The 56,966-nt window shown below is 70.8% G+C and carries 47 protein-coding genes (1 of these 47 running past the window's edge); 22 read left to right on the top strand and 25 right to left on the bottom strand.

Going from position 1 to position 56,966, the window contains the following annotated elements:
* Window positions 1–82, top strand: the final stretch of a protein-coding gene (locus ACFYWM_RS08050) for a ParB N-terminal domain-containing protein (protein WP_389910409.1). 1,049 nt of this gene lie to the left of the window's left edge; 82 of the gene's 1,131 nt are visible here — the last part of the coding sequence; the start codon falls outside the window, past its left edge; the stop codon is at window positions 80–82.
* Window positions 83–353: 271 nt separating this feature from the next.
* On the opposite strand, the gene ACFYWM_RS08045 is transcribed toward ACFYWM_RS08050, so the two are convergent.
* From ACFYWM_RS08045 to ACFYWM_RS08035, 3 genes are all read right to left on the bottom strand, one after another.
* On the bottom strand, window positions 354–1,004 hold the full coding sequence (locus tag ACFYWM_RS08045; protein ID WP_389910406.1) for a hemerythrin domain-containing protein: 651 nt from the start codon (window positions 1,002–1,004) through the stop codon (window positions 354–356).
* 197 nt (window positions 1,005–1,201) lie between these two features.
* On the bottom strand, window positions 1,202–4,471 hold the full coding sequence (locus tag ACFYWM_RS08040; RefSeq protein ID WP_389910403.1) for a BTAD domain-containing putative transcriptional regulator: 3,270 nt from the start codon (window positions 4,469–4,471) through the stop codon (window positions 1,202–1,204).
* Window positions 4,472–4,669: 198 nt separating this feature from the next.
* Window positions 4,670–5,452: an SAM-dependent methyltransferase gene (locus ACFYWM_RS08035; protein ID WP_389910400.1), complete on the bottom strand. Its 783-nt coding sequence runs from the start codon at window positions 5,450–5,452 to the stop codon at window positions 4,670–4,672.
* A 203-nt stretch (window positions 5,453–5,655) separates the two neighbouring features.
* On the opposite strand from ACFYWM_RS08035, the gene ACFYWM_RS08030 reads away from it, so the two are divergent.
* Complete coding sequence (locus tag ACFYWM_RS08030) at window positions 5,656–5,868, top strand: DUF4287 domain-containing protein (protein ID WP_389910397.1); 213 nt, start codon at window positions 5,656–5,658, stop codon at window positions 5,866–5,868.
* A gap of 137 nt (window positions 5,869–6,005) precedes the next feature.
* Here the strand turns inward: ACFYWM_RS08030 and ACFYWM_RS08025 are convergent, their stop codons facing one another.
* The 4 genes from ACFYWM_RS08025 to ACFYWM_RS08010 all read right to left on the bottom strand — a co-directional run bounded on the left by ACFYWM_RS08025 (window position 6,006) and on the right by ACFYWM_RS08010 (window position 7,930).
* Window positions 6,006–6,341: a hypothetical protein gene (locus tag ACFYWM_RS08025; RefSeq protein ID WP_389910394.1), complete on the bottom strand. Its 336-nt coding sequence runs from the start codon at window positions 6,339–6,341 to the stop codon at window positions 6,006–6,008.
* Window positions 6,342–6,630: 289 nt separating this feature from the next.
* Window positions 6,631–6,792: a GNAT family N-acetyltransferase gene (locus ACFYWM_RS08020; protein ID WP_389911109.1), complete on the bottom strand. Its 162-nt coding sequence runs from the start codon at window positions 6,790–6,792 to the stop codon at window positions 6,631–6,633.
* A complete protein-coding gene (locus ACFYWM_RS08015; protein WP_389910391.1) occupies window positions 6,789–7,124 on the bottom strand; it encodes a hypothetical protein in 336 nt (111 codons plus the stop codon). The genes ACFYWM_RS08020 and ACFYWM_RS08015 overlap by 4 nt, the downstream gene beginning before the upstream one ends.
* 305 nt (window positions 7,125–7,429) lie before the next feature.
* The gene (locus tag ACFYWM_RS08010) at window positions 7,430–7,930 is read right to left on the bottom strand and encodes an ATP-binding protein (protein WP_389910388.1); all 501 of its coding nucleotides are present in this window, start codon (window positions 7,928–7,930) and stop codon (window positions 7,430–7,432) included.
* 217 nt (window positions 7,931–8,147) lie between these two features.
* On the opposite strand from ACFYWM_RS08010, the gene ACFYWM_RS08005 reads away from it, so the two are divergent.
* Entirely contained in the window at window positions 8,148–8,990 is an 843-nt protein-coding gene (locus ACFYWM_RS08005; protein ID WP_389910385.1) for a helix-turn-helix domain-containing protein, read from the top strand.
* Window positions 8,987–9,418 (top strand): DUF397 domain-containing protein, encoded by a 432-nt coding sequence (locus ACFYWM_RS08000; protein WP_389910383.1) that lies wholly within the window; start codon window positions 8,987–8,989, stop codon window positions 9,416–9,418. The genes ACFYWM_RS08005 and ACFYWM_RS08000 overlap by 4 nt, the downstream gene beginning before the upstream one ends.
* Before the next feature lie 177 nt (window positions 9,419–9,595).
* Here the strand turns inward: ACFYWM_RS08000 and ACFYWM_RS07995 are convergent, their stop codons facing one another.
* The 3 genes from ACFYWM_RS07995 to ACFYWM_RS07985 all read right to left on the bottom strand — a co-directional run bounded on the left by ACFYWM_RS07995 (window position 9,596) and on the right by ACFYWM_RS07985 (window position 11,194).
* On the bottom strand, window positions 9,596–10,357 hold the full coding sequence (locus ACFYWM_RS07995; RefSeq protein ID WP_389910380.1) for a Mut7-C RNAse domain-containing protein: 762 nt from the start codon (window positions 10,355–10,357) through the stop codon (window positions 9,596–9,598).
* 125 nt (window positions 10,358–10,482) lie between these two features.
* On the bottom strand, window positions 10,483–10,785 hold the full coding sequence (locus ACFYWM_RS07990) for a hypothetical protein (RefSeq protein WP_389910377.1): 303 nt from the start codon (window positions 10,783–10,785) through the stop codon (window positions 10,483–10,485).
* 178 nt (window positions 10,786–10,963) lie between these two features.
* Window positions 10,964–11,194, bottom strand: coding sequence for a DUF397 domain-containing protein (locus ACFYWM_RS07985; protein ID WP_389910374.1), 231 nt, complete (start codon window positions 11,192–11,194; stop codon window positions 10,964–10,966).
* Between the two features lie 79 nt (window positions 11,195–11,273).
* Here ACFYWM_RS07985 and ACFYWM_RS07980 point away from each other — a divergent pair, with 79 nt between their 5' ends.
* The 5 genes from ACFYWM_RS07980 (at window position 11,274) to ACFYWM_RS07960 (ending at window position 14,041) form a co-directional block, all read left to right on the top strand.
* Complete coding sequence (locus ACFYWM_RS07980; RefSeq protein WP_389910371.1) at window positions 11,274–11,552, top strand: hypothetical protein; 279 nt, start codon at window positions 11,274–11,276, stop codon at window positions 11,550–11,552.
* The gene (locus tag ACFYWM_RS07975; RefSeq protein WP_389910368.1) at window positions 11,549–12,064 is read left to right on the top strand and encodes a DUF6879 family protein; all 516 of its coding nucleotides are present in this window, start codon (window positions 11,549–11,551) and stop codon (window positions 12,062–12,064) included. The genes ACFYWM_RS07980 and ACFYWM_RS07975 overlap by 4 nt, the downstream gene beginning before the upstream one ends.
* Window positions 12,045–12,902 (top strand): helix-turn-helix domain-containing protein, encoded by an 858-nt coding sequence (locus ACFYWM_RS07970; protein ID WP_389910365.1) that lies wholly within the window; start codon window positions 12,045–12,047, stop codon window positions 12,900–12,902. The genes ACFYWM_RS07975 and ACFYWM_RS07970 overlap by 20 nt, the downstream gene beginning before the upstream one ends.
* Window positions 12,903–13,471: 569 nt before the next feature.
* A complete protein-coding gene (locus tag ACFYWM_RS07965; protein WP_389910362.1) occupies window positions 13,472–13,702 on the top strand; it encodes a hypothetical protein in 231 nt (76 codons plus the stop codon).
* 42 nt (window positions 13,703–13,744) lie between these two features.
* Window positions 13,745–14,041 (top strand): hypothetical protein, encoded by a 297-nt coding sequence (locus ACFYWM_RS07960; protein WP_389910359.1) that lies wholly within the window; start codon window positions 13,745–13,747, stop codon window positions 14,039–14,041.
* 142 nt (window positions 14,042–14,183) lie between these two features.
* Here ACFYWM_RS07960 and ACFYWM_RS07955 read toward each other — a convergent pair whose 3' ends face one another.
* Window positions 14,184–16,547, bottom strand: coding sequence for an ATP-binding cassette domain-containing protein (locus ACFYWM_RS07955; RefSeq protein ID WP_389911106.1), 2,364 nt, complete (start codon window positions 16,545–16,547; stop codon window positions 14,184–14,186).
* Between the two features lie 76 nt (window positions 16,548–16,623).
* On the opposite strand from ACFYWM_RS07955, the gene ACFYWM_RS07950 reads away from it, so the two are divergent.
* Window positions 16,624–17,415, top strand: a complete 792-nt coding sequence (locus tag ACFYWM_RS07950) for a TetR/AcrR family transcriptional regulator (protein WP_389910356.1) — start codon at window positions 16,624–16,626, stop codon at window positions 17,413–17,415.
* Window positions 17,416–17,471: 56 nt separating this feature from the next.
* The gene (locus ACFYWM_RS07945; RefSeq protein ID WP_389910353.1) at window positions 17,472–17,663 is read left to right on the top strand and encodes a DUF6203 family protein; all 192 of its coding nucleotides are present in this window, start codon (window positions 17,472–17,474) and stop codon (window positions 17,661–17,663) included.
* Window positions 17,664–17,815: 152 nt separating this feature from the next.
* Here ACFYWM_RS07945 and ACFYWM_RS07940 read toward each other — a convergent pair whose 3' ends face one another.
* Together ACFYWM_RS07940 and ACFYWM_RS07935 are read right to left on the bottom strand one after the other, a co-directional pair.
* Window positions 17,816–18,439 (bottom strand): hypothetical protein, encoded by a 624-nt coding sequence (locus tag ACFYWM_RS07940; protein ID WP_389910350.1) that lies wholly within the window; start codon window positions 18,437–18,439, stop codon window positions 17,816–17,818.
* A 31-nt stretch (window positions 18,440–18,470) separates the two neighbouring features.
* Complete coding sequence (locus ACFYWM_RS07935; protein ID WP_389911103.1) at window positions 18,471–19,127, bottom strand: TetR/AcrR family transcriptional regulator; 657 nt, start codon at window positions 19,125–19,127, stop codon at window positions 18,471–18,473.
* A gap of 141 nt (window positions 19,128–19,268) precedes the next feature.
* Between ACFYWM_RS07935 and ACFYWM_RS07930 the strand changes: the two genes are divergently transcribed.
* Genes ACFYWM_RS07930 through ACFYWM_RS07915 form a run of 4 tightly spaced genes read left to right on the top strand, consistent with a single transcriptional unit; the run spans window position 19,269 to window position 24,434 of the window.
* A complete protein-coding gene (locus tag ACFYWM_RS07930) occupies window positions 19,269–20,477 on the top strand; it encodes an oxygenase MpaB family protein (protein ID WP_389910347.1) in 1,209 nt (402 codons plus the stop codon).
* 16 nt (window positions 20,478–20,493) lie between these two features.
* The gene (locus ACFYWM_RS07925) at window positions 20,494–21,705 is read left to right on the top strand and encodes an oxygenase MpaB family protein (protein ID WP_389910344.1); all 1,212 of its coding nucleotides are present in this window, start codon (window positions 20,494–20,496) and stop codon (window positions 21,703–21,705) included.
* Window positions 21,705–23,957, top strand: coding sequence for a molybdopterin cofactor-binding domain-containing protein (locus ACFYWM_RS07920; RefSeq protein WP_389910341.1), 2,253 nt, complete (start codon window positions 21,705–21,707; stop codon window positions 23,955–23,957). Before ACFYWM_RS07925 ends, ACFYWM_RS07920 begins: the two co-directional genes overlap by 1 nt.
* The gene (locus ACFYWM_RS07915) at window positions 23,958–24,434 is read left to right on the top strand and encodes a (2Fe-2S)-binding protein (RefSeq protein WP_389910338.1); all 477 of its coding nucleotides are present in this window, start codon (window positions 23,958–23,960) and stop codon (window positions 24,432–24,434) included.
* Between the two features lie 231 nt (window positions 24,435–24,665).
* On the opposite strand, the gene ACFYWM_RS07910 is transcribed toward ACFYWM_RS07915, so the two are convergent.
* Complete coding sequence (locus ACFYWM_RS07910; RefSeq protein WP_389910335.1) at window positions 24,666–25,082, bottom strand: ester cyclase; 417 nt, start codon at window positions 25,080–25,082, stop codon at window positions 24,666–24,668.
* A 717-nt stretch (window positions 25,083–25,799) separates the two neighbouring features.
* On the opposite strand from ACFYWM_RS07910, the gene ACFYWM_RS07905 reads away from it, so the two are divergent.
* Complete coding sequence (locus tag ACFYWM_RS07905) at window positions 25,800–30,242, top strand: ThuA domain-containing protein (protein WP_389910332.1); 4,443 nt, start codon at window positions 25,800–25,802, stop codon at window positions 30,240–30,242.
* A 173-nt stretch (window positions 30,243–30,415) separates the two neighbouring features.
* Here ACFYWM_RS07905 and ACFYWM_RS07900 read toward each other — a convergent pair whose 3' ends face one another.
* Entirely contained in the window at window positions 30,416–31,183 is a 768-nt protein-coding gene (locus ACFYWM_RS07900; protein ID WP_389910328.1) for a hypothetical protein, read from the bottom strand.
* Between the two features lie 174 nt (window positions 31,184–31,357).
* Between ACFYWM_RS07900 and ACFYWM_RS07895 the strand changes: the two genes are divergently transcribed.
* Entirely contained in the window at window positions 31,358–33,295 is a 1,938-nt protein-coding gene (locus ACFYWM_RS07895) for a B12-binding domain-containing radical SAM protein (RefSeq protein WP_389910325.1), read from the top strand.
* A gap of 142 nt (window positions 33,296–33,437) precedes the next feature.
* Here the strand turns inward: ACFYWM_RS07895 and ACFYWM_RS07890 are convergent, their stop codons facing one another.
* Genes ACFYWM_RS07890 through ACFYWM_RS07880 form a run of 3 tightly spaced genes read right to left on the bottom strand, consistent with a single transcriptional unit; the run spans window position 33,438 to window position 38,812 of the window.
* Window positions 33,438–36,812, bottom strand: coding sequence for an amino acid adenylation domain-containing protein (locus tag ACFYWM_RS07890; RefSeq protein WP_389910322.1), 3,375 nt, complete (start codon window positions 36,810–36,812; stop codon window positions 33,438–33,440).
* A 12-nt stretch (window positions 36,813–36,824) separates the two neighbouring features.
* Window positions 36,825–38,057, bottom strand: a complete 1,233-nt coding sequence (locus tag ACFYWM_RS07885) for a cytochrome P450 (protein ID WP_389910319.1) — start codon at window positions 38,055–38,057, stop codon at window positions 36,825–36,827.
* Window positions 38,054–38,812, bottom strand: a complete 759-nt coding sequence (locus ACFYWM_RS07880; protein ID WP_389910316.1) for an FkbM family methyltransferase — start codon at window positions 38,810–38,812, stop codon at window positions 38,054–38,056. The genes ACFYWM_RS07885 and ACFYWM_RS07880 overlap by 4 nt, the downstream gene beginning before the upstream one ends.
* 121 nt (window positions 38,813–38,933) lie before the next feature.
* On the opposite strand from ACFYWM_RS07880, the gene ACFYWM_RS07875 reads away from it, so the two are divergent.
* A complete protein-coding gene (locus ACFYWM_RS07875; RefSeq protein ID WP_389910313.1) occupies window positions 38,934–40,301 on the top strand; it encodes an MFS transporter in 1,368 nt (455 codons plus the stop codon).
* A gap of 18 nt (window positions 40,302–40,319) precedes the next feature.
* Here the strand turns inward: ACFYWM_RS07875 and ACFYWM_RS07870 are convergent, their stop codons facing one another.
* The 3 genes from ACFYWM_RS07870 to ACFYWM_RS07860 are packed head-to-tail and all read right to left on the bottom strand — an operon-like array spanning window position 40,320 to window position 43,776.
* Window positions 40,320–41,078, bottom strand: coding sequence for a thioesterase II family protein (locus tag ACFYWM_RS07870; protein WP_389910311.1), 759 nt, complete (start codon window positions 41,076–41,078; stop codon window positions 40,320–40,322).
* Complete coding sequence (locus ACFYWM_RS07865; RefSeq protein ID WP_389910309.1) at window positions 41,075–43,048, bottom strand: non-ribosomal peptide synthetase; 1,974 nt, start codon at window positions 43,046–43,048, stop codon at window positions 41,075–41,077. Before ACFYWM_RS07865 ends, ACFYWM_RS07870 begins: the two co-directional genes overlap by 4 nt.
* A gap of 14 nt (window positions 43,049–43,062) precedes the next feature.
* Window positions 43,063–43,776 carry an LmbU family transcriptional regulator gene (locus ACFYWM_RS07860; RefSeq protein ID WP_389910306.1) on the bottom strand — a complete coding sequence of 238 codons (714 nt, stop codon included), beginning with the start codon at window positions 43,774–43,776 and terminating at the stop codon, window positions 43,063–43,065.
* A 266-nt stretch (window positions 43,777–44,042) separates the two neighbouring features.
* Between ACFYWM_RS07860 and ACFYWM_RS07855 the strand changes: the two genes are divergently transcribed.
* On the top strand, window positions 44,043–45,476 hold the full coding sequence (locus ACFYWM_RS07855; protein ID WP_389910303.1) for a cation:proton antiporter: 1,434 nt from the start codon (window positions 44,043–44,045) through the stop codon (window positions 45,474–45,476).
* A gap of 93 nt (window positions 45,477–45,569) precedes the next feature.
* On the opposite strand, the gene ACFYWM_RS07850 is transcribed toward ACFYWM_RS07855, so the two are convergent.
* The 4 genes from ACFYWM_RS07850 to purF all read right to left on the bottom strand — a co-directional run bounded on the left by ACFYWM_RS07850 (window position 45,570) and on the right by purF (window position 50,230).
* Window positions 45,570–46,598 carry a hypothetical protein gene (locus tag ACFYWM_RS07850; RefSeq protein ID WP_389910300.1) on the bottom strand — a complete coding sequence of 343 codons (1,029 nt, stop codon included), beginning with the start codon at window positions 46,596–46,598 and terminating at the stop codon, window positions 45,570–45,572.
* Between the two features lie 118 nt (window positions 46,599–46,716).
* Window positions 46,717–48,057 (bottom strand): DegT/DnrJ/EryC1/StrS family aminotransferase, encoded by a 1,341-nt coding sequence (locus ACFYWM_RS07845; RefSeq protein ID WP_389910297.1) that lies wholly within the window; start codon window positions 48,055–48,057, stop codon window positions 46,717–46,719.
* Window positions 48,054–48,752: a class I SAM-dependent methyltransferase gene (locus ACFYWM_RS07840; protein WP_389910294.1), complete on the bottom strand. Its 699-nt coding sequence runs from the start codon at window positions 48,750–48,752 to the stop codon at window positions 48,054–48,056. Before ACFYWM_RS07840 ends, ACFYWM_RS07845 begins: the two co-directional genes overlap by 4 nt.
* Window positions 48,753–48,784: 32 nt before the next feature.
* Complete coding sequence (purF, locus tag ACFYWM_RS07835; protein WP_389910291.1) at window positions 48,785–50,230, bottom strand: amidophosphoribosyltransferase; 1,446 nt, start codon at window positions 50,228–50,230, stop codon at window positions 48,785–48,787.
* Between the two features lie 118 nt (window positions 50,231–50,348).
* Between purF and ACFYWM_RS07830 the strand changes: the two genes are divergently transcribed.
* The 3 genes from ACFYWM_RS07830 (at window position 50,349) to ACFYWM_RS07820 (ending at window position 56,594) form a co-directional block, all read left to right on the top strand.
* Window positions 50,349–50,561, top strand: coding sequence for an MbtH family protein (locus tag ACFYWM_RS07830; protein ID WP_389910289.1), 213 nt, complete (start codon window positions 50,349–50,351; stop codon window positions 50,559–50,561).
* 91 nt (window positions 50,562–50,652) lie between these two features.
* Window positions 50,653–53,109, top strand: a complete 2,457-nt coding sequence (locus tag ACFYWM_RS07825) for an amino acid adenylation domain-containing protein (RefSeq protein WP_389910286.1) — start codon at window positions 50,653–50,655, stop codon at window positions 53,107–53,109.
* Complete coding sequence (locus ACFYWM_RS07820) at window positions 53,106–56,594, top strand: condensation domain-containing protein (RefSeq protein WP_389910284.1); 3,489 nt, start codon at window positions 53,106–53,108, stop codon at window positions 56,592–56,594. The genes ACFYWM_RS07825 and ACFYWM_RS07820 overlap by 4 nt, the downstream gene beginning before the upstream one ends.
* The last annotated feature ends 372 nt before the right edge of the window (window positions 56,595–56,966 follow it).

The raw sequence follows: 56,966 nt of genomic DNA, 5'->3' as shown, positions 1-56,966 counted from the left end.
CCAGGCGGTGAAGGAGAGTGCCGCCGCCTGGGCGGAGTTCGCCGGAAGGGTCGAGCGCAGAGCCGCGGGCCTCAAAGGATGAGCGGACACACGCGGCGTGATGCCGGTCGCCGACCGGGGCGTCGCCGAAGCCGTTCACGATCGGCCGCCCCGGGAAGGGGGCACGGTCTTCCGGAGAGGACGGAGAGGACGGAGAGGACGGAGAGGACGGAGAGGACGGGAAAGCGGGACAGCCGGCTCCGGAAGGGGACGTGTGGCCGCCGGTGCCGTTCACGCCGCGCGTTCGAGGTTCCGGCGGTGGATCCCCGGCCTGCTGAACGGGCGGCGGGGATCCCGGTAGGCGGAGCGCGGCGTCAGCCGAAGACCTGGCCGGCGCGGCGTTCGTAGGCGCGGCGCCAGGACAGCCGGTAGAGGACCCGCATGATCAGAGGGGCGGTCGTGAGGATGTGCTCGCGGGCCCCGGGATCGGCGGCGTCCAGCGTCCACGCCGCGACCATCGGGAGGTCGCGGCCGTGACTCCTGGTGATCTTCTTTCCCGACTCCTCCCACCACGCCGGGCTCACGTGCTCGGTGATCAGCGGTACGACCTCCGACTCCTCCAGCGCGAGGTGGGTGTACAGCAGTTCGTGCAGCCGTCGCAGGTCATCGGCCTGCTCCGCCGCGGGGCGTCTCGCCGCCGACAGCCTGCCGATGACGGTGTCCATCTCCTGGTGGTCGGCCTCCAGCCGGTCCAGGACGGGCTCGGACTCGGGGACCAGCGCGCGGAGCAGCGGCCAGACGTCCTCGTCCTCGCCGGAGTGGTGGTGGTGAAGGGCGCGCAGCATGAACGCGGTGTGCTCGTCGATCAGGGCCCGGCGTCTCACGTCGCGCGGATTGCATCTGTCCAGCGCGGCGGCCAGGCGGGCGAAGTCGCGGCGCAGGCCGGCGTGGAAGGCGAGGAAGAGCACGAGGTCGGGGGCGGGGTCGCCGTGACGGCGCCGGGTGAGGTTCGTCGGGGTTGTCATGCCCTCACCATGCGCGGGTCCTCTTCACGGCCACTTGGCGCGCACTTGGCACCGGCTGCTCCGCGTCCCCGCGCTCGTCCCCGCGTTTCCGCGCTCGTCCCCGCGTCCCCGCGCTCTTCCCCGCGTTTCCGCACCTGTCTTCGCGTCCCCGCGCTCGTCCCAGCGTTTCCGCACCCGTCTTCGCGTCCCCGCGCCCGTCAGCGGGCCGCGCGGGCCGCTCGCGCGCGTGCGGCCCACCAGGTCAGGCCCGCGCGCTCGCAGCGTTCGGCCGCCGCGTCCAGATGGGCCCGCGCGGCGCCGGGATCGGTGGCGACGAGCCCGAGGAAGTATCCCACCGGACCGGCCGGGAACGTCGCCGCGCCGATCGCCAGCCTGTCCTCGTACGGCAGCAGCCGCGCGTAGGTGGCGTCGCAGGCGGCGCGGTCGCCCGCCGCGAGCTGGGCGAGAGCGCTCACGCACAGGGTGGGGAGCTCGAGGAAGTCCCGGGTCAGGACCTGCCAGCCGTCGCGGGTCAGCTCGCGGACGGCCGCGGTATCACCCCGCGAGGCGGCGACGAGCACCTGGAGCATCTGCCGCTGGGACGGGAAGACGAACGCCCCGACCAGCTCCTCGACCTCCTCGCGCACCGCGGCGACGTCGCCGGGGTGCAGGTACCGGGCCATCATGACGGTGTCGAGCGCGATGCGGGTGTGCCAGAGGTTGAGCTGTTCCCCGGCCTCGGCGGCGAGCGCGTACCGGGCGTCGGCGCCGTCGAGGTCGCCGTCGACGAGCCGGCGGGAGCCCGCCCAGATCAGGTGCTGGAACCTCGGCCACGGCAGGTCGAGCCGTTCGATGAGCGTGCGGGCCCGCTCGCCGGCCTGGTCGGCGCCCGCCACGTCGAAGAGCTCCAGCCTGGTACGTTCCAGGATCAGCCATCCGAGCAGTTCGAATCCGGGCATGCCGAGGCCGACGAGCTCCTCGCCGATGGCGTTGATCTCGTTGAGGTACTCGGGCAGGTGGACGCCCTGGTAGCGCGCGTTGAGCGTGATCGCCAGCAGCCGCGTGCCGGCCTCTCCCTTCGCGACCAGGCGGCGGGCCATGGCCAGGGCCTCGCGGGTCGCCGTGTCGCACCGGGGGTCGCCGGTGGAGTCGTAACGTTCCGTGCCGAGACAGCCGAGCAGGCGGCAGCGCAGCACCGAGTCCTTCTCCGGCAGCGCCGCCAGCGTCTCCTCGATGCGCCGCACGACCTGGAGCTCCATGTCGCCGTAGCGGTGGAACTTCCACAGCTGGGGCGCCTCCAGGCTGGTGAGCGCCCTGGCGGTGAGCAGCGGGTCGCCGGGGCCGTCGGAGGCGCGTACGGCCTCCGCCCGCGCCTCCCGGGCCCCGTACCCGTCACCGGCGTCCAGCTGGGCCTGGACGAGGTTGAGCAGGATCTCGACGTGTCCGGCCGGGTCGGCGCCCGGCAGGCGGCCGTGGGCGTCGGCGGCCCGCCGCCACCACTGGGCGGCGTCCGCGTAGGCCAGCCGCCCGGAGGCCTGCGCGGCCGTGGCGGACGCCCACCGCACCGCGTCGGCCCCGGCGGCGGGTCCGGCGGCCAGGGCGTGCCGGGCGAGCGCGGCGAGGTTGGGACCCGGACGGCGTTCGAGGGCGCGCAACGCGGCCAGGTGGAGCGCGGCCCGGCGCCGGGCCGGGATGTCCCCGTACACGGTCTCGCGGACGAGGTCGTGCGTGAATCGCCCGTCGTCCGACAGCAGCCGCAGGCCGGCGGCCGTGTCCAGGGCCTCGGACGCGTCGTCGCCGGCGATCTCGGCGATGACGAGCGGGTCGGTGCCGTCGCCGACCACGGCCACGGCCTCGATGACGGCCCGGTGGGCGGCGGGCAGCCGGATGATCCTCCGCCGCAGCACGTCGGCCAGCCCTTCGGGGACGGCCTTCAGGGCCCGTCCGATGCCGATGTCCTCGGCCAGGCGCAGCGTCTCCCGGATGAACAGCGGGTTGCCCCGGGTGCGTTCGGTCAGCGCCGCGAGCTCGCCGGAGTCGCCGGAGCCGTCGGGGCCGCAGAGCCCGGCGGACCCCGCGAGCTCCGCCACGGCGCCGGGGTCCAGCCCCGTGAGCGGCAGCCGGAGCGCGTTGTGGCGGCTCAGCATGCCCAGCGTGTCGTACACCTCCGCCGGGCCCTCTCCCGAGCGCGTCGTGATGACGACGCCGACCCCGCCCCGGAGCAGGACCGCCAGATCGGACAGCAGGCCGAGCGACGCGGAGTCCGCCCACTGCAGGTCGTCGATCACCACGAGCACGGGCCGGTCGCGTGCGGCCAGGTCGAGGTAGGCCGCCGTGGCCCGGTGCAGCCGGAACCTGGCCTCCCCGGTCTCGGCCGGCCGCTCGGGAGCCGCGCCGGGTACGCCGTCCCCGAGCAGGACGCGCAGCGAGCCCGTCCACTCCTCCCCGGGCGGGACCTCGGCGCTCAGCCGCTGGACCACCTGCCGCCACGGCCACAGCGCGGGGGCGCCGGAGGTCTCGTGGCAGCGCCCCCAGGCCACCCGCCACCCCGCCGCCGAGCGGCCGTCCGCGAACGCCTCGGCCAGCCAGGTCTTGCCGATGCCCGGCTCCCCGGAGACGACGGCGATGCCGGGACGGCCGCGCTCGACCTCCAGGGCCAGGTCGCGCAGGCGTTCGAGCTGGGCCGCCCTGCCCACGACGAGCCGCGCGGGAGGGGCCACCGGCGGCGGGGACGCGGGGGAGACAGGGGAGACGGGGACCGGCGGGGCGGGGGCGAGCGCGGGATCCTGCGCGAGGATCGACGCCTCCAGGCGCCGGAGGCCGGGCCCGGGGTCGAGCCCGAGTTCCTCCGCCAGGTGCGCCCGCGCCGACCGCAGCGCCTTCAGCGCCTCGGCCTGCCGCCCGAGCCGGTACAGCGCGAGGGCGAGCAGCTCCCAGAGCCCCTCCCGCAGCGGGTTTGCCCGTACGAGCGTCTCGAGCTCGCCCACGACGTGGGGACGCCCCTCGTCGAGCAGGCGCGCCAGGTGCCGTTCCCTCGTCGAGAGATGCGCCTCCCGCAGCCGCTCGATCTCCGGGCGCAGCCAGTCCGCGTCCTCGAACTCCTCGTACGGCGTCCCGCGCCACAGCCGCAGCGCCTCCTCGTAGGCGCCCGCCTCGGCCAGGCGGGTGAACGTGTCGGCGTCCACCTCGTGCTCCCCGAGCGCGTACCCGGGCGGGCGGTTGAGCAGCACCGCCGACGCTGTGCGCGGCGCTCGGCCGGGTTCGAGGATCCGCCGGAGGTTGGAGATGTAGCTGTGCAGCGTTCCCAGCGCGCGGGCGGGCTGGTCCTCGCCGTACAGGCTGTCCAGGAGCACGTCCACCGACACCGTGGCGCCGCGCGCGAAGATCAACCGCGCGAGCAGCAGCCGGGGGCGCGGCCCGCCCAGATCGACCGGCTCTCCGTCGACGTACGCTTCGAGCTGCCCGAGAACCCGGAAGATGACCGCCACGCCGGGATTATGTCATCGCATGGAATCCCTGACCATTAACGCGAAAACCCCGATATCTCCGGGCTTACCGTCATCCGGCGGGCCCGGTTCCCGTGCGGCACGGCGCGTGCAGCCGGCGCCGAACCGACCGCCACGGACTCCGCCGGTTCCCGGGCGAGCGGGCGCGGCGCGCGGTGGCGCGGTGACATGGTCGCGCGGTCAGGGTTTGCGCGCGACGCCGCCTGCGCAGGCCACCTCGGGAACCTCGCCCCAGGGGGCGGGGTCGGGCCGCCACCGCTGCACCGGCACGACGCCCGGCTCCAGCAGCGTCAGGCCGTCGAAGTAGCGGGCGATCAGCTCCGGGCTGCGCGGCGTGTAGGCGACCACGCCGCTGCCCGAGTTGTGGCGCCGCATCGCCTCGACGTACGCGGGATCGGTGTCGACGCCGTCGTAGAGCGCCAGGTAGCTGCCCGAGGGCAGGTCCCGCATCAACCGGCGCACGATCGAGAGCGCCTCGTCGTGGTCGGCGATCAGGCCCATGATGCCCATCAGCATCAGCGCGGTGGGCCTGCCGAAGTCGAGCGTCTTCGCGGCCGCCCGCAGGATGTGCTCGGGGTCGCGCACGTCCGACTCGATGTAGTCGGTGGCGCCCTCGGGCGTGCTGGTGAGCAGCGCACGGGCGTGCACCAGCACCAGGGGGTCGTTGTCCACGTAGACGACGCGCGAGTCCGGCGCCACCCGCTGGGCGACCTCGTGGGTGTTGTCGACGGTGGGCAGCCCGGTGCCGATGTCCAGGAACTGGCGGATGCCCGCCTCACCGGCCAGGTGACGCACCACGCGGGCGAGCATGTACCGGGAGTGGCGGGCGACGTCGACCATGCCGGGGAAGACGGCGGACACCCTCTCGCCCGCCTCGCGGTCGACGGCGAAGTTGTCCTTCCCGCCCAGCAGGTAGTTCCAGATGCGGGCCGAGTGCGGCACCTCGGCGTCGATCCGTTCCATCCCGGGCCGCCGCGCGTCCTCCGGCGAACGGGATGACGGGTTCGAGACGGTCGGCTCATCGGCCATTGGGGGAATCTCCTGCCTTCCGGTGTCCTCCAGGGAGATTACGCCCATCCACCCGCCCTGACCCCGAATCATATGATCTTGGTTCCAGGATGGTCGTCGCGCGCAGGGTTAACCGGGGCGAATGGGATACTGCGGACATGACTGACGCTGTGAAGGGCCCGGCGAGTTACTTCCCCTCGATCGAGAAGAAGTACGGCCGCCCGATCGCCGAGTGGAAGGAGCTCATCCGCTCCTCGCCCCTGACCAAGCACATGGAGCTCGTCTCCTGGCTTAAGACCGAGCACGGCCTGGGACACGGCCACGCCAACGCCCTCGTCGCCCACACCCTCGCCGAGGCCGACGGCACGTGAACCGTCCCGGGTTCGTGGAGGATCTCGCCGTTTGACTCCGGGGAATGCGGGTGAACCGCGCGGCGGACAGGCCCGCTCTTTCCTGGATCGCTGCATCCCGATGTTCTCATATGGGCCCTGCCGGAAATCATTCGTGGTCACGAGGGGCCCGGAATTGCCGGTCCGCGTAGTTCCTCGTCACATCCCGGAATCTTGTCCAGATCGTATCGCTGGCCCGACTCCCCGATGTGGCTGAAGAAGATGTCGTAGCACCTGATTTCCAATCCCGAAGCGAAGAGTATACCTCCGCTTTCCACCAAGATCGTTGTTGAGATGACAAGAGAGCCTTGATCAGGTCGTCTCTCGCCGAGAACGCGAGCCCCTCGTACGCTGCGCCAGGAATTTCCCGCGGGGTCGGCTTGGAGTCGCTGACCGACCTGTTCGGCGTATTCTTCCAGCAGGTTCTCGGATGCCGTCTCGATCTGATGTTCCACGAGTGCTCCATACAGCACGCGGGGGAGAAACACTATGCAAAAAACAAAGATCATGAGCGCGGACAGCGCAATTGTGCGTGGCCTGCACGGGCCTATGCCTTTCACGCCATATCCGGCTTTGCTTGTCTCATCCTTGCCAAGGTACCGCGCGTGAGGAATGCGAGGAATGCGCGGTACCCCGGCGTTCGGCTTCCGGGGCGGCGTCAAGCCTCTGTCCGATCGACTACGAGAAAACGGCGGACAGCCTGAGATCGATGTCCACACTCAGAAGGAAAAGGCTGAAGGCGCGTCAGCCGTTCAAGGGCGCGCCTTGCTCCTTGCTCAGCAAGGTTCCGCGCGGTCCGAAGCCCGCCGAGGAGTAGAAGCGGACGGCCCCCTGGTTCGACGTGAAGATGCCGGCGTAGATGAGCGAGACACCGTGTTCCGCGGCGGCCCGCTCCGCCGCCGTCAGCAGGGCCGCCCCGATACCCTCGCCGCGATCCCGTCCAGGACGACGGTGTGGACCTCGGCCGCGCGGCGGGGAGCCAGGATCTGATGGTCCGGGGGATCGGCCAGCGGGACCACCTCCACCATGCCCACCACCTCACCCGCCACCTCGGCGACCAGGATTAGCGTCTTGGAGCCGGTCGAGAGCACCTCCTCGAAGTGCCCGCGCACGGCCTCGACGCCGGGAACGCGATAGACGGCCGGATTGAGTTGGACATGCCTTTCGGCGTTCGCGAGACGCAGGCGGACCAGCGCGGACACGTCCTCACGCGCGGCACCCCTGACCAAGATCGACATAACCGGAGCCTTCCAGCTCGCCCACCCGCCCGCAAGGTACACGGACCAACTCAGAACAGGGCGCACGTTGTCTGATACGGCACCGGGAAGCCTGGAAGAGGAACAGAGACACCACATGTGGACGGCGGCCATGGGAACTGACGCTTTCCGTAGTGGGAAACGGGGAGGCCGGCGTCCCGGACGAGGGGGGAATCGGGTCCGGGACGCCGGCCTTTTCGTACGGTCCATGCTCGGCACGGGGAGCCGTCGGCGTGGACCGGCTCCGAGGCCGGGGGATCGGGGGACGATCCCGGCTGCCCCGGAGGTCAGGGCTGGTGTTGCCAGGTCGGCAGGTCGAACCAAACGACGGTGCCGAGTTGACCGGTACCGCACAGGCGGGTCCATTGGGTGCCGCAACGCCCGTGGGTGAGTTCGGCGACGATGCGCAGGCCCCGGCCGCCGAGTTCGAGGTCGTCGACGCGTTCGGGGACAGGCAGGGGGCGGTGTAGGAGGTGCTCGATGAGGGTGGTTCCGGCTCCGGCGTCGACAACCTCGGCGCGGACGGGCAGACCGTGGTCGTGCAGGAGGCGGAGTTCGTAGGGACCGGGGGCGTAGCGGACGGCGTTGGTGACCAGCTCGGAGACCACGATCTCCAACTCGTCGAGCACGTCGTCGGCCAAGGGCAGCTTGGTCAGCCGATCGCGGAACACTTCCCGGGCGCGCCGGGCCGCGTTGCCCGGAGGCAGGCACCAGGCGATCATCCGGAAGCGGTTGCGGGATCTGCCGTACTCGCCGGGATCTGGGACGGGAACGCGCTCGATGAGCATCGTTGCTCCTAACGGGTGGGAACAGAGGCGGTTCCGCGATCGAGCCGACTGGGACTTACTGCGACTTCCTCGCTACGGAGCGTGCTGTCCGGGCTATCATTATGTGAGACTTCCTTAACCCGCAACTGCTCATTGATGAGAAATCCCAAATTCGCAGCCGAGACGCCAGGCTGAATTGGGGAGAAGCCATCTCAAAAACGGACATAGAGGTGACGGAATGCGCTACAGCTTGTCGGTCCGTGGCCGCCGACTTCTGCGAGAACTGCGTGCCATTCGCGAGTCATGCGGCCTTTCTCCCGAGCAGGTCGCCAAACGGCTCGGCTGGTCCCGCTCGAAGATCTACCGGGTCGAAGCCGGGGAGAGCCGTCTGATCCTCGAAGACCTCGAACTGCTTCTCGGTGTCTACGGTGTGCCTTCTCCGCGTGCCGAAGCGCTTGCCAAACTCTGCCGGGAGGCGTGGAAACGCGGCTGGTGGCTGGCCTACAGCGATATGTACAAGGGCGGGTCGTACTTCGTCCTGGAAGACGACGCCTCGGCGATCACCTTCGTCGCCCAGAACATTCCAGGCCTGCTGCAAACCCCCGACTACGCCCACGCCCTGATCGCGTCGACTCTGCTGGACGGCTCCGAACAGGAGATAAGCCGACGTGCCGAAGCGCGGATCACCCGGCACCGACTTCTCGCGCGTGCCGAACCGCCTCAGGTAACCGCCGTTCTCGACGAGGCCATTCTGTGGCGACAGGTCGGCGGCACGCAGGTCGCCCGCGCCCAGCTCGACCACCTGATCGACATCGCCGCGCACCCGGCGGTCACCCTTCAGGTCATCTCTTTCGCCACGGGTGGCCACCCCGGCTTGGACGGTGAATTCACCATTTTGGACTTTCCTGACAAAGAAGACCCGTCTGTAGCTCATCAGGAAGGTCTTTTCGGAGATATCTTCGTGGAAGCACCCGATGACGTCGCCCGATATCACCGGGCCGCCGAGACCGCACGCGGCAGAGCCCTCGCCCCCGACGAGTCGGTGACACTGATCAGGAACGTGAGGAAGGCGATTCGATGACCGGTGAGCAGGGCTGGATCACCAGCAGTTACAGCGGCAGCGGCCAGCAGTGCGTCCAGATGAGACCGACTTCGTCCGGGGTCGCCGTCCGCGATTCCAGGAACCCGGACGGCTCCAGGCTGCTGTGCACCCCCGACGCCTGGAAATCCCTGGTGACCGAAGCGCGGAACGGCTCCTACGACCTGCCCGCGCACCTTCCCGAAACACCTTCTCAACTGCCCAAACCGGCAGCCGTGGACCTCGGGTTGACCGCCGCCGAGTGGCTGCCCATCCCCGACCCCGGCGACGTCCACCTGTCGATCGCGTTCGTTGACGACCACGTGGCGATGCGCCTCGCCCCCACGGCGGAGACGCTCGTGTTCACTCCCGGCGAGTGGAACGCGTGGTTGTCCGGAGCCAAGGACGGCGAATTCGACCATCTCGCCTGAGCTGCCCGAACACGACCAGCCCTCGAGGGAAGCGGTCCCTACGCCTCTTTCATCCCCAGGTGGGTACGCGGGTGCCGGGCAGGTGGCGAACCTGACGGTACCGGGCCGGCGCGTGTTTCCTTGGCCGGCGGGAGTCGCCTCACCCGCGTGGTGCTCCCGGGACGGGACCGGCCGGCCTCAGCGCTGCCCCCCGCCGACCCGCGACTCCGGGCCGACCATGCGCATGGCCGAGCGTACGATCTCCTCCAGGTGCTCGCCGTGCGCGCCGCGCCAGTAGATCTGGCCGCATTCCGAGCAGCGGCCGTAGATGTCGTAGGAGCGCCTGGTCCCGGTCTCCAGCAGGCCGTCGATCTCGGTCTTGTCGACGGGGGCCAGTTCCCCGTTGCAGGCCGTGCAGCGGGTCCACGGCCGCAGCGGTGGCGCGAACCGTTCCAGCAGGTCCCGGAGCTGGTCGTGCGCCTTGTTTCCCCGTACGTAGGCACCGAACCACAGCGCCCGGCGGCACAGCAGGCCGTGGTCTTGGGTGAGCAGCACGCGGCGTTCCTCGTTCGCCTCGACGACGAGCGAGGGGTCGTCTATGTCGTTGTGGTAGGTCGCGTCCAGGCCCAGCAGTCGGAGTCGTCGCGCGAGGGTGCCCAGATGGACGTCGAGCAGGAAACGGGGTGCGTCCTGCCCAGGTTCGAGGGGCACCGGCTGGGGGCGGGGCACGGCGTGGACGTGGACCACGTCCCCGGCGGCGGGCTGGTAGGACCTGCCGACCTCCGCTCCCTCGACGGTCAGCGGCCCCACCTCGGGCAGCGGGACGCCGAGCGACTCCACGACATGACCCAGCGTCGACGTCCCGTCGGGCGTCACCCGCTGCCACTCGTGCCGCCGCCGCGCGGGCAGGAACAGCAGCAACTCGCCGGAGACGCGCAGACGGACATCGGATTCGCTCACGCCGCCAGCATGTCATCCACCCCGGGCGCCCCGACACGCATTAAACGACGGCCCGCGAGGCCGTTTCCGGGTGATGTCGGTTGTTCCACGTCGCTGTCGGCGAACGGTCTCGCCGACGTCGGCCACTACCGACCTGCCGGGCATTCGTAGCCGGGGGCGTGCCTGTTCGGGCAGCAGACGACTCCCATCGAGGCGAACCGCTCGCCTTTGAGATGGAACCCCCACTGGATGTCGGTACCACCGGGGAGTGCCTCCGCCGCTCCCTCATGGCGGTGCTCTCGGCCGATTTTCGCTTCTTGATCGGGGAGATGGAACGAGGGGCAGGCCGCGTCGTACTGGTCGATGAGCCAGTGCGCGGCGTGGTCGGCTTGGTCGAACGAGGTGACGACGCGGTTGCGCGGCTTGAGTAGCCAGTCACACAATCTCATGGGCGGAAGGGGTGAAGACAAAAATTCAGGATGAAATGGCCTGCGGATGCCTTCGCCGTTTAGGTAAGGCGCTACCTGGCCTGTCCATGTATATGCGTGAAAATGGTGCATTGGTTCTCTCCCTGTATTACCAGCGGCCTTGCCTGTGGAGCCACAGGCAAGGCCGCATCGCGGAGCCCTAGATCAGGCTACCGATGCCGTCGCGCAAAGCGGCCAGCTCGGCGCCGTTGAAAAGGAGCGTCCCCGCCTCGGGGTTCTTGCTGTCGCGCAGGGCGAAGACATCGTCACCGACGACGGCCATTTCCGGACACGCTTCGCCTTCACCGTCATCGTCGTTCGACCCACCGCAAGGGATACGGGTGAATTGTGCGGTGGAAAGGTTCGTTTTTTCGTACAAGTCGAGCGCCATGGGCACACCTCCATGTGATGGAAATCGGTCTGCCCTGACGTTAGGGATCGGCTGACAATCCAGTCCATGAAGGTTGACGATGTTGCGTGAGGGGGTCACGATCGCCTCGGAAGTCCGCAACATTCCGCAACATGAAAGTGGAGAGCCGATTATGCGCCTAACGTTCATGGGCAAAGATCCCGACAGTAACCCGACCGGATCACCGACCGTCTACCGAACCGACCGCGGCACCTGGGTTGTCCAGGGCTGGGCTGTCACCGACCCGGAAACCCTCGCTCAGATGGACATCCCTCCGGGGGAGATCGCCTGTGAGATTCCCGACCGAATGCTTCAGTTCTTCACACCCGCAGGCTCATGAACATCTCTGACGACGCGTTCGAGGAGTTGTTGACCGGCTTCGAGCGCAGCGCCGTCCACCTGGAGATGCGGGATGCCTACGGCACCGCGGTGGAACTGCCCTACATGGCCAAGTGGGCGGCTGGAGAGCGGGATGACCTGCGGTGGCTACAGGGCTGGTGCTCCACGCTGCGCGAACATGTGAGGGCAGGCAGGACGGTACGAAGAGCGCGCGTCGTGTCGGAGCCGCTGAGCGACTATCAGCGCTGGTCGTACAGCATCGCTCATCCGATGGTGGAGGCCGGTGAGGACATCCGCTGGGTTCCCCGCCGTCTGGTCTCGTCGGTCCCCCTGCCGGGGAACGACTTCTACCTGTTCGACGACCGCCTGGTGGTGTTCCTCCACTACGCTGGCAGCGGCCTGGGCGGAGCGAAATCCGCTTCTACGGATCCAGGTGACATAGCGCTGTGCAAGAACGCTTTCGAGACCGTCTGGAAGTTCGCGATTCCCCACAGTGAGTACACGCCAACTTAGCCCCGCCCAGCGGGCCGCCGAAGCTCTCGGACAGCGCCTTCGCGAGATACGTACGGGCGCAGACTTCACCGGTCGTGCCCTGGCGGCCGAAGCGGGCTGGCACTACACCAAGGTCAGCCGTATGGAACACGGGGGCAAAACCCCCACGGAGGAAGAGCTCCGGATCTGGTGCCGGATCTGCGGCGCCGAAGACCAGATTCCGGATCTGATCGCCACCGTTCAATCGATCCAGTCCATGTACCAGGAGTTCCGGCGCCAGACGCACGCCGGAATGAAGCGTCTGATGCAGGTGCATGTCCCCTTGTACGAGCGGACCTCACTGTTTCGGATCTACGAGCACAACGTGATCCCTGGCCTGTTCCAGACGGCCGACTACGCGGCCGCGATGCTCTCGTTCTGGATCTCGTTTCTCGGCACCCCGAACGACCTGGAAGCCTCCGTGGTCGCCCGCATGGAGCGTCAGCGGGTCATCTACCAGGCGGGTAAGCACTTCAGCGTGCTCATCGAGGAACAGTCTCTGCGGACATGGTTCGGTACGGCCGAAGTGCAGGCCGGACAGCTTGACCGCCTGCTCACCGTCACGTCGTTGCCGACAGTCTCGCTCGGCGTCATCCCCATGATGATCGAACGGCCCTGTGCGTCCTCCACCGGCTTCTGGATCTTCGATGACGAACTGGTGTGCCTGGAGACACCGACCGCGAACATCGAGGTCACCCGTCCTTCCGAGGTCAAGTTGTACCTACGCATGTTCGGTCATCTCGCGGGCGTCGCCGTCTACGGGAAGGCGGCGCGCCACATCATCACGTCGGTCGCCCAGGAATTGCCGCTTGCGAAGTAACGCAACATTCCGGGGCTCAACGCCGAGAAGTAAGAAGGCCGGGCACGTGCTGGGCCGGGACCGTCGTAGTGGGGAATGGGGGAGGCCGGCGTCTCGGACGAGGGTGGGATCGGGTCCGGGACGCCGGTCTTTTCGTACGGTCCATGCTCGGCACGGGGGGAGCCGTCGGCATGGACCGGCTCCGAGGCCGATCGACCATCTCGCCTGAGCTGCCCGAACACGACCAGCCCGATTCGGGGCCAGTCGCTCTTCGCCGTCCCGGCTCCGTGCATCAGGGTGTCGGCACCCCCGGGTCTGGTGCTCTCCAGGCAGGCGTCACAAAGCCAGGGGTCGAAGATCAGAGGAAGCGGCCCTTACGCCTCTTTCGTATCCAGGTGGGTACGCAGGTGCCGGGCGGCCGGCGGCGTTGCCGGAACGGCCGGACACGCGCGATGCGAGGACGGTCTATGCTCCGTACTCCGTGTGCTGCGGCCCGCCGAGCACGACGACGAACGGACACCGGTGACACACACCCTCCAGGAAATCAGGACGAACGGGCTGCGTGCGCTGCCCGGAGAGCCGGCGGCGGCATGAGCGGCGTCGGGAGGTGGAGCCTCGGTGCCGGCGTCGTGCTCATGGTCGTGGCCGTGCTGTGCTCGGTGCTGAAACTGATCCCGGTCGCGGTGATCACCGGCATCCTGGGCCTGGTCGCGCTCGGCATGGCGGTGTACGACGTGATCTACGAATGGCTGAGCCGGGCTGAACTGCGCCGCCGGGGGGAAAGGGCCCAGCGGGCGCGTGAAGGCCGCCAGGGCCGCTGAACCGGGGGCCTCGTGGCCCTCGCAAGCTGCTACAAATGCGGCATGAGCGAATTCGTCCGGCATCCTCCGCAGCCGAACGTGCCGCCGGCTCGGCGTGCCCGCAGCCGGACATACCGCGTGTGGGCCCACGTGCTCCTGTGGACGCCGATCGCGCTCACGGTGACCGGTGTCGTCCTCGGCCTGGGGATGTTCGCGGCCGCCGACGCCGACCCGGCGCACACTTCGTCCGCGCTCGGCTATCTCGGCCTCGTCGTGTGGGGCGGCCTCGCGATCCTGTCACCGGTCCTGCTCGGGGCGTTCGTCGCCGGGCTGGTCATGCTGATCCGCGCGCGCGGCTGAGGCCGAGGCGGGACACGGCCCCGCCTCGGCGAGCCTCAGGCCGGCGGCCTCGGCCCTGTGGCCCGGACGGGAGGGGACGGGACGACGCGCCGCGACGTCCCGAGCTCCGGAGAGCTCCTCCCCGCTCCTGTCGGACCCGCGCCTATCGGACGGTGCCCTTCCCCAGGTACGCGCGCAGGTGCCGGGCGGTGAGGGTGTCCCCCTCCGCGACGAGGTCGGCCGGGGTGCCGGTGAAGACGATCCGGCCGCCGTCGTGGCCGGCTCCCGGGCCGAGGTCGACGATCCAGTCGGCGTGGGCCATCACGGCCTGGTGGTGCTCGATGACGACGACCGTGTTGCCGTCGTCGACGAGCCGGTCCAGCAGGGCGAGCAGCTGGTCCACGTCGGCCAGGTGCAGGCCGGTGGTCGGCTCGTCCAGCACGTACGTCGTGGCCTTCTCCGCCATCCGGATGGCGAGCTTGAGGCGCTGGCGCTCGCCCCCGGACAGGGTGGTGAGCGGCTGGCCCAGGCCGAGGTAGCCCAGGCCCACGTCGGCGAGCCGGTCGAGTACGGCCCGCGCCGCGCCGAAGCTCGCCTTCGACGCCGCGTCCGAAGAACCCGCCCCCGAGCCGGGGGCGAAGAAGTCGCGGGCCTCGGTCACCGACATGCCCAGCACCTCGCTGATGTCCTTGCCGCGCAGCTTGTGGGTGAGCACCTCGGGCGTGAACCGCCTGCCCTCGCACTGCTCGCACACCGACGCCACCCCGGCCATCATGGCGAGGTCGGTGTAGACGAGGCCGATGCCCTTGCAGTTGGGGCAGGCGCCCTCGGAGTTCGCGCTGAACAGGGCCGCCTTGACCCCGTTGGCCTTGGCGAAGGCGGTGCGGATCGGGTCGAGCAGCCCGGTGTAGGTGGCCGGGTTGCTGCGGCGCGACCCGCGGATCGCGGTCTGGTCGACGACGGCGACGCCCTCCCTGCGGGGGAGCGAGCCGTGGATCAGCGAGCTCTTGCCGGACCCGGCGACGCCGGTGACGACGGTGAGCACGCCGAGCGGGATGTCGACGTTCACGTCCTTGAGGTTGTGCAGGGTGGCCCCCGTGATCGACAGCTGCCCGCGCGGCGTCCGTACCTTCTCGCGCAGCCGGGCGCGGTGGCCCAGGTGGCGGCCCGTCAGGGAGTCCGAGCGCCGCAGCGCGGCCACGTCGCCGGTGAAGCACACCCGGCCGCCGGACGAGCCCGCCCCCGGGCCCAGGTCGACCACGTGGTCGGCGATCACGATCGTCTCCGGTTTGTGCTCGACGACCAGGACCGTGTTGCCCTTGTCGCGCAGGAGCAGCAGCAGGTTGTTCATCCGCTCGATGTCGTGCGGGTGCAGTCCCACCGTGGGCTCGTCGAAGACGTAGGTGACGTCGGTGAGGCTGGAGCCGAGGTGGCGGACCATCTTCACCCGCTGGGCCTCGCCCCCGGACAGCGTGGACGACTCGCGGTCCAGGCTCAGGTAGCCCAGGCCGATCTCGACCAGCGACTCCAGCGTGCCGCGCAGGGTGGCGACCAGCGGTCCCACCGACGGGTCCTCGATGCCCCGGACGAACTCGGCCAGGTCGCTGATCTGCATGGCCGCGCAGTCGGCGATGTTGCGACCGTCGATCTTCGAGCCCAGCGCGGCGGCGTTGAGCCTGCTGCCGCCGCACGCGCGGCAGCTCGTGAACGTCACGGCCCGGTCCACGAACGCCCGGATGTGGGGCTGCATCGACTCGCGGTCCTTGACGAGGTAGAGCCGCCGTACCTTGACCAGGAGCCCCTCGTAGGTGGTGTTCATCGTGCCGATTTTGATTTTGGTGGCGGGTTTGTGCAGGAAGTCCTCCCACTGGGCCGGGGTGTAGTCCCTCAGCTTGACGTCGGGGTCGAAGAACCCGGAGTTGGCCAGGCCCTGCCAGTACCACGAGTCCACGGTGAAGTTGGGGACGGTGATCGCGCCCTCGTTGAGCGAGCGGTCGACGTCGACGAGCTGGGAGACGTCGACGTCCGACACCCGGCCGAGCCCCTCGCACTCCGGGCACATGCCCTCGGCGCTGTTGAAGCTGAAGGCGCTGGAGGTGCCGACGTGGGGGGTGCCGATGCGGCTGAAGACGATCCGCAGCATCGTCTGGGCGTCGGTCGCCGTGCCGACCGTGGAGCGGGAGTTGGCGCCCATCCGCTCCTGGTCGACGACGATCGCCGCGCTCAGGTTGCGCAGGGCGTCGACGTCGGGACGTCCCTGGCTCGGCATGAACGACTGGATGAAGGCCGTGTAGGTCTCGTTGATCAGGCGCTGCGACTCCGCGGCGATGGTGCCGAAGACGAGGGAGGACTTCCCCGACCCGGAGACCCCGGTGAAGACGGTGAGCCGCCGCTTGGGAATGTCCAGCGAGATGTCTGCCAGGTTGTTCTCCCTGGCGCCGCGGACCTCGATCACGTCGTGGCTGTCCGCGGCGGCCCGGCCGGGTCGCGGGCCGCGATCGCGGGCCGGTGTGGCGGGTGGGAACACGAACCTTCTCACTTGATATCCTTATGCTGTAAAGAGTTGGCTTGGCAAAGTTAGTTTATGGCGTAAGGAGTTGCAAGTGGTCGTCTTCGCCGGGCAGGGCGACGCGCGCCGTTCGATGGCGCTGCTGTGGCGCACCGCGAGGTCGAAGGACACGCGTCCCGGGCCCAAACCGGCCCTGAGCGTGGACCTGATCGTGGACGCGGCCATCGCCGTCGCCGACGCGGAGGGGATGGCCGCGCTCTCCATGCGCGCGGTGGGCGAGCGGCTCGGGCGCACGGCGATGGCCCTCTACACCTACGTCCCGAGCAAGAGCGAGCTGGTCGACCTCATGTACGACCGGGCCCTCGCCGAGCTGTCCACCCGCCACGACCTGACCGGCGGCTGGCGGGCGGCGGTGACCTCCTGGGCCGAGGAGACGTGGGAGTTCTACGTACGGCATCCGTGGATGCTGCAGGTGTCGCAGGCGCGCCCCGTACTGGGCCCCAACGAGTACGTCACGATCGAGGAGGCGCTGCGGATCCTCCGCGAGACCGGGCTGAGGCCCGGGGAGCTTCGCTACGTCGTCGGGACGCTGTTCTACTTCGTGCGCGGGGCGGCGCAGACGGTCGCGGAGTCACGGCAGGCCCCGGCGGAGACCGGGATGTCGGACGAGGAGTGGTGGTACGCCCGCTCGGCCCTGCTGGAGGAGGTCGCGCCCGACTTCCGCGAGCGGTTCCCGACGACGTCCTGGCTCGCCGACGAGGGCGCCTACGAGTCCCGGGACGAGACCCTGCCCTACATGGAGCAGGAGGGAAGGGACACCTTCGCCGCCGGGCTCGCCATCCTCCTGGACGGGATCGAGGCGACGGTGAGCAGGGCCGGAGCCTGAGGATCCGTGACCCGGGGGCCGGGCCTAACCGGGCCGCCTCGGGGCAGGAACACCTCATGAAAAAGTTCTTCAAGGTCGTGGTGGCACGCTGGCTGGCCCGTACGCCGTTCGGGCTGGCGATCCTGGGGGTCGGCTGGTTCCTGGGACGGCGGCGCAGGCAGCGTGAGCAGGAACAGGCCGGGCGCGCCGGCGGGCGGGGGTATGTGACGCGGGGGAGCGGACGCCCGCCCCGCTCCGGCCGGCGCTGAGCCTCGCCCTCTCACGAGTAAGGCGCTGAGCCTCGCCATCTCACGAGTGAGAGGACGGCGCCGCTCGTGCCGGAGCCCTCGGAAGAGGCCGGCCAGCCCCTTCACGAGCGAAGAGGCGAAGAGGTGGCGGGAACGGGCCGGTGGCCGGGGCGTCAGCGGAGCTCCTCCGCGATCCGCGCACGGATCTCGTCCGGCAGTCCCTCGTACGCGGCCAGTCGCGTCAGGGCCGCACGGCTCTCGGGGACGGCCGCGGTGTGGCGGAGTGCCCACACGGCCTTCTCGACGGCCATGCCCCGCCGTGCGTACAGCTCCGCGAGGTCCATGAGCCAGGGGGTGAGCGCCTTCTCGTCGTCGACCATCAGGCCGCACCAGCCCAGGGTCTGCTCGGCGATCCAGGCGGTGATCCGCCGGGTCCAGATCTCCTCGAAGTCCGTGGTGTCGACGCCGTGGCGGGCGCACTCGGCCCTGGCGGCGGCCATCCGCCCGGCGGTGACGTGCCGGGCGTAGGGCATGTGCCCGCGCAGAACGGCCCGGACCCCGGTCCACGCGGGATACTCGCCGTCCCCGCCGTCCCCGCTTTCCCAGACGACCGGCTCCTCCGGGGGCTCGGGCGAGGCGAGCGCGGCCCGGGGCAGGCACGCCTCGAGCGCCGCCCGCGCGTAGGCCAGGCTCTCCTCGCCCTCGTCCGTCTCCGGCGGCCAGACGAAACCCGAGTCCCAGGAGAACGGGTAGGCCCGGACCACGTCCGGCAGCAGCGGTGTCTCCTCCGAGTTCATGTGCCTCCCCAGGAATCGGCCGGCGCCGTGGTCAGTCCGGGAGACGGGACGGTTCCAGCATGGGGACGAGGAAGCGGCGGGCGACCGTGGCCAGTTGCTCGTCGTCGTCGAGGTCGACGACCTGGCTGGGGATGGTGAGGAACGAGGTGGAGATCCGGACCATCAGCTCGGCCACGAGGTCGGCGTCCAGGTCGGCGGAGACGTTTCCCGCGTGCTGCTCGCGGCGGAGCTGACCGGCGACGAACCGGCGTACGGTGGCGAGGGTCTGCCCCTCGTCGGTGATCATGGCGGGCACGAGGAGGTCGGGTTCGGCGGCGATCAGGCCGCCGATCAGCGGGTTGCCGCGGATGGCGCGCAGCGAGCTCACGAAGCCCAGGACCACCCGGTCGGCGGCCGTGCCCGCCTGCTCGATGTCGACGAGGAACCGGTCGAAGTAGCGGCGGAACTCGCGCCGTACCACGTGTTCGACCAGCACGTCCTTGGTGGCGAAGCGCCGGTAGACGGTGATCCGTGACACCTGGGCCCGCCGGGCGACGTCCTCCATGGTGGAGCGGCGGATGCCCATCCGGCAGAACTGCTCGTAGGCCGCGTCCAGGATGCGTGCGCGGGTCTCGTCCTGGTCGTCGACCCGGGCGACGGCGTCGCCGTAGGCACGTTCCAGCAACGACTTCGAGTCCGACGGGGTCATGAGTACGGACAGCGCTGATTCCACGACCACCTCCTGCGATTGATTGTGCCCCAGTCTTGTGACGCCCCTCACACTGTGCTTTCATCATGGTGATACGGGGATGCGCCACATGTTTCATTGTATCAGCAGCAGGAGGACGGCATGGACAACCCCAGCAGGCGCAAGGTGCTCATGGCGGGAGGGGCGCTGGGCGCCTTCGGCGCGCTGAGCGTCGCCACCCCCGCCTGGACGTGGTCGGCCAAGGGCTCGGTGGCGGGCGCCGGCATCGGTACCGACCCGCGATGGGTCTGGGACGAGGAGGCCGACCCGCTCGTCGCCTCGCTCCTCGACCGCGGCGACGTGCCCAGGGTCAACGAGCTGTTACGCACCTGGACCAGGAACGGCCAGCCGTTACCGGCCGGCCTCCCCGCGGACCTGCGCGACTTCATGGAACAGGCCCGCCGGCTGCCCGCCTGGGCCGACCACGGCAAGCTCGCCACCGCGTTCAGGTTCAACGAGAAGCGAGGGCTCTACCTCGGCGTGCTGTACGGCCTGGCCAGCGGGATGATGAGCACCGTCATCCCCAAGGAGGCGCGCGCCGTCTACCACTCCCAGGGCGGCGCGGACATGAAGGACCGCATCTCCAAGACCGCCAAGCTGGGCTACGACATCGGCACCCGCAACGCCTACGCCGCCGACGGCGAGATGATCGTGACCTGCGTCAAGACCCGGCTCGTCCACGCGGCCGTACGGCACCTGCTGCCGCGGTCGCCGCACTGGTCGCAGGTGGCCGACGAGGAGATCCCGATCAGCCAGCGGGACATGATGGTCACCTGGCACAGCCTGCCCACGACCGTCATGCAGAAGCTGGTCGAGTGGAGGGTGCCGATCCCCGCGGCCGAGTCGGAGGCGTTCCTGCACTCCTGGCAGCTGGGCGCGCACATGCTCGGCATCAAGGACGAGTACATCCCCGCCTCCTGGGCCGAGGCCAACGCCCAGGCCGAGCAGGTGCTGGACCCGGTGCTGGCCCCGACCCCCGAGGGCATCAACCTGGCCGACATCCTTCTCAAGCTGGGCACGCCGGTCGACGCCGGCATCCTCAGCAAGCCCATCCTCGGCTCGTTCACGCGCTTCATGCTCGGCGACCAGATCGCCGGCTGGCTGCGGATCCCCCGCGAGCCGGTCTGGGACCCGCTGCTGCGCGTGTCGTGGAGGCCCTTCATCGCCGTACGGGAAGGACTGCTGCCCTTCCCGCTGGCGCCGCAGGCGTACTGGCTGTTCGACGAGTTCCTGCGCAAGGCGGCCCTGCTCTTCCTGTCCGAGGCACGGCCGATCAGCATCGAGATCCCCGACACCAACCGCCCGTCCTGAAAGAGGGGTTTCGCGCATGGCGGAGCTGAGCAGACGCAAGATGTTGATCTCCGGAGGGGCCCTCGGGGCGCTGGGAGCGCTCGGGATGTCCTCCCCGGCGCACGCCACGCCCTGGACCTGGGCGCCGAGGGGATCGATCGCCGGTTACGGCGCCGGTGTCGACCCGAGATGGGTGTGGGACGAGGAGGCCGACGCGCTGGTCGCCTCGCTGATCGACCGGGGCGCCGTGCCCGAGGTGAACCGGCTCCTGTGGGACTGGACGAGAAACGACCAGCCCCTGCCGGACGGGCTGCCCGGGGACCTGCGGGCGTTCATGGAGACGGCGCGACGGCTGCCTCCGTGGGCCGACCGGGGGAAGCTGGAGAGGGCGGCCGAGTTCAACAAGTCCAGGGGCATCTACCTCAACCTGCTCAACGGCCTGGGCGGCGGCATGCTGAGCACCGCCATCCCCAAGGAGGCCCGCGCCGTCTACTACTCCAAGGGGGGCGCGGACATGGAGGACCGCGTCGCCAAGACCAGCATCCTGGGGTTCGCCGTCGGAGCCTTGAACGCCTACCGGCCCGACGGCACGTGTATCGTCGAGGCGGTGAAGACCCGGCTGGTGCACGCCGCCGTGCGACACCTGCTGCAGCAGTCTCCGCACTGGAACGGCGGCATCCCGATCAGCCAAGAGGACATGCTGGTCACCTGGCACACCCTGCCGACGTACGCCATGCGCAGGATGCGCGAGTGGAGGGTCCGGCTCCCGGCCGCCGATGCCGAGGCCTACCTGCACGTGTGGCAGGTGACCGCGCACATGCTCGGCATCGACGACGAGTACATCCCCGCCACCTGGGACGCGGCCAACGCCCAGTCGGACCAGATCCTGCCGCGCAACATGGGGCCGACCCCCGAGGGCGTGATCCTCACCGACATCCTGCTCGGCCAGCTGGCCGAGCAGACCAGCCCCGCCAGCGTGAGCCGGCCCCTGGTCAACGCGTTCGCCCGCTATCTGGTCGGCGACCAGGTGGCCGACTGGGACGACATCAGGCGCGAGCCGGTGTGGGGCCCGCTGGTCTCGACCGCCTGGCCGATCCTGGTGAGGTTCCGGGAGGGTCTCGTCCCGCTCCCGCTGGTGCCCGAGACCGCCTGGCTCATCGACGAGGCCGCGCGCAGATACATCATGTTCTATCTCACCAAGGGTAGGGAGACCAAGATCGAGATTCCGACGACCAATCGTCCCGGCTGATGGCGGACATCGGACGGCGGCGGTTCCTGGGGTACGTGGTGGCGGCCCCGACCCTGGTGGCCGCCGCCGAACTCGGCCTGGCACCGGTGGCCGTAGCCGAACAGCCGGTGGCCGAGGCCGGGCCGCTGCTCGACCTCAACGACCTGATGACCGCGGCGGCGCTGCCGACCTCCGGCCTGATCAGGGTCGAGATCAACCCGGACGGCACCGTCTCGTTCGCCCTGCCGAGGGCCGAGGTGGGGCAGGGCATCACCACCTCGACGGCGATGCTGATCGCCGAGGAGCTGTCCCTGCCCCTCGACCGGATCCGCGTCACGCTGGCCGACGCCCGGCCCGAGCTGGTGTTCAACCAGCTCACCGGCGGATCGAACACGACGTTCGCGACCTACACCCCGATCCGGGTCGCCGCCGCCGTCGCCCGGCTCCGCCTGCTGGCGGCCGCCGCGGACGAGCTCGGCGTCCCGGCCGGGGGCCTGGCACTCAAGGACGGCCGGATCTCGGGCATCGACATCGGCGACCTCGCCGTGAAGGCCGCCTCGGCGCGGACCCGTCAGGTGTCCGTGGAGCTCGCGCCGCGCCGGGACTTCACCGTCATCGGCAGGCCGCACAACCGGATCGACGCGCTGGACGCGGTGACCGGGCGCAAGAAGTTCACGATGGACCTCGACGTCCCGGACGCCAAACCGACGATGGTGTGCCGCCCGCCCACCATCAACGGCAAGGTCGGCTCGGTGGCCAACCTCGCCGAGGTCCGCGCCATGCCGGGCGTCACCGACGTCGTGGTGATCTCCACCGGGGTGGCGGTGCGCGCCGCGACGTTCGGCCAGTGCGTCGACGCCGTCCGCGCCCTGCGGGTCTCCTGGCGGCCCGGCACCGCGGAGGGCAGGTCCGACGAGAGCGTGCTGCGGGCGCTGCGGGCCGCGGAGCTGCCGCTCGGGCTCAGGCCGCCGACCCCGGTCGTGGAGGCCGCGTTCACCTTCCACTTCCGAGGCAACAGCGCGCTCGAACCCAACTGCGCGATCGCCGACGTGCGGCCCGGCCGCGCCGAGATCTGGGCGTCGCTGAAGTCGCCGATCGTCGCCCAGCAGTCCATCGCCGCCAGGCTCGGCCTGCCTCCGGGCAAGGTCACCGTGCACGTCACCGAGGGCGGCGGCTCCTTCGGGCGCAAGCTGTTCTTCGACGCGGCGCTGGAGGCCGCCGAGGTCTCCCAGAAGGTCGGCAAGCCCGTCAGGCTCATGTGGCACCGCGCCGACGACTCCCGCCAGGGCCGCACCCACCCGATGGCCACCTCGCGGGTGCGCGCCTCCTACCTCGGCAACACCGTGCTGGGCTACCAGCAGCGGCACACCAGCGTCGCCACCGATCTCAGCCACGGGCTCGGCGAGATCATCACCGCCCTGGCCGCCCGGCTGCCCGTGGGCGACATCGGCTTCTCCCAGACGTTCTTCCATCTCAGCACGTCCATGCCGTACGAGTTCGGCCTCCACAGCCAGCTGCTGAACGAGACCGACAAGAGTTTCAACACCGGCAGCATGCGCAACGTCTACTCGCCCGACGTCACCTGTGCCAGGGAGCTCATCACCGACCAGCTCGCCTCCCGCATGGGCCAGGACCCCTACCGGTTCCGCCACCGGGTCCTGCGTGACGAGCGTTCGCGGGCCGTGCTGGCCAAGGTGGCCGAGGTGGGCGCCTGGGGCCGCTCGATGCCCGCGGGGCGCGCGCAGGGCATCGCCTTCCACGGCGAGTACAAGTCCGTCAGCGCCGCCCTGGTGGAGATCGACTGCCGCCCGGAGACCGTGAACCGCCCCGTCCGCGACGGCGTCGCCGGGCCCCGCGTCACCAAGGTGGTGTTCGCGGTCGACGTCGGCCTCGCCGTCAACCCGCGCGGCCTGGAGGCGCAGATGATGGGCGGGATCATGGACGGCATCGCGCTCGCCCTCACCTCCAGCCTGCACCTGCGCGACGGCCACTTCCTGGAGGCGAGCTGGGACAACTACTTCTACACCCGGCAGTGGAACACCCCCCCGGAGCTGGAGATCGTTGTCATGCCCGGCACCTCCGACCAGCCCGGCGGCGCCGGCGAGCTGGGGGTGGCCGCCTCGATGGCGGCGGTCGCCTGCGCGTACGGCAGGGCGACCGGCACGATGCCCACCACCTTCCCGATCAACCACGGGACGCTCTCCTTCACCCCCAAACCGACCGTTCCCCCCGTCCCGCAGTCTCCGACAAACGGCCTTTCCGAGGAGAGCTGAGTGCCCGAGTACACCTTCCGCGTCAACGGCGAGCAGGTCACCGTCGACGTCCCCGGTGACGTGCGCCTGCTGTGGGTGCTGCGCGACGTCCTCGGCATCACCGGGCCCAAGTACGGCTGCGGCATCAACGTCTGCAAGGCGTGCACCAGCCACGTCAACGGCAGGGCCGTCAACCCCTGCGCGATCCCCGTCGAGGACCTCCGGCCGACGGACGAGGTCACCACCATCGAGGGGCTCGCGGCGACGTCCGGCCAGGACCTGCACCCCATGCAGCAGGCCTGGCTCGACCACGACGTCGCTCAGTGCGGCTACTGCCAGCCCGGCCAGATCATGGCCGCCGTGGCGCTGGTCCGCAGCGTCGCCGCCGAAGGCCGCGAGATCACCGACGCCGACCTCGACGAGCTGCGCAACATCTGCCGCTGCGGGACCTACTTCCGCATCCGCGAGGCCATCAGAAGCGGCGCCGAGCGCATGTGAGGCCGGCCTTCGGGAGTGCCCGTACGGATTCCTGCGGCAGGACGGGAGCCGCTGTCGTCCGCCGCACCCCGGCCGTCGTTTCTGGCGATCAAGCTGATCGAGAACAATCGCTTCTACCGAAGCTCGACAGCACAAGTCCGCCGCCCGAGCCGCCGAGCGAACCCCCGCCCTCGCCCACCCACCGCCAAGGGGCCCGGCCGGAGGTTCGGCAGGTGAGCGCAGGGCAGACGTTCAGCCGAGTTGGTTGATCATGTCCAGGACGTCTTCGACGTAGGTGGACTCGGTGATCCGGCCGTCTTCGGTGAACCGGAACAGCGCGGTGCCGTTCCACTTGGCGAACGTGTTGGTGGCGGGGCGGCCCATGAACTCGCCGCTGTTGGTACCGCTGTTGGTGAAGTGGACGAACACCACGTCCTCCTCCGCCAGCACCCGCAAGACCTCCACGTGCATCCCGGTGAAGGCGCCCCCGTTCGCCGCGGCGGCGAAGAACGCCTTGTAGGCCTCAAGGCCCACGTGCTCGCCGAGGCTGCCGCCATGCATCACGTAGTCGGGGGTCATCAGGTCGTCCAGCAGTTCGATCTTGCCGCCGTTGACGACCTCGTCGAAGTAGCGGTGTGTGGTGGTGACGTTCTCGTCAGTGGTGCTCATAACAGGTCGTACTCTCTCCATCATGAATTGATCAGGTACGGCCATGGCGGTCCTGCCACGGCCGGCGCCGGGCCGCGGCGGGTGCTCCGCCGACGGGGTCCACGCGGAGACACCGATGATGTCGAGCAAAGTGAAGCGCTCGGTCGTCGGCGTGCCGCAGACGGGTGAGAAGATCGCGAGCACCTGGGTGCACTCCTCGTCGAGGAGCATCTAGCAGTCGAATTCCAGGAGACCCACCTCGGGGTGCCGGATCCGCTTGCGTCTGCAGCGCATTGCTCTCACCGCATGCCGTTCACCCTCGAGTCTACGCCCTGGCCGGACCGGCAGCCGGAGACCGCTCAGTAGGGCCACCGCTGACCTGGGATGTCGCTACTGCCTGGGCTGCGAGACAGCGGCTCACCTGGATGCGAGCATCCGCACGTCGGTGATGGCCCTCCCGCCGATGCCAGGCGCCCGGGGACCTGCCGGCGAGCGCGTAGGAAACCACGGCTACGTCGCGAGGTTCTGACCATCGCTTCCAGGCGGCCCGTCGGTGACAGGCTGCCTCTTTAATGATGAATGCGGTATTTAAAGGGGTTATGTCTGGTTAGTTATGTATTCGATGACAGAACTTTCATTGACAGTCGGCATAAGTCCGATCTAGCGTCGCGAAACATATACGACATACGTCCCGTTCCGTGCCCGGACGTGTATCAGCGACCGAAGGGAAACCCCGCCATGCCCCCCAGGCGGAGATCGGCCCACCCCCGCCGGAGGATCGCGCAGTTCTGCGCCATGCTCCTGGCCTTCACCGGAGCGACCGTGCTCGCCGCGCCCGTGCCCGCCCAGGCGGTCGCCGCGATCGACCCGGCCGACTACCAGCGCGTGGAACTGGCCAAGGGCGCCGCCGAGATGGGCGAGCCCATGACCATGGCCGTGCTGCCCGACCGTTCGGTGCTGCACACCGCGCGCGACGGCAACCTGCGCCGCACCACCGCGGCCGGGGCGACGGCCGTCGTCGGCACGCTGCCGGTCTACACCCATGACGAGGAGGGCCTGCAGGGCGTCGCCGCCGACCCCGGGTTCGCCACGAACAGGACCATCTACCTGTACTACGCGCCGAAGCTGAACACCCCCGCGGGTGACGCCCCGGCCACCGGCACCGACTGGACGGCCTGGCAGGGCGTGAACCGGCTCTCGCGCTTCACCGTCAGGGCCGACTGGACGCTCGACCCCGCGAGCGAGCGCACGGTGCTGGAGGTGGCGGCCGACCGCGGCATGTGCTGCCACGTCGGCGGCGACATGGACTTCGACGCGGCGGGCAACCTCTACCTGTCCACCGGCGACGACACCAACCCCTTCGACTCGGCCGGGTACTCACCCATCGACGAGCGGACCAACCGCAACCCCGTCTACGACGCCCAGCGCACCTCCGGCAACACCAACGACCTGCGCGGCAAGATCCTGCGTGTCAAGGTGAACCCGGCCACCGGCGCCTACACCGTCCCCTCGGGCAACCTGTTCGCGCCCGGCACGGCGGGCACCCGGCCCGAGATCTACGCGATGGGCTTCCGCAACCCGTTCCGGATGAGCGTCGACAAGGCCACCGGCGTCGTCTACGTCGGCGACTACGGCCCCGACGCGGGCAGCGGCGACGCCGCGCGCGGGCCCAGCGGGCAGGTCGAGTTCAACCGGGTGACCGGTCCAGGTAACTACGGCTGGCCGTACTGCACCGGGACCAACACCCTGGCCGAGACCTACGGCGAGTACACCTTCCCCTCGGGCCCGGCGGCGGCGAAGTACGACTGCGCCGCGGGCGGCGCGACCAACAACTCCTTCCGCAACACCGGCCTGGCGAAGCTGCCGCCCGCCAAGGCGGCCTGGATCAGGTACGGCGGCGACGCCGGCTCCCCGGCCGAGTTCGGCGGCGGCTCCGAGTCGCCCATGGGCGGCCCCGTCTACCGCTACGACGCCGCGCTGAACTCCAGCGTCAAGTTCCCCCAGGAGCTCAACGGCCACTTCTTCGCCGGCGAGTTCGGCCGCAGGTGGGTCAAGGCGATCGAGGTGGGCTCCGACGGCTCACGCGGCGCCATCGCGAACTTCCCGTGGACCGGCACCCAGGTCATGGACCTCGCCTTCGGCCCCGACGGCGCGCTCTACGTGCTCGACTACGGCTCCGGCTACTTCGGCGGCGACGCCAATTCCGCGCTCTACCGCTTCGAGTACATCAAGGGCGTGAACCGCGCGCCCGTCGCCGCGGCCAGGGCCGACAAGACCTCGGGTAAGAGTCCGCTCACCGTCACCTTCTCCTCGGCCGGCTCGGCCGACCCCGACGGGCAGGCCATCACCTACTCCTGGGCCTTCGGCGACGGGACCACCTCCACCGCCGCCAACCCCGTCAAGACGTACACGACCAACGGCGACCACACCGCCACGCTCACCGTGCGCGACCCCGACGGCGCCACCGGCACCGCGAGCGTGCCCATCACGGTCGGCAACACCGCGCCCACGGTCGTCATCGAGAGGCCGCGCCAGGGCCAGCTGTTCCAGTGGGGCGACACCGTGCCGTTCACCGTCAAGGTGACCGACCCCGAGGACGGCACCGTCGACTGCTCGAAGGTCAAGATGACCTACGTGCTGGGCCACGACAGCCACGGCCACCAGATCACCTCCAAGAACGGCTGCTCGGGCGACCTCGCCATCCCGGTCGACGGCGAGCACGACGACGCGGCGAACATCTTCGCGGTCTTCGACGCCGAGTACACCGACCAGGGCGGCCTGACCACCCACACCCAGCACATCCTGCAGCCCAGGAAGCGCCAGGCCGAGCACTACACGACCATGTCCGGCGTCTCGCCCATCACCAAGACGGCCGCGCACGGCGGCAGGACCGTGGGTGACATCCACAACGGCGACTCGATCACCTTCAAGGGCTACGAGCTGGCCGCGGCCACGAGGATCGACGCCCGGGTCTCCTCGGCCGGGGTCGGCGGCTCCATCCAGGTCCGCGCGGGCTCGGCGACCGGCACCCTGCTCGGCACGGTGGCCGTGGCGCCGACCGGCGGCTGGGAGACCTTCGTGGACGTCTCCGCCCCGCTGGCCGCGGCACCGGCCGGGCCGACCGACCTCACCCTGGTCTTCACCGGCGGCGCGGGCGCGCTGTTCGACGTGGACGACTTCACCCTCACCGGCGGGGGGAACGGCGGGAGGATCACCAACGCCGCCGGCAGGTGCGTCGACGTCGCGGGCGGCCTGAGCGCCGACGGCACCAACGTGCAGCTGTACGACTGCAACGACACCGCCGCGCAGCACTGGACGGCGAACGGCTCCACCCTCAGGGCGTTCGGCAAGTGCATGGACGTCGCGGGCGGCCTGAGCACCGACGGCACCAGGGTGCAGCTCTACACGTGCAACGGCACCGGCGCGCAGAACTGGACGGTGAACGGCTCCACGCTCAGGGCGCTCGGCAAGTGCCTCGACGGCGCCAACGCCGCGCAGCTCGTCATCAGGACCTGCAACGGAAGCGCCGCGCAGAACTGGACGCTGCCCGGCGGGACGACGAACCCCGACCCCGGGACGGGCGCCGGGGACGTCCTCGTCTTCTCCCGCACCGCGGGCTTCAGGCACGACTCGATCCCCGCGGGCATCCAGGCCATCAGGGACCTGGGCTTCACCGTCGCCGCCACCGAGGACCCGGCGGCCTTCACCACGGCCAACCTGGCCAAGTACAAGGCCGTCGTCTTCCTCAACACCACCGGCGACGTGCTCGACGCCGCCCAGCAGGCCGCCTTCGAGTCCTACATCAGGGCCGGAGGCGGCTACGCCGGAATCCACGCGGCCTCCGACACCGAGTACGACTGGCCCTGGTACGGCAACCTGGTCGGCGCCTGGTTCGCCTCCCACCCCGCCGTCCAGCAGGCCACCGTGAGGGTGCAGGACCGGGCCCACCCGTCCACCGCCCACCTCGGCCCCACCTGGAGCCGTACCGACGAGTGGTACGACTTCCGCACCAACGCCCGCGCCTCGGCGCGCGTGCTCGCCACCCTGGACGAGTCCACCTACTCGGGCGGTGGCATGGGCGCCGACCACCCCATCGCCTGGTGCAAGCCCTACGACGGCGGACGCTCCTTCTACACCGGAGGCGGGCACACCGCCGCCGCCTTCGCCGAGCCCGCGTTCCGCCAGCACCTGCTGGGCGGGATCAACTACGCCACCGGCAAGTCCAAGGCCGACTGCCGCGCGGAGAACGGCTACACGCCGATCTACGACGGCTCGGTCACCGGCTGGGAGCAGGCCGGGCCCGGCAGCTTCGCCAACGCCGACGCCACGCTGACCTCGCAGGGCGGCATGGGCCTGTTCTGGTACAAGGCCAAGGAGTACCGCTCCTACTCGCTGAAGCTGGACTGGAGGATGGCCGGGGACGACAACTCCGGCGTCTTCATCGGCTTCCCCGCCTCCACCGACCCCAACTCGGCCGTCGCCAACGGCTACGAGATCCAGATCGACGCCACCGACACCGCCGACAGGACCACCGGCTCCGTCTACGGCTTCAAGTCCGCCGACGTGGCGGCGAGGGACGCCGCGCTCAACCCGCCGGGGCAGTGGAACACCTACGAGCTGCTGGTCGAGGGGGAGAGGCTGCAGATCTTCCTCAACGGCGTGAAGATCAACGACTTCACCAACACCGCCCCCGCCCGCTCGCTCCAGCAGGGGTACGTCGGCATCCAGAACCACGGCGCCGGGGACGACGTCTCCTTCCGCAACATCAGGATCAAGGAGCTCGGCGCGACCGGCGGTGACACGACCCTCCAGGCGGAGAGCTGGTCGGAGGCGAACGGCGTGCAGACCTACCCGCACACCCCCGCGCACGGCGGCACCGTGCTCGGCTACGTCAACCCCGGCGACTGGGCCGCCTACGACGGGGTGAACCTGACCGGCGTCACCTCGTTCCGGGCCAGGGTCGCCTCGCCCACCCCGAGCGGCGGCTTCCAGATCCGCACCGGCTCGCCCACCGGCCCGCTGCTCGGCAGCGTCACCGTGCCGGCGACCGCCGGCTGGGAGTCGTACGCCGACGTCTCCACCCAGCTCACCGGGGTCCCCTCCGGCAACGCCAGGCTCTACCTGGTGTTCACCGGCGCGGACTTCGACGTGGACGACTTCACCCTGGTCCGTACGCAGTAGTACGTCCGGTCCGCACGCCCTTCGTTCACGGGAGGCGGGCCACGGGAACGACGAGACGGCCCGGTCGATGACCGGGCCGTCTCGTCGTTGCGGTGTTCCCTTGTTCCTCCGGCGTTCCCCGCGCCTCTCCGGGTCTCCCAGGTCTCCCGGAGCCGCCGGGGGCTCAGCTGAACTCAGCTGAACATCGCCTCCATGGTCTCGTGCGACTGCTCCTTCCTGGCGTCGGACTCGCTGCCCCAGCAGGTGTTGAGGATGATGCGGGTGCGGTCCTCGGAGAGCGGGACCGTGCGGTGCAGCGTCGTGTCGGAGCGCAGGAAGTAGATGTCGCCGGTCTCGTGGGCGTAGGTGCTGATCTGCTGCTTGATGAGGTGGTCGTGGACCCTCGGGTCGTCCTTCACCCAGTTGGTGTGGGGGACGCACTGGAGCATGCCGCCGTACTCGCTGCTCGGCGCCTCCATGATCCAGATGAGGGTGAAGCTGAAGTCGCCCCAGTGCCAGCCGTGGGTGTCGCCCTGCTTCTCCTGGCGGATGATGACGTACTTCTCCTCGTCCCAGGGGCAGTTGACGACCGGCTCGTTGGCCAGCTGTCCGAGGAAGCCCTTGAGGGCGATGGACTCGTAGAGCTCCGGGATGAGGGAGCTGTCCCGGGCGATGGACTGCTGGCTGACCGTGCTCATCTTCCTCGGGGAGTTGCTGGTCTCCTTGAGGTTGATGTCGATCCGGCGCGCGTGCAGGTCGAGCAGCCGGTTCACCTCGTCCGAGACGAGGTTCTTGACCTCTCCCGAGACCACGTCCCGCAGCTTGACGTAGCCGTTCCTGCGGAAATCATGCGACAATTTGCGGATTTCCCAGGGGTCCTGAAAGGTCTTTTCGAGATGCTCGGCGATCCGGTCGTCGAGCGAGAGCGTCCCGAGGCCGGTCTCGTAGGTGGGAGTCGGCATGCGGTTTCTCCTCCGTGGTTATCGAGTCCGTGGTTATCGAGGTTTCCAGAACCGTAACACGCGAGTGGTGACCGCAAATGGCGCGCGTTGTTCGTCCCGTCCCCCTGTGAAAGCATGAGCGGATTCCATCCGATCGGCTTCAGCAATTACTCAGACTACGCAGGGACGAGCGTCATGAACACCAAAGTCACATTCGTCGAGCTGTCTGCATTCGAGGCCATCCTGCCCCTCGCCTCCGGTTACATGCAGGCCTACGCGCAGCACGATCCGGAAGTGGGACCGCGATGCGAGTTCGAGATCTACTCCGCCCCCGTATCCGCCGACCGGGAGGAAGTGATCGAAGAACTCCTCGGCAAACGCAGCGACGTTTACGCCATCAGTTGTTACATCTGGAACATCGGGTTCGCGCGCGCCGTGCTGGACGCGCTGCACGAGGGTCTCCCGCGGGCCCAGTTCATCCTCGGCGGCCCGCAGGTCATGCTGCACGCCCACGAGTACGTCGCCCCCGAGCGGGAGAACGTCGTCGTCTGCAACGGCGAGGGCGAGAAGACCATGGTGCAGTACCTGCGCCAGATCCTCGGCGACGAACCCGACTTCGCCGCCGTCCACGGGATCAGCTTCTGGCGCTCGGGGGAGCTCGTCACCACCGAGGCCGCCGAGCGGGTGCGCGACCTCATGGAGGTGCCCTCGCCCTTCACCTCCGGCGTCTTCGAGGAGGGCAAGTACACCACCGCCATCCTGGAGACCAACCGCGGATGCCCGTTCAGCTGCGGTTTCTGCTTCTGGGGCGCGGCCACCAACGACAAGGTGCACAAGTTCGAGGACCAGCGGGTCCGCGACGACATCACCTGGATCAGCAAGAACAACTTCGTGTCGATCTTCATCGCCGACGCCAACTGGGGCATGGCCCCGCGCGACGTGGAGCTCACCCGCCACCTGGTGGAGTGCAGCGAGGAGAACGGCTACCCGGTGATGGTCTCGATGGCCGCGGCCAAGAACAAGCCCGACCGGATGGCCGAGATCACCGAGATCCTGGTCCAGGGCGGCCTGCTGACCAGCCAGCCCATCTCCCTGCAGTCGATGAGCTCCAGGACCCTGGAGCTGGTCGACCGCTCCAACATCAAGCCCGCGACCTACACCGAGTTGCAAAGGACGCTCAGGGAGAAGCGCATCAGTTCATACATCGAGCTGATCTGGCCGCTTCCCGGAGAAACCCTGGACTCGTACAAGGAAGGGGTCGCGGAATTGTGCAGGCTGCGCGCGGACACTTTGATCGTCTATCCGCAGCTGCTTCTCCACAACACCTCGATCTACGCGAAGCGCGACCTTCTCGGGGTGCAGGTCGAACGCGTTCCCAGTGATGTCACCGAGGCCGATGTCGTGGTCGGCACCAACTGGGTCAGCCGCGCGGAGTGCGAGCGCGGCACCTGGTTCTACTACGCGGTCCACTCGCTCTACAACCTGCGCGGCCTGTATTACCTCGCCAATTACCTGGACAGGTCGGGAACCAGGAGGTTCGAGGACTTCTTCACCGATGCCGCGACGTATTTCGAGAGCCGTACCGACACCGAGGTCGCTGCTTTCTTCCGCGATTCGGTGGAGAAACTCTGGAACTACGACTTCCATAACTTCGGGATGGTCGCGCACATCGTCCTGCATTCGCACCGCGAGGAGTTCGACGGGCTGCTCGTCGACTTCGCGCGCGGCCAGTCCTGGTGGGAGGACGCCGAGGCGCGGGCCGCGTTCGAGCTCGACCTGCTGGCCAGGCCCTACATCTACCTGGCCAAGCCGACGCCGCCACGCTACGACTTCACCGAGCTGCGCGTCGAGTCGCGCCCGGCGGCGCGGGGGAGGACGACCTCGGTCGTGGACATGCCCGCCGCCCTGGCCGCCCTGCTCATCGACCTCGACGTGACCGGCCTGGAGGCCGGCCAGGAGAACCTCACCCGCCTGGAGCTCGACCACCCGCGCGGGCGCAAGCTGCCGTTCATGCCGGAGCGCAGCCTGGAGCACAACGCCTCCTACTGCCAGGGCATGGTGCTGCGGCTGCGGGAGTATCTCCCCACCTGGAAGCCGGTGTCCGAGACCGCCGCGCTGCCCGGCCGGCGCTGAGCCGCCCGCCCCCGGGACACACCGGGGACACACCGGGGGCACGCCGGGGCGCATGACGAGGGCCCGTGAGGATCATCCTCACGGGCCCTCGTCATGCGCGGCATCCCGCCCGGCGGGATGCCCGCCGCCCCCGACCAGGGACTCAGACCTTCGCTCCCGCCTTGGCCTCGGCCTTGGCCAGGGCGGCGTCCACCGCCTCGGCGAAGTCGGCGAGCACCGGGTTCTCGAACAGCACCCGGATCGGCACGTTCACCGAGAACCTCTCCCGCACCTGGGTGATCACCTGCGCGGCGACCAGGGAGTGGCCGCCGATCTCCAGGAAGTCGTCCTCGCGGGCGATCCTCCTGAGCTTCAGCACCTCGGCCCAGATCCCGGCGATCGTCTGCTCCGTCGCGGTCTGCGGCGCGTCGAAGTCGTCGTCCCCGCCGTCCCCGCCGCCCTCCAGGCCGGGCTCGGGCAGCGCCTGGCGGTCCACCTTGCCCGAGGAGGTCAGCGGCATCGCGTCCAGCGTCACGTACGAGGAGGGCAGCATGTACGCGGGCAGCGAGCCCTGCAGGAACCGGTGCAGCTCGCCGGTGAGGCCGCTGCGGTCGGCGATGATCCTGGAGGCGTCGTCCAGCACGACGTAGGCGACGAGCCGGTCGTCGCGCACCACGACCGCCGCCTCGCGCACCCCCGGGTAGCGGGTGATCGCGGCCTCGATCTCGGCGGGCTCCACCCGGAAACCACGGATCTTCACCTGGTGGTCCACCCGGCCCACGTACTGCAGCCGGCCGTCCGGCAGGTAGCGGACCAGGTCACCGGTCCGGTACAGCCGCGCGCCGGGAGGGCCGTAGGGGTCGGGCATGAACGACTGCGCGGTCAAGGCGGGCTTGCCCCGGTAGCCGTGGGCCAGGCCGGTGCCGCCGACGTACAGCTCGCCGGGCACGCCCGCGGGCAGCGGGTTGAGCCAGCGGTCCATCACGTAGGTCCTGAAGTTGGCCAGCGGCCGGCCGATCGGCGGCGCGTACGCGGCGGCGGGATCGCAGGCGCCCATCGTGGCGCACACGGTCGTCTCCGTCGGCCCGTAGGCGTTGACGAACACGCGGCCCGGACCCCAGGTCCGCACCAGCCCGGTCGGGCACTGCTCGCCCGCGACGACCATGAGCCTGACCGTGTCCAGCTCGTCGCCCCTGAGCGTGCTGAGGAACGTCGGCGGGAACGTGGCCGCGGTCACCCCCTGGTCGCGGATGGCCTTCGCCGTCTCCTGCGGGGTCATGTTCGACGGGTCCAGCACGCACAGCGCCGACCCGTTCAGCAGCGCCATCGTGATCTCCCAGATCGACGCGTCGAAGCTGAGCGAGGCGAACAGCGCCACCCGGTCGTCGGGTGCCAGGGAGAACTCCCGCGACAGGGTGGCGGCGAGGTTGCCGACACCGCGGTGCGGCACCTCCACGCCCTTGGGACGCCCGGTCGAGCCCGAGGTGTAGATGAGGTAGGCCGGGGCGTCGGGCGCGGGCGTCACGCCGGGGCTCGTGCCCGGCTCCTCCGCCTCGATCGTGCGCCACTCGGCGTCCAGCTCGATCGTGCGCACCCGGTCGTCGCGCACCCGGCCGGTGTGCTCGGCCCCGGTGAGGACGAGGCGGGTCCCGCTGTCGTCGAGGATGTGGCTCAGCCGGTCGGGCGGCAGCGCCGGGTCCAGCGGCAGGTAGACCCCGCCGGACTTGACGATGCCGAGGAAGGCGACGAGCGCCTCGGCCGAGCGGCCGGTCATCGAGCCGACGACGTGGCCGGGCCGTACCCCCTCGCGGATCAGCCGGTGAGCCACCCGGTTGGCGCGCTCGTCCAGCTCCCGGTAGGTCAGCCGCCGCTCGCCGGCGAGCACCGCGAGCGCGTCCGGGGCGGCGGCGGCACGCGCCTCGAAGAGGGCGCCGACACCGGCCTCCTCGTCGAAGGGGGCCTCGGTGCGGTTCCACTCCTCGACCACCAGCCGCAGCTGCTCGGCGTCCAGCAGGGACAGCGAGGAGATGGGCCGCCCGGGGTCGCGCACGGCGTCGGACAGCAGGGTGACGTACTGCTCGGCCCTGGTCCGGGCGCCCGGCTCGTCGAACAGGTCGAGCCCGTAGCGCATCTCCCCGTCGAGCGAGCCCGGCACCAGGACCAGCGCCAGGTCCGAGGCGAGCGGGAAGCGCCCGGCCGCCGGCTCCGAGGTTTGCACGCCCGGCAGTCGAAGCGCGCTCCAGGCCGGGACCCTCTGGTCGAACTCCGCCTGGTAGAGCGGCTGCACGCCGCTGGAGGCGTCCAGCTCCAGCTCCTCGGCCAGCCGGTGCGCCGGGTAGGAGCCGTGCGCGGCCGCCCCGTCCAGCGCGTCGCGCACCCGGGCGACGACGTCGGCGAAGGAGGGGTCGCCCTCGCAGCCGATCCGGATCGGGAACGCCGGAGCGCGCCCCCCGGCCGGCACGGGTACGCCGACCACGACCTCGTCCTGTCCCGACCAGCGGCACAGCGCGACCGCCCACGCGGCCAGCGTGACGGCCGTGGTGTCGGCGCCGGCCTCCCGCGCGGTCTCGTCCCGGCCCGACCAGCGGGACAGCGCCACCGAGCGCGCCTCCCGGGCGGCGGCCCCGGCCTCGCGCGCGAGGGCCTCGACCCGCGCGGCCGTCTCCGGCGGCACGGCGAAGGTCACCCGGGCACCCGTGAAGCCGGGCACGGCGGGACGGCCCCGGTCGGCGGGCAGGTCCAGGGCGGGGGGCATGCCGTCGAGCCGGTCACGCCAGTAGGCGAGGTCCCCGGTGTCCCCGGTGTCCCCGGTGTTTCCGGTGTTTCCGGTGTCCTCGCCGGTGGCGGGGGAGCGCTCGGGGGAGGTGGCTGTGGATCCATGACCGTTCGCGAAGCTCCCGCCGGGGACGCCGTCAGGGGTGCGGTGGTCATGAGCCCGGCCGTTAGGGGCGTGGCCGTTGGAGGAGTGGCCGTTGGAGGTCGCGGGGGAGTGACGGCCGTTCAGGGAACCGTTCGGAGAGCCGTTCGGGGGGCTCTCCTGGGAGGTGGCCGTGAGCGTGGCGCCCGAGGCTTCCTCGTACGCCCGGGAGATCTCCTCCGCGAGGCCCGCCAGGACGCGCTCGTCGGCCACGATCCGGTGCGCCGTCACGACGAGCGCGTGGTCGTCGTCGGCCATCCGCGCCAGGGCGACCCGGACCGGCGGGCCGGCGTCGAGGTCGAGACCCCGGTTGGCCTGCTCGGAGACGAGCCGTGCCAGCGCCTCCTCGCGGCGGCCCGCGTCGTGCCTGCTCAGTTCCACCGGCGAGGGGACGGTGACGGGCCGAGACCCGTCACCGGAACCGCCGGGCGGCGCCGGACGCAGGTCCTCGCGGGCCTCCAGCACGTGCTCCAGCGCGGTGGTCAGGGCCTTCTCGTCCAGGGGGCCGCGCAGCCGCGCCGCGAGCGTGACCTGGTCGGTGTGGTCACCGGGGGTTTTCGCCCGGTAGGACCTCCACCCGCTCTCCTGGATCGGCGACAGCGAAGTATTACTGTCCGGCATGGGGTGCTCCAATCAGTGCCCGGCGTGGTCGAGTTCGAGGTGGACGGGGACGCGGTCGACGCCCCACATGAGGTTCGAGCGCAGCCGCTTGACCGGCCCGGTGAGCTCCATCCGGGCCACCCGGCCGGTCAGCTCCTCCAGCAGCACGCGCAGCTCGAACCTGGCCAGCGCCGCGCCGATGCACAGGTGCTTGCCGAGGCCGAACGTGAGGTGCCGGTTGGGGGTGCGCCCGACGTCGAAGCGGCGCGCGTCGGGGAAGGCGTCCTCGTCGCGGTTGACGGCCGGGTGCCACACGCTGACCCGCTCACCGGCCCGGATGGTCTGGTCCCCGATCTTCGTGTCGCGCAGCGCGGTGCGCATGACGTTGAGGCTGGGGGCGGTCCAGCGCAGCACCTCCTCCACGGCGGTCGGGATGAGCGAGGGGTCCTCGCGCAGCCGCCTCCACTCGCCGGGGTTCTCCACCAGGGCGATGACGGCCCCCGCCGAGGCGTGCCTGGTCGTCTCGTTGCCCCCGGTGATGAGGCCGTTGATGTTGAGCAGGATCTCCTCGTCGGTGAGGGGCGTCCCGTCGATCCGGCCGCGGATCAGCACGCTGATCACGTCGTCGCCGAGGTTGTCGCGCCGCTCGGCCAGCAGGTCGGCGTAGTAGGCGAAGATGTTGGCGTTCGCCTCGGCCTTCTCGGCGTCGGAGATGACGTCGTCGGAGCTGGCGGAGCCGAACGCGGTGCGCGTCCACTGGATCATCAGGTCCCAGTCGGCGCGGGGCACGCCCAGCAGCTCGCAGATGACCGAGAGCGGGAGCCTGCCCGCCACCGTGTCGACGAAGTCGAACGAGTCCTTCTGGGCGTTCTCCTCCAGCATCCCGCCGACCGTCTCGCGCATCGCGCCCTCCAGGCGGCGGACCACCCGGGGGGTGAGCGCGGGGTTCATCACGTCGCGCAGCTGGCTGTGGCGGCCGTCGGTGACGATGAGCATCTTGCCCGCGGCGGCCCTGGCGGCCGACTCGGTCTGCCCGACCTGCATACCGCGCTCGGAGGTGAAATTCGTCTTGTCGAGATAGACGGCGACGCCGTCCGCGTATTTGGTGAAAGCCCAGAAGCTCGGCCCGTCGGACCTCTTGTTCCAGAACATCGGCCGGTGCTCCTGCAGGTAATGCAGGACGCCCAGGCCGGAGTCGGGGGCCGTGTAGATGTCCGGATCCGCCAGATCCAGCTCGTTGAGATTCACGGTCGTGTCCACTGTCATGGGGAATTCCTCCGTGCGTACACGTCGAAGATGTCCGTGTCCTTCAGCAGGGGGTCCTGGCCGATGTCGACCTGGAATCCACGGCCGGTGAGACCGTCGCGCACGGACGCGAGCCTGCCGCCGATGTCGTGGACCTGCATGACGATTTGGTCGATCGCCTCCCAGTCGCCGGGGGCGATTCCGTCCAGCACATCGCATTCGGCTTTCTCGACGTTGATTTTCAACAGTCCTATGCGGTCGACGCCCTCGGTGGCCATCACCTCGGAGATCGTCCGCACCTGGCACTCCTGCTTCTCCGTGACGTGCCTGCCCTCGGCCATGTCGGTCACGTCCTCGGGGGCGAAACCGCTGTTGGCCAGGAACGTCCTCGTCACCTCGGCGTCGTGGTCGACGTCGGTGTACATCCCCGACATCGCGGTGGTCTCCGGGTAGACGGTGAGAACCGCCGTCCCCGGGGTATGGGAGAGCGCGCAGTCGAACGCCTTGGCGTTCAGGCCGTGGGCGGACAGATTCGCGCACAGCGCGTCGTAAAGCGGCCTGGCGGGCTCGAAGGCGAGAATTCGCGTGCCCGGACATTCCCAATGAAACGCCAGGGCGGCGATTCCGATGTTAGCCCCCACGTCGAACACCGTCATTCCCGGCTCAAGGCGCACGTCATGTCTGAAGTAGCTTCTGTCGCCCACGATACTGCGATACTGCAGGCTGGTCTCGGCGGGATTGAGCTGGAATACCACATGGCCGTCGGGGAGTGTCATCTGGCGCACTCGATGATTGTTTTCCAGTGCGCCTCTCGTATGATTTCGCATATCATCACCCTTAACAAAAACATTGTTCCAGTCAACCAGAGGTGAAACTCCACAAGGACGGAATGATCTTATGGACACTCAGAGAACGGAAGTCGGGGCGCCGGAGGAAAAGCCGCCCTCTCTCTGGCGCAACGCCGACTTCAACCGGCTCTGGACCGGTCAGTCGATCTCGGTCCTCGGCTCCGAGCTGACCACCCTGGCGCTCCCGCTGACCGCGATCCTCATGCTGCAGGCCAGCTCCTTCGAGGTCGGCCTGCTCAACGCCATGCGCACGATCGCCGCGCTCCTGCTGACGCTGATCGCGGGGGTGCTCATCGACCGCTACCGCCGCAGGCCCCTGATGGTCGGCTCCGACATCGGGCGTGCCGTGGTCGTGGCCCTCATCCCCCTCGCGGCCTTCGTCGGTTTCATGGACATGTGGGTGCTCTACGTGGTCGCGGTGGTGGTCGGCGGCCTCTCGGTGGTCTTCGAGATCGCCTACGCCGCCTACATGCCGACCCTGCTGAGCGAGGAGCAGCTGGTCGCGGGCAACAGCCGGATGGCGGCGACCGAGTCGGTGGGCGCCATCGCGGGCTCCAGCGCCGGAGGCGTGCTCATCGACCTGTTCCGGCCGGCGTACGTGATGATGGGAGACGCGATCTCCTTCCTCGTCTCCGCCTTCGCCCTGTCGCGCATCCGCCACGTCGAGCCGCCCGTCGAGCGCCGGAGCACCCAGGGCCGGGGCGCGGTCGCGGCGATGCTCCACGACATCAAGCACGGCCTGAAGGTCACCTACCGCAACGACTACGCCCGGCCGCTGATCATCAACTCCGCCGGCGCGAACTTCGGGTCGATGATGATCCTGACCCTGTTCATCCTGTACGCGGCCAGGGACCTCGGCATGTCGGGCACCTGGATCGGCTTCATCTACGCGGTGGGCAGCATCGGCGGCGTCGTCGGCGCCGTCTTCGCGAGCAAGCTGTTCGAGAAGGTCGGCTACGGGCGCGGCATCATGACCGCCCTGATCGCGTTCCGGGTGCTGTGCTTCACGCCGTTCGTGGCCGGTCCGCAGTGGCTGCAGATCACGCTGTTCTCGGTGATCTGGTTCGTCACGGTGTTCGGCGTGGTGGCCGGCAACATCGGCCAGCTCACGCTCTTCCAGTACGTCATCCCCAACCACCTGCGGGGCCGGGTCATCGGCGCGAGCCGCGCGGTCTACCTCGGCATCCTGCCGATGGCCGCGATGCTGGCCGGGGTGCTGGGCGAGCTGATCGGCATCAAGCCCGCCATCTACGCCGGTGCCGCGTTCCTGCTGCCCTGGATCATCCTGCTGTTCCTGTCGCCGGTGCCGAACCTGCGCAGGCTGGAGGACGCCGAGCTCCTGCAGGACGACCCGGAGCCCGCCGGGACCGGCGGACCCGGCGGGCGCGAGGACGGCAAGGACGGCAAGGACGCCTGACATCCGAGATCGACCGGCTCAGCCGGGGACGCGCGCGGACATGCTCCGCGAGATCTCGTCCAGCAGGGCGGCGGGCGCCTGGAGGTAGCTCCAGTGCCCGCCGTCCAGCACGGTGTAGCGGGCCTCTCCGTAAGCCTCCCAGCCGTCCATCTGCTCCGGGGGGATCTGCGTGTCGCCCGACCAGCCGATCGCGGTGATCGGGCACGGCAGCTCCACCGGGTCGGTCTTGTCGAAGCGGCCGTAGGCGGCCACGTCGGCGCGCATGACGTCGGCGGCCATGTCCACCAGCTCGGGCAGCGGCTCCGCGCCGCGAGCCCGCATGAGGTCCGACACCAGCGCGCCCACCTGCTCCTCGTCGAGTTTGAGGATGCTCGGCCACGAGGCCCGGTGCGGCGGGACCATCGAGGAGGCGAACAGGTGCGCGGGCAGCGGCCCGCCGCGCTCCATGAGCAGCAGCGTCGCCTCGTAGCCGATGAAGACCGTGCCGCAGTGGCTGATGAAGCCGAACGGCCGGTCAAGGTAGGGCTCCAGACCCTCCAGCATCTCGGCGGCGACGGCCGCGTAGCTCTCGAACAACGGCTCGCGCAGCCGGTTCTCCCTGCCGGGCAGCTGCACCGGGCACAGCTCGATCCCGTCCACCTCGGCCGGCCACCCGTGGTACATCGACGCCCCGGAGCCCGGGTAGGGCAGGCACCACAGCCTGGCCCGCGCCCCGGGGTCTGGGGTGCGCAGCAGCCACGTGGGACGGCTCTTCCTCCGCTTCCTCTCGGTCGTCATCTCGTCTTTCCTTCCGCCTTGATGTTCCGGATGAGGGTCTCGGGGGTCGGCGCCCGCAGGAAGTCGCGCAGCCGGATCCGCACGCCGTAGCGGCTCCCGATCCGCTCGACGAGGCGGGTGGCCGACAGGGAGTCGCCGCCGGAGCGGATGAAGTGGTCGCCCAGCGCGCCGCGCGCCCCGAGTGCCTGCTCCCACAGCTCCAGCACCCCCGCGGTCACCGGGTCGGCGTCCTCCTCGCGCCCGCCGTCGCCCCGGGGAGCGGCTTTCGAGTCGTCGGCTCCCGGGAGACGGTCGGATTCGGGGAGACCGGTTCCCGGAGGGCCGCCCCACGAGGGCGCGGGCAGCGCGCGGCGGTCCACCTTGTTGCTGGAGTTCAGCGGCAGCCGCTCCATCGCGGTCCAGGCGGTCGGCACCATCGGAGCGGGCAGCCGGGCCGCGGCGAAGGCGCGCAGTTCCCCGGCGCGGGGCTCCCCGGCACGCGGTTCCCCGGCCTCGTGCGCGACGCCGTCCGCGACACTTCGCGAGACGCCGTCCGCGACACCGTCCGCGACACCTCGCGCGGCGCCGTCCGCGACACTTCGCGAGACGCCGTCCGCGACACCGTCCGCGACACCTCGCGCGGCGCCGTCCGCGACGCCGTTCATGTCGTCGGCCGTGGTGGCGGCGTAGACCACGTAGGCGCACAGCCTCAGGTCGCCGCCGGGGCCCGGCACGCCCGTCACCACGCACTCGCGCACCGCCGGGTGGTCGAGCAGCACGGCCTCCACCTCAGCGGGCTCCACCCGGTGGCCACGGATCTTGACCTGCTGGTCGACACGGCCGTGGTGCTCCAGCCGCCCGTCCGGCCGCTCCCGTACGAGGTCGCCGGTCCGGTAGACGCGGCCGCCGCCGCCCGAGGGGTCGGGCAGGAAGCGTTCGGCGGTGCGGGCCGGTTCGCCCAGGTAGCCCCGGGCCAGCTCGGGCCCGGACACGAACAGCTCACCGACCTCGCCCGCCGCGACCGGTTCCAGCCCGGAGGTCAGGACGGGGACGCCGACGCCGGGCCAGGCGCGCCCGATGGGGGGCCGGGCGCGCCTGGCGGTCTCGTCGGCCGTGACCGAGGTGCAGCGGTCCTCCAGCGGGACCAGGCAGCTCGTCACGCCGTTGGCCTCGGCGGAGCCGTACTCCACCGCGACCTCGAACGGCAGGCCGGGCGAGGGCCACACGCGCACCGCGTCGCTGCCGACCGTCATGAGCCGCAGCGCCGTCTCCCCGGGCCACGGCAGGCCGTACAGCAGCTCGGCGAGCGGCATGTTCACGTACGAGCGGGTGATGCCGGAGGCGACCATCCAGTCGCGCAGCTCCGGCGGCGAGCCCGCGGTCGCCGCGTCGGCGACGTGCACGCTCGCGCCGGAGCAGAGGTAGGGCCACAGCTCCACCACCGAGACCGACGAGGCCGGGGGAGCCAGCCAGCTGGAGCGGTCGCCGGGGGTGATGCGGTACGCCTCGGCGTGGGTGGCGACCCGGTGGGCGATCGCCCGGTGGGTCACCCCGACGAGCTTGGGCCGCCCCGTCGACCCGGAGGTGTGCACCGCGTACGCGAGCTGGTCCTCGTGCACGGCGACGCCGGGCCTCTCGTCGGAGGGTCCGGCGTCGAAGGCGTCGAAGGCGTCGACGGGGCCGTCGATCACCACGGGAGCGCCGTCGAGGACCGCGGCGACGCGGTCCTCGGGCCAGCCGGGGTCGAGCAGCACCGCCGCGCCGCCCGCCTTGCAGACGGCGAGCAGCGCGACGAGCAGGTCGGGGGAGCGGTCCAGCCGCAGGGGGACCAGGGTCTCGGGGCCGACGCCGCGTCGCAGGAGCGACCGGGCGAGGCCGTTGGCACGGGCGTCGAGGTCCCCATATGTGAACAGGACGGCCCCGGAAACCAGGGCCGTCCTGTCCGGAGCCTCGGACGCCTTCTTCTCGAACAACGTGTGGACGGCGCCCACCTGTCCTCCGTTCCTCACCCGGCCTTGGCGTCGTGGATCCCGCGCGCGGGGATCTGGCCGGTGGCGACCTGGTTGAGGACGAGCCGCGCCCACTCCTCCACGCTGCGGTTCATCCGGCGGGCCGCGTCACGCCACGACTGCTCCTGGTCGACCGGTACGTCGATGTGGATGACGGCCTTCTCCTTGGCGGCCGCGTCCCGGCCCGAGGCCGACAGGGCGGCGGTGCGGTGTGCCTTGATCTGGCTGCGGAGGCGGTTCCTGGACCAGTTGAAGCGCTCGGCGCGGTCGAGCCAGAGCATCTGCTCGTGCTCGGGGAGCGCGGCCACTTCGGCGTGGTGCTGAAGGCTGAGCTTATCCCGCCGGCGGGATACCGGGAATCGCCGCGCGACCCAGGCGTAATTGCGCAGGGTCTGGATATCGAGGGAGCTCTCCTCGACCGCTCTCTTGTAACGGTCGGTGTATTCGGTTTCGCCGTAGACCAGCCAGTCGCCGAGCCACCAGGCGGAGGAGTCGGCGATGAGGGAGATCTGGTGGCCGATCCGCCGCCAGGTGTCGAAGGGGAGGCTCGACGGGAGCTGGAGCCCGGTTCGCCGAGGCTTGGCGGACGCGTCCAGGGCCAGCTTGGAGCCCTGGGAGGGGGCGCGACGCGGGGCCGGGACGGAGGGCCTCTCATCACTGGGCGGCGGGGCTTGGCGGTTCGCCTCTCGGTTGGGGGAGAGCACCTGCATGCGACTGTTCCTCCGGATTTCTGTGCACTTGGAGTGAGTCAGGACGATCCCTTACCCGCCGTTCTGGAAAGCGCACTTTCGATCATGAGTAATTTTCGAATGGTCTTCCTGATGTACAACGGAAAGACGAGATCAAGCCTTTGACCAGCTGAGTCTCTAGTCAGGTCTGCAATTTTTTCTGCTCTGTGGTATACGCGCCGGTTCGGAGTTCAACCTCCCGGAAATGGAATTGATCCATCATGTATCCAAGGTTTCGGCCCGCGAATATGCGCACGCTGCGTCGCTCCCTGGTCGCGTACGGTCTCGCGGTCGTGCTGCCCTCCGTGCTCGCGCTGCTGATGCTGGCGCTCGACCCGGGGACGGCCACCGGCCCCGTCCCGGTGCCCTCGGTGGAGCCGGGGCGGCGGGAGGAGGTGCCGGCCACGCCCCTGCTGCTGCTGTCGATCACCGTGGTCGTCGCGCTGGCCCATCTCGGCGGGGCCGTCCTGCGAAGGCTGGGCCAGCCCCGGGTGATCGGGGAGATGGCCGCGGGCATCGTGCTCGGCCCCTCGCTGCTCGGCGCCGTGTGGCCCGGGGCCTACCACGCGCTCTTCCCCGGCGAGGTCATGCCGTACCTGAACCTGCTGGCCCAGTTCGGGCTGGCCTTCTTCATGTTCCTGGTCGGGATGGAGCTGCGTGGCGACCTGCTGCGCGGGCGGGGCGCGATCGCGGTGCTCTGCGGGCAGGCGAGCGTGGCGATCCCGTTCGCGCTGGGGGTCGCGCTGGCCCTGCTGATCTACACGCCGCTGGCGACCGCGTCCGTCGGGTTCCCGGTCTTCGCGCTGTTCGTCGGCGCCGCGCTCAGCGTCACCGCGTTTCCCGTACTGGCCAGGATCCTGATGGAACGCGGGCTCTTCCACACCCCGACCGGGGCGCTGACCGTCACCTGCGCCGCCATCGCCGACGTGACCGCGTGGCTGCTGCTGGCCGTGGCGGTCACCATGGCCAAGGGCTCCTCACCCGCCGAGGCGCTGCGCACGCTCGCCCTGACCGCCGCCTTCGCCGCCGTCATGGTCTGGGGGGTACGGCCGCTGCTGGCCCGGCTGCTGCGCCGGGGGCTCTCCCAGGAGGCGACGCTGCCCGTCGTCGTCGTGGGCCTGCTCGTCTCCGGGCTGCTGACCGAGCTGATCGGCATCCACCTGATCTTCGGCGCGTTCCTGTTCGGCGCCCTGTTCCCGCGCGACGGCGACGTGCGGCTGCGGCGGGTACGCGAGCGCACCCAGGACTTCACCACCTCCTTCCTGCTGCCGCCCTTCTTCGCCTTCGTCGGGCTCAACACCCAGATCGGGCTGATCGGCCAGGACCTGGCCATGTGGGGCTGGTGCCTGCTGATCCTCGTCGTCGCGGTGGCGGGCAAGGTCGGCGGCGTGCTGGTCATCGCCAGGCCGATGGGCGTGCCGGGGCGGGAGGCCGCGCGGCTCGGGGTGCTGATGAACTGCCGGGGGGTGACCGAGCTGGTGATCCTGAGCATCGGCCTCGGCCTGGGCATCATCACCCAGGCGCTGTTCACGATGCTGGTGATCGTCGCGCTGGTCTCCACGGCCGCGACCGCGCCCCTGCTGGGGTTGCTGGACCGCTGGGACGCGCGGCGCGACGGGGAGGCGCGGGACGGGCTCCCAGGGGAGCCCGAGCGGGCGGGGTCGGTGCCCCGGTCCGCCTGAGTACGGGGCGGCGCGCCGATCCGCCCGGGGACACCCGGGGACACAGGGCCGGGGAGCGGGGCGGATCAGGAGGGGGACGAGGGCGGGGCGGGGTCAGGAGGCGCGGGGCAGCGGCCGGGGCTCCGTGCCCAGCTCGCGCAGCTTGGCGTGCACCTCGTCGGGGCTCTCCCCGGCGACGGTGAGCCGGGAGGTGGCGAACACCTCGCCGTCGGCGTCGGTGATCGGGTCGCCGCTGTAGGGGACCTCGCCGCTGAAGCGGGCGGCGTGGAGATGGTCGCGAAGCTCGGGCCGGGCGTGCAGGGAGAAGATCGGCAGCCGGGTCGCCATCGCGGCCAGCCGCATGGTGCCCGACACCCGGGGGTTGATCTCCAGCAGGTGCACCTCGCCGCTGCGGGTCAGCAGGAACTCCACCTCCAGGTAACCGTGCGCCTCGGCCAGGTCGGCCAGCCGCTTGCCGACGGCCCGCAGCTTGCGCTCCCAGGTGCCGCCGAGCGCCGGGCCGGGGCACAGCCGCAGCCGCTGCCACGGCGGGACCAGGTCCGGCGAGGTCTCCCCCTTCCAGACCGGCGGGAACGTCGCCGTGCCGTGCTCGTCGCGGTAGACCAGCACCGAGTACTCGATCCCGTCGACGTACAGCTCGCTCAGCTCGTTGGGGGCCAGCTCGCACTCGCCCGCGCGGGCCAGCCGGGTGCCGACGCTCTGCGTGCCGTGCCGGTCCTTGATGACCACCGGGGTGTCGGGGCCGGCCTCGGGCAGCGGCTCGCCGGCCCGCGCCCACGGCGGCGAGACCAGGCGGTAGCGGTCGAAGAACTCCTTCATCAGGATCTTGTCGCTGCCCAGCGAGGCGCACAGCCGCGACTGGCACTCGGCCTGGTGGCCGAGCTCGCGGAGCCGGAAGGCCATCAGCTGGTCGCGGCCGAGCGTCGTGTGGCTGGAGTGGAAGACCACCGTCGCCCGCGGGGCCCGGCCGATCGCGTCGAGCAGCGGGGCCACGTCGACACGGTGGTCCTCGCCGGTGAAGACCGCCCGGTCCCGGGGACCGAGGTCGACGAAATGGTCGAACCAGCTCTCCAGGCTGGTGGGGGCGACGGCGTGAATGACGGGAGACGTTTGTCGGCTCATGTGGATTACTCCGGAATCGACGTCGGAAACACTGAAACACTGAAACGCTGCGAACGCTGAAACGCCGCGGACGCTGCGGACACGAGAAACGCGGGAAACGCCGCGAACAGGAACGACGTTACGCGGTACGCGCCATCGAGAACGCGTCGTCGAACGCCTCGAGATACGCGCCGACCAGCGGCGAACCGGCCTCCCAGAGGAAATTCACCGGCAATTTCATCCACCGGGCGAACAATTCCGCGGAACGCGGGAACGGCCGGTCGTTCACCGCCGCCGCGGCCCGCACGGCGGCGGCGACCTGGGGCGACCAGTCGGGCGCGGTGCCCTGGAAGAGCGGGAAGACGTGCAGCGGCCGGGTGGCCGGGGCGCGCACCTTCAGGCCGCGCTCCTGACCGGCCGCCACCAGCCCGTCCCGGCTGAACGGGCACTCCGGCGTCACCTCGACGACCCCGTCGTACCAGGCCCCCATCGTGACGCCCTCGGCGACGGGGGAGGGCCGCACGCCCGGCAGCTCGCCGAGCCCCGCGGCCAGGGCGGACATGTTGGCCACCCTGCGCTCCACCAGCTCGTCCAGGCGGTCGAGGTGGCTCTGGGCGAGCACGGCGCCCGGCGTGGAGATGCGGAAGTTGCCGCCGAGACCGGTCAGCAGGAACGGCTTGTAGCGGACGGCGTCGATGGTCAGGTCGGTGCGGTGCCGGAAGTTGGTCAGCAGGCAGGCGCGGGCGAAGACGTCCTCGGAGTCGGTGAGGAGCATGCCGCCCATGCCCCCCGAGATCAGCTTCCTGCCGCCCACGCTGAAGACCGAGATGTCTCCCATGGAGCCCACCGGCTGGCCGCGGAAGGTGGAGCCGTGGGCGTGCGAGCAGTCCTCGACCAGGGCGAGCCCGCGCCGGTCGGCCACCGCGCGCAGGGCGTCCATGTCGCAGCTGTGGCCCCACAGGTGGGTGACGACGATCGCGACCGTACGGGGGGTGACCAGCGCCTCCACGTCCGCCGCGGCCACGTTCCCCGAGGCGTCGCCCGCGTCGCAGAGCACCGGTACCGCGCCCAGCAGGAACAGCGGCGAGGCGGTGCTGAAGAACGTGAGGTCCGGGACGATCACCTCGTCGCCCGGCCCGATGCCCAGCGCGAAGTAGGCGGCCAGCAGCCCGGCCGTGCCGGAGGTGAGCGCCAGCGCGTGGGCGCGGCCGTGCCGCTCGGCGAACGACCGCTCCAGCCCGGCCAGCTCGGGCCCGTAGTCGTAGTCGAACGTGCGCCCCAGCGTCACCAGCTCGGCGACCCTGGCCGCCACGCCGTCGTCGTAGACCGGCCATTCGAGCGGGTGCCGTGGTTCCCGGGGTCCCGGGGGTCCCTGGGGTCCTGGAGGCTCCACCCCGGTCCTGGTCTCCCGCGCGCCCGCGCGGCCGGGGCCGGGGGAGACCGGCTCGCCCCCGGCGCGGCCGGGTCCGAGGGGGCTCACGCGCCACCTCCCTTGAGGGCGACGAGCCTGGTCACCGCGTGGGTGTGCGGCTCCTCGTGGCCCTTGTGCGTGTGCGTGGAGTCGGCGTCGGTGGCGCTCAGCACGGTCCAGCCGGAGTACCTGTCGAGGTACCACTCGTGGGGCAGCAGGACCGGCATGCGCATCTCGCCGGCGGGAGGTACGTAGGCGTGGCCGCGGTTGAACATCAGCAGGGCGTTCACCCCTCCCGGCCTGGTCGCGGCCTGGAGCCTGGCGACGACGTCGGCGACCTGTGCCTCGTCCTCCAGCCAGTGCAGGACGCTGCACGCCAGCACCCCGTCGAACGAGGCGGGCTCCAGCCCGGCGGTGCGAGCGTCGCCCTGCCGCCACTCGATCCCCCCGGCGTCGCCCCACGCCCGCGCGCCGTTCTCCAGCGCGGCGGCCGAGACGTCCATCGCCAGCACCCGCGCGCCCCGCTGGGCGAGGCGTACCGCGTTGCGTCCCTCGCCGCACCCGACGTCGAGGACGGCGGGCGCGTCCGGGCCGGCCGGAGCGGAGGGCGGGCCCACCTCCTCGGGCGCCCCGGGCAGGGAGAGGGCGTCCCCCAGCACGTCCGAGAGCCGGTCGGGCCTGCGCCCCCACAGGCAGGCGGTCCTGGTGTAGCGGGCGTCGCAACCACCGTCGTCGTAGCCGTACGGCTGTGTTTTGGGTTCCATCTGGCGGAGGCTAGGCGCGGCCTTGATCACCGTCAACGGGGGTGGACGGCCGTCCGGGGCGCCGCGTGCCGCGGGGCCTGTGCGGGTACGAGCTTCAACTTGTCGCGCTCCGGGCTCACCGGGGTGGGGTACTCGCCGGTGATGCAGCCCTCGCACAACCCCTCGCCCGCCGCGCTCCCGACCGTGTGGCGCATGCCTTCCACCGACAGGTACGCCAGGCTCGTCGCGCCGATGATCCGGCACACCTCCCCGGCGTCGCGGCCGGTCGCCACCAGCTCGCCGGTGTCGACGATGTCCACCCCGTAGTGGCAGGGCGCGATCAGCGCGGGCGCGGCGATCCGCACGTGCACCTCGCTCGCCCCCGACTCGCGCAGCAGCGTGACGATGCGCCGCATGGTGGACCCGCGCACGATCGAGTCGTCGACCACCACGACCCTGGCCCCGTCCACCGGCGATCCGATCGAGAACTTGCGCCGCAGCTTGCGCTCGCGCCGACGCTGATCGGGCTCGATGAACGTCCTGCCCACCTGCTCGTCGCGGACCAGCGCCCCGGCGAGCGGGAGCCCGGCCGCCCGCGCGTACCCCCGGGCGGCGGGCACGCCGGAGGCGGGGACGGCCACGACCAGGTCGGCGTCCGCCGGGGACTCCAGCGCCAGCCGCTCGCCGAACGCCATCCGCGTCGCGCCGGTCCTGGCGCCGTCGATCCTGGAGTCCTGCCTGGTCAGGTAGAGGTGCTCGAACACGCAGAAGCTGCGCGGGGCGGGGGCGGCCACGCGGTGCGCCCCGATCAGGCGGCCGTCGCGCAGGATCAGCAGCTCACCCGGTTCCACCTCCCGCTGCTCGGGGCAGCCGAGCGCGTCGAGCGTGCAGGTCTCCGAGGCGACGACCGCCCTGCCCTCGGCGAACCCCGCGACCAGCGGACGCAGGCCGTGCGGGTCCCTGAAGGCCACGAGCAGGTCGCCGACGGCGCACACCACCGAGTACGCGCCGCGCAGCGCCCGCACGGCCCGCGCGACCGCCGCCACGATCGGGTCGCCCGTCTGGGGATCGGGGGTGTCCAGGGCGTCGGCCAGCAGGGCGAGGATGACCTCCGAGTCGCTGGTCGAGCGGAACCCGTACCCCTCGCGGCCGAGCCGGGCGCGCAGGTCGGCGGCGTTGGTGAGGTCCCCGTTGTGCGCCAGCGCGACGCGACGCGCCTCGTGGACGAAGGGCTGGGAGTTCTCCAGCAGAGTGGCGCCCGTGGTCGAGTACCTGGTGTGGGCGACCGCGACCCTCCCGGCGGGCCAGGCGTCGCGGGCCGGGTCACCGCACTCGGAGCGTGAGGCGAATCCCAGCGACCGCCGGACCTCCACACCCCCCGGCCCGGCCACCGCGATGCCCCAGGACTCCTGGCCACGGTGCTGCAGGGTGACGAGCCCGTCGAAGGCCGGCTGCCCGGCGGTCCCGTCGAGAACAGATACGCCGGCTATTCCACACATAGCTCCCCTTCAAAACCCTAACATTTCCTGGAAAGTGCGTTAAATCGCTTCTGCTTGACCATGGCATTGTCTGATTGCAACGTCGTGTCGAATGGCGAATGAAGCGAAGGAGATTCGAATGGCCGAGTCCGTGGACACCGCCGAGTACACAGTGGTGCTCAATCACGAGGAGCAGTACTCCATATGGTGGGCCGACCGTGACATTCCCGAGGGCTGGCGGAGCACCGGCCACAGCGGCACCCGCGAGGAGTGCCTGGCCCACATCGAGGAGGTCTGGACGGACATGCGTCCGCTGAGCCTGCGCCGCTGGATGGACGGCGAGCGGTCCTGACCCGCTCATCCCGGAACGACGAGCGGTCCTGAGCCGCCGATCCCGGACGACGAACGGTCCCCCGAGGACGGTCCCCATAAGGAGGAGCCCGATGGACACGATCCAGGAGCACGACGCGCGCCTGGTCGTCGAGGAGTGGAACCGCACCGAGCTGGCCGACGAGCCGGCGACCGTCATCGAACGGTTCGCCGCCCAGGTCGCCAGGTCGCCCGCCGCCCCGGCGCTGACGGACGAGGAGGGCACCGCCCTCACCTACGACGAGGTACGCCGCGCCGCCAACCGCCTGGCCGGGCACCTGCTCGGCCTCGGCCTGCGCCGCGAGGACCGCTGCGCCATCTACCAGCGCCGCTCGGCGAGCACGGTCGTGTCCATGTTCGCGACACTGGCGGCCGGGGGCGCGTACGTCCCGGTCGACGAGGGCAACCCGCCCGAGCGGGTCGAGGCGATCCTGCGCGACGCCGGCACCGCCGTGGTGCTGGCCGACTCCACCACCGAGGCCGAGGTGCCGCCGGGCCCGTGGTGCGTGGTGAACGTCGACGACCACCCCGGCAGCGACGAGAGCGACCCCGGCGTGCCGCTGCACCCGGCCAACCTCGCCTACGTCATGTACACCTCGGGCAGCACGGGAGCGCCCAAGGGGGTCCTCATCGAGCACCGCGCGGTCACCGCGTTCGTCCGGGGCGCCCAGCACCTGTACGGGCTCTCGCCGCGTGACCGCTTCGTGCAGTTCTCCTCGATCGCCTTCGACGTCTCCACCTTCGACGCCTTCGGGGCGCTGCTGTCGGGAGCGGCCCTGCACGTCGCCTCCGCCGAGACCCGCACCTCCTCCGAGCGCTTCCGCGACCTGCTGCGCGAGCGCCGCATCTCCGTCTACATGGGCACCCCCGGGGTGCTGAGGCTGCTGGAGCCCGGTGACTTCCCCGACCTGCGGGTCGTCGCCGTCGGCGGCGAGACCTACTCGGGCGAGTTCACCACCCGCTGGGCGGCCGGGCGCAGGTTCGTCAACAGCTACGGGCCCACCGAGACCACCGTCGGCGTCATCACCCAGGAGTGCGAGGGGCACTGGGACACCTCGCCGCCCATCGGCCGCGCCATGCCCAACCACCGGGCCTACGCCCTGGACGAGGAGATGCGCCCCGTGCCGATCGGCACCGTCGGCGAGCTGTACGTCGGCGGCCCCGGCCTCGGGCGCGGCTACCTGGGCCGCCCCGGCACGAGCGCGGCCTCCTTCGTCCCCGACCCGTTCGCCACCACGCCCGGCGAGCGGCTCTACCGCACCGGCGACCTGGTGCGCTGGACCCCCGAGGGAGAGCTGGTCTTCGCCGGGCGGGCCGACCGCCAGGTCAAGGTGCGCGGCGTCCGCGTCGAGCTGGAGGAGATCGAGGCGACCCTCTGCAGGCACCCCGACATCGCGCACGCCGTGGTCGAGGCGGAGGCGCGCGACGACGGCGACGCCCGCCTGATCGCCTACGTCGTCTCCACGGCCGGGGAGCCGCCCGGCGTGGGCGAGCTGCGCGAGATCGCGGCCCGGTGGCTGACGGCGCCGCTGGTGCCCAACGAGTTCGTCCACGTGCCGGAGATCCCGCTCACCCCGGCCGGCAAGGTCGACCGCGACGCCCTGGCAGAGGCCAGGGGGGCCAGGGAGGAGCGCACCGCCCCGGCCACCGAGGCCGACGACGGTGAGTGGACGCCGACCCGGCGCAGGGTCGCCGAGGAGATCGTGAAGCCGCTGCTCGGCGTCGACTCCCTCGGCCCGCACGACCACTTCTTCGAGCTGGGCGGCACCAGCATCCAGGTCATCCAGCTCCTGGGCAGGGTGCGCACGATCTTCGGCATCGAGGTGCCGGTCGTCGAGTTCTTCGACCGGCCCACCATCGCCGGGGTCGCCGACGCCGTCGACTCCGAGGTCCGCTCCGACATCAAGGACATCGTCCGCGAGGGCTGGGACGACATCGCCGACCGTTACGCCGCCTTCCAGTCGGAGTTCTCCGACGGCCCCCGCATGACCTGGACCGACCACCTGCTCGGCATGCTGCCCGGCGAGGGCGCGGCCGTGCTGGAGCTGGGCGTCGGCGGCGGCCACGAGTCGTCGCGCCGCCTGGCCGAGGCGCACGCCCTCACCGCCGTGGACATCTCCGCCGAGCAGCTCAAACTCGCCGAGAAGACCCTGCCGGGCGCGACGCTCGTCCAGGCCGACATGGCCGAGGCGGAGTTCCCCGAGGCCTCCTTCGACGCCGTCGTGTCCATCTACACCCTCACCCACCTGCCCAGGGAGGAGCTACCCGGCCTGCTGGAGGGCATCTCCCGCTGGCTGAGGCCGGGCGGCCTGCTGCTGGCCACGCTCATGACCGAGGACATCCCCGGCGCGGTCGAGGAGTGGTTCGGCTCGACGATGTTCTTCTCCGGCTTCCCCACCGAGGAGAACCTGCGCCTGCTGCGCGAGGCGGGCCTGGTCCCCGAGCGCGAGGAGGTCGTGGCGCAGCGGACACCGCTCGGGGAGTCGCGCTTCCTCTGGGTGATCGCGAGGAAGACGGAGGGACCGTCGTGACCGGTCTGCCCGTCCGCACCGCCCCGCTGTCCTACCTCCAGGAGCAGCTCTGGTTCGTCGAGCAGGACGACCCGGGCAACGGCTCGTACAACGAGCTGAAGGTGCTCGTCCTGGACGGCGCGCTCGACGCCGCCAGGCTCGGGCGGGCGCTGGAGCGGGTGGTCGCGCGGCACGACGTGCTGCGCACCACCTTCGTCTACCAGGGCGCGGAACCGGTGCAGGCGGTCTGGGACCGGGGCCCCGTGCTGCGCGAGGCGGCCGTCGGCGGCGAGCAGGCGCTCATGGAGTACGCCCGCGAGGTCGCCGAGGCCCCCTACGACCTGGCCTCGGGACCGCTGCTGCGCGCCTCGCTCGTCACGCTCGGCGCGGACCGGCAGGCGCTCGTGCTGGGGGTCCACCACATCATCAGCGACGGGTTCTCGATGAACCTGCTGCTGGACGAGCTGGACGCCGCCTACCGGGGCGAACTCCCCGGCGGCCTCCCCGGTGAGCCGCAGAGCGGGCCGCGAGACGAGTCACGGGACGGGGCGCCGGGTGGACCGTGGAGCGAACCGGCCGCCCAGTACGGCGACTTCGCCCGCTGGCAGCGCGAGCAGTTCGCCGGGGGCCGCCTGGCCGCCGACGTCGACCACTGGCGGCGCGAACTCGACGGCGCGCCCACCGTGCTGGAACTGCCCGCCGACCGGCCCCGGCCGCGCCGCCGGGCCAGCGCGGGCAGGCGCGAGCGCTTCCCGCTCGACCCCGCCCTGACGAGCCCGCTCGGCGAGGTCGCCGAGCGGGTCGGCGGCACCGTCTTCACCGTGCTGCTCGCCGCCTTCGCCGCCACCCTCTACCGCTACACGGGACGCGGCGACATGGTGCTCGGCACCGGCGCCCCCGGCCGTCCCGGACGCGAGTTCGACGGCGCGCTCGGCTTCTTCGCCAACATCGTGCCCGTACGGCTGCGCCCGGCCGGCGAGACGCCCTTCACCGACCTGGCCGACGCGGTCAGCGAGGCCGCCTTCGACGCCTTCGACCACCAGTACGTGCCCTTCGAGAAGCTCGTGGAGTTCCTCCAGCCCGAGCGCGACGCCGGGCACACCCCCCTCGTGCAGGTCGTCTTCACCATGTGGGACGCCGGGGCCGCCGAGCGCACCCTCGGCGGCGTGCCCGCCGCGGAGGTGGAGGTGGCGCGCGGCCGGTCCCGCTTCGACGTCGCGGTCGAGGCCGTGCGCCGGGGCGACCGGGTCGACTTCTTCGTCGAGTACGACGACGCCCTCTTCGACGAGGCCACGGTCGCCCGCCTGATGCGCCACTACGAACGGGTGCTGCGGGCGGTCGCCGACGACCCCGCCCGGACGGTGGCGGACATCCCGATGATCGCCCCGGAGGAGTGGTCCACCCTCACCCAGGGCGACGTGACCGTGCTCGACCACGACGGCAACGTGCTGCCCGCCGGAGCCGTCGGCCAGCTGGTCCACAGCTCCGGCGGCGAGAACGGGGCCGGTCCCGCCGGTCCCACCGGCCGCCTGGCCACCCGCAGGCCCGACGGGCGCGTGGTCGAGCGCGGGCGCGAGGACCGGCTGGTCGGTCTCGGCCCGTTCCAGGTGCAGCTGGAGGACGTCGAGGAGGTGCTGCGCGCCCACCCCGCCGTGCGCGACGCCGCCGTTATCGCCGTCGAGGGCGGAGCGGGCCGCGAGCTGGTCGCCTACACGGTCGCCGAACCGCCCCCCGACGAGCTGCGCGCCGTCCTCGTCGAGCGGCTGCCGCAGTACATGGTGCCCGCCGCCGTCGTGCCGGTGGACCACATCCCGCGTACCGAGGACGGCCGTGTCGAGACCGGGCTGCTCCCCGACGCGGGCGAGCGCGGCGAGCGGACCGAGCTGCCCGCCCTGGAGGCCGCGCTCTGCGTCATCTGGGCACGCGTGATGAACCTCGACGTGGTGGAGCCCGACGACGACTTCTTCGCCCTGGGCGGCCACTCGATGCTGGCGGCCAGGCTGGTGCGCGAGATCGCCTCCGTGCTCGCCGTGCGCGTACCGCTGATGGCCCTGTTCGAGAACTGCACCCCCGCCGACCTGGCCGACCACATGGCGGCCAGGCACCCCGCGCTGGAACACACGCTCGGCGACGCGGGCCGCGCCGGTCGCGCGGGCCGTACGGTCTTCACGCAGGAGGCGGAGGAGACCGGGGAGACCGAGGAGCCCGACACCAGCGCGCTGTCCACCGCGCAGCTGCAGATCTGGATCAACGAGCAGCTGGCGGGCGGCGACGCGCGCGACTTCATCGCCGCCGTCACCTACCGGGTGCGCGGCCCGCTCGACGTGGACGCCCTGCGCGGCGCCTTCGACGCGCTGGTCGCGCGGCACGAGAACCTGCGCGCCCGCGTGGCGCTCGTCGGCGACGTGCCGGTGCTGCGCTTCGACCCCGGCGTACGCGTCGAGCTGCCCGTCGAGGACCTCACCGGCCTGCCCGAAGACGAGCGGGCGCGGGAGGCGGCCCGCCGCACCGCGCGCGACGCCGGCACCGGCTTCGACCTGTCCACCGCGCCTCTCGTACGGGCCACCCTCTACCGGCTCGGCGAGGACGACCACGTCCTCGCGCTCGTCCAGCACCACCTGGTCACCGACGGGGTGTCCATCGGGCTGCTCGTGGGCGAGCTGGGCCGCCTGTACTCGGAGCGGGACGCCGCGCCCGCCGCGCCGCACCTGCGCTTCGCCGACTACGTGGCCTGGGAGCAGGCCTGGCTCGGCGGGCCCGAGGCCGCGGCCTCGGAGCGGTTCTGGCGCGAGCGGCTGCGCGAGGCGCCCGAGCTGGTCCTGCCCAGGACGCGCGAGGGGCGGCGCGAGGGCCGCGACACCGAGATGATCGCCCACCGCCTGCCGCACGCCGAGTCGCGCAGGCTGCTCGCGCTCGCCAGGCAGAGCAGGGCCACGCCCTACATGCTGGTGACGGCCGCGTTCGCGGCGATGCTGGCGCAGTGGAGCGGCCAGGACGACGTGGTGATCGGCACCACCGCCGACAACCGGCCGCTGCCCGGCCTGGAGGGCGTGGTCGGCTGCTTCGTCAACATGGTGGCGCTGCGCGTCGACTGCGGCGGCGACCCCACCTTCGCCGAACTGGCCGGTCGGGTGCGCAGGACCGTGCTGGAGGCCTACGCCCACCAGGGCACCCCGTTCAACGAGGTGGTGCGGGCCTTGAAGATCCACCCCGATCCGCGCCGGATGCCGCTGTTCCAGGTGACGTCCGACTGGGCGGGCGACGGCCCCGCGATCCCGGAACTGGCCGGGTGCGAGGTCGGCTTCGACTACGTGCACACCCGGGCCAACCGCTACGAGCTGGAGATGTACGCCGGCATGGCGGGGGAGCGGGTCGTGCTCGACCTGGAGTACGCCGTCGAACTCTGGGACCGCAAAGAGGTCGAGGAACGCCTGGAGCGGGTGGCGGCCCTGCTCACCCGGGCCGTGGTGGAACCGGAGACCAGGATCTCGAAGCTGCTCGCCTGACCGGGCACACGTCGTGAGGCGGCCTCCTGGCGGGGGGAGGCCGTCTCACCATGTCCGGGATCCGATGGGCGGAGGCGTACAACGCGGCGACCTTCCGGGACGGCATGGCTTCGGCAACCGTCGCCGTTACCGGCGTCACCCCTTGTGAGGGCGGACTCCTCTGATCGGTTTGTTCACACGCACCAGGACGTGAAGTCCGCGTCGCCGGGCACAAGACCGCGGGCGTCCCCGCTCGAAAACGGGAACGCCCGGGTCGACCGTGTGCGCTGTGGTGTGCGGTGGGGTCAGCTGACGGTGTTGGGTTGGGCGGACAGGAGGGTTTGGGACCAGCCGTTGGTGTCGACGGTGCCGTGGCCGGTGATGTCGTCGCCG

It is taken from the genome of Streptosporangium sp. NPDC002721, from assembly GCF_042888905.1.
GTDB lineage: Bacteria > Actinomycetota > Actinomycetes > Streptosporangiales > Streptosporangiaceae > Streptosporangium.
This window is presented reverse-complemented; position numbering and strand designations above follow the sequence as displayed.

Coding starts and splice junctions, on each gene's coding strand:
- ACFYWM_RS07975 (WP_389910368.1), top strand. CDS start 11,549: ATGAACATCTCTGACGACGCGTTCGAGGAGTTGTTGACCGGCTTCGAG.
- ACFYWM_RS07895 (WP_389910325.1), top strand. CDS start 31,358: ATGAACACCAAAGTCACATTCGTCGAGCTGTCTGCATTCGAGGCCATC.
- ACFYWM_RS07980 (WP_389910371.1), top strand. CDS start 11,274: ATGTTGCGTGAGGGGGTCACGATCGCCTCGGAAGTCCGCAACATTCCG.
- ACFYWM_RS07900 (WP_389910328.1), bottom strand. CDS start 31,183: ATGCCGACTCCCACCTACGAGACCGGCCTCGGGACGCTCTCGCTCGAC.
- ACFYWM_RS07855 (WP_389910303.1), top strand. CDS start 44,043: ATGCGCACGCTGCGTCGCTCCCTGGTCGCGTACGGTCTCGCGGTCGTG.
- ACFYWM_RS07930 (WP_389910347.1), top strand. CDS start 19,269: ATGGACAACCCCAGCAGGCGCAAGGTGCTCATGGCGGGAGGGGCGCTG.
- ACFYWM_RS07925 (WP_389910344.1), top strand. CDS start 20,494: ATGGCGGAGCTGAGCAGACGCAAGATGTTGATCTCCGGAGGGGCCCTC.
- ACFYWM_RS07940 (WP_389910350.1), bottom strand. CDS start 18,439: ATGAACTCGGAGGAGACACCGCTGCTGCCGGACGTGGTCCGGGCCTAC.
- ACFYWM_RS07990 (WP_389910377.1), bottom strand. CDS start 10,785: ATGAGATTGTGTGACTGGCTACTCAAGCCGCGCAACCGCGTCGTCACC.
- ACFYWM_RS07905 (WP_389910332.1), top strand. CDS start 25,800: ATGCCCCCCAGGCGGAGATCGGCCCACCCCCGCCGGAGGATCGCGCAG.
- ACFYWM_RS07945 (WP_389910353.1), top strand. CDS start 17,472: ATGAAAAAGTTCTTCAAGGTCGTGGTGGCACGCTGGCTGGCCCGTACG.
- ACFYWM_RS07910 (WP_389910335.1), bottom strand. CDS start 25,082: ATGAGCACCACTGACGAGAACGTCACCACCACACACCGCTACTTCGAC.
- ACFYWM_RS08035 (WP_389910400.1), bottom strand. CDS start 5,452: ATGGAACGGATCGACGCCGAGGTGCCGCACTCGGCCCGCATCTGGAAC.
- ACFYWM_RS07870 (WP_389910311.1), bottom strand. CDS start 41,078: ATGACGACCGAGAGGAAGCGGAGGAAGAGCCGTCCCACGTGGCTGCTG.
- ACFYWM_RS08015 (WP_389910391.1), bottom strand. CDS start 7,124: ATGTCGATCTTGGTCAGGGGTGCCGCGCGTGAGGACGTGTCCGCGCTG.
- ACFYWM_RS07935 (WP_389911103.1), bottom strand. CDS start 19,127: ATGACCCCGTCGGACTCGAAGTCGTTGCTGGAACGTGCCTACGGCGAC.
- ACFYWM_RS07890 (WP_389910322.1), bottom strand. CDS start 36,812: ATGCCGGACAGTAATACTTCGCTGTCGCCGATCCAGGAGAGCGGGTGG.
- ACFYWM_RS07960 (WP_389910359.1), top strand. CDS start 13,745: ATGAGCGAATTCGTCCGGCATCCTCCGCAGCCGAACGTGCCGCCGGCT.
- purF (WP_389910291.1), bottom strand. CDS start 50,230: ATGTGTGGAATAGCCGGCGTATCTGTTCTCGACGGGACCGCCGGGCAG.
- ACFYWM_RS07920 (WP_389910341.1), top strand. CDS start 21,705: ATGGCGGACATCGGACGGCGGCGGTTCCTGGGGTACGTGGTGGCGGCC.
- ACFYWM_RS07985 (WP_389910374.1), bottom strand. CDS start 11,194: ATGGCGCTCGACTTGTACGAAAAAACGAACCTTTCCACCGCACAATTC.
- ACFYWM_RS07840 (WP_389910294.1), bottom strand. CDS start 48,752: ATGGAACCCAAAACACAGCCGTACGGCTACGACGACGGTGGTTGCGAC.
- ACFYWM_RS08005 (WP_389910385.1), top strand. CDS start 8,148: ATGCGCTACAGCTTGTCGGTCCGTGGCCGCCGACTTCTGCGAGAACTG.
- ACFYWM_RS08045 (WP_389910406.1), bottom strand. CDS start 1,004: ATGACAACCCCGACGAACCTCACCCGGCGCCGTCACGGCGACCCCGCC.
- ACFYWM_RS07830 (WP_389910289.1), top strand. CDS start 50,349: ATGGCCGAGTCCGTGGACACCGCCGAGTACACAGTGGTGCTCAATCAC.
- ACFYWM_RS07875 (WP_389910313.1), top strand. CDS start 38,934: ATGGACACTCAGAGAACGGAAGTCGGGGCGCCGGAGGAAAAGCCGCCC.
- ACFYWM_RS07850 (WP_389910300.1), bottom strand. CDS start 46,598: ATGAGCCGACAAACGTCTCCCGTCATTCACGCCGTCGCCCCCACCAGC.
- ACFYWM_RS08000 (WP_389910383.1), top strand. CDS start 8,987: ATGACCGGTGAGCAGGGCTGGATCACCAGCAGTTACAGCGGCAGCGGC.
- ACFYWM_RS07885 (WP_389910319.1), bottom strand. CDS start 38,057: ATGACAGTGGACACGACCGTGAATCTCAACGAGCTGGATCTGGCGGAT.
- ACFYWM_RS07880 (WP_389910316.1), bottom strand. CDS start 38,812: ATGACACTCCCCGACGGCCATGTGGTATTCCAGCTCAATCCCGCCGAG.
- ACFYWM_RS07860 (WP_389910306.1), bottom strand. CDS start 43,776: ATGCAGGTGCTCTCCCCCAACCGAGAGGCGAACCGCCAAGCCCCGCCG.
- ACFYWM_RS08010 (WP_389910388.1), bottom strand. CDS start 7,930: ATGCTCATCGAGCGCGTTCCCGTCCCAGATCCCGGCGAGTACGGCAGA.
- ACFYWM_RS07825 (WP_389910286.1), top strand. CDS start 50,653: ATGGACACGATCCAGGAGCACGACGCGCGCCTGGTCGTCGAGGAGTGG.
- ACFYWM_RS07965 (WP_389910362.1), top strand. CDS start 13,472: ATGAGCGGCGTCGGGAGGTGGAGCCTCGGTGCCGGCGTCGTGCTCATG.
- ACFYWM_RS08030 (WP_389910397.1), top strand. CDS start 5,656: ATGACTGACGCTGTGAAGGGCCCGGCGAGTTACTTCCCCTCGATCGAG.